This is a genomic window from Nitrosomonas sp. Nm33 (assembly GCF_900107265.1).
GTDB lineage: Bacteria > Pseudomonadota > Gammaproteobacteria > Burkholderiales > Nitrosomonadaceae > Nitrosomonas.
In genome coordinates this window covers 1-57,671 of the sequence record NZ_FNPJ01000001.1, presented here as the reverse complement: position 1 = coordinate 57,671, position 57,671 = coordinate 1, and the positions used below count along the sequence as shown (strand labels likewise).

The window sequence follows — 57,671 nt, the reverse complement described above, 5'->3', positions numbered from 1 at the left end:
ATTAGATATCTGCTCGAGTTTCTTTTTTAATTCTGCAATTAAAGTTCCTCGACCCAGACTCACCAGGGTAAGAGTCGGAATCGGCTTACTTTGCCCGCCGCGCAAAGCTTGCCCAACAGTGCTTAGTAATTTTTGCAAAGGTATGGGTTTTTCAAGGTAACCCACAGCTCCAATACGTGTTGCCTCTACTGCAGTATCAATGGTGCCGTGTCCAGACATCATTATAACTGGCATGGTAAGCAATCCACTATTGGCCCAATCTTTAAGTAATGTTATACCATCTGTATCTGGCATCCAGATATCCAAAAGTACCAAGTCGGGGCGAGTTTGATTACGCCAGTTGCGAGCTTGTTCTGCATTTTCTGCCAAAGCCACTTGATATCCTTCATCATTTAAGATTTCGGATAAGAGCTCGCGTATGCCAACTTCATCATCAACAACAAGAATCGTATTGTTGGCCATTATATTGTAATTTACCTCCCAGAACTGGAATGCAACTAACCCTTTGTAGCAATATTATCGAGTCAACAACTCAAACACTATTTTCTATAGTTATGTTACTTGAAGAGGAATCGATATAGGGCGATCAGATAATAATCTTGGTAATACAATCATGATCTTAGCTCCTTGTGGGTGGATATTTTCGATTTGGATTGTACCATTATGTTCATTAATAATTTTCTTGACAATCGGCAGTCCGAGACCCGTACCTTTTACCTTGGTCGTTACATAAGGTTCAAATGCCTGCGCTTTAATCTGCTCTGCAAACCCCTTGCCATTATCACTTACGCTGAACTGAACACTATTAGGGAGTGTTTCGGTTCGCACTGTAATCGTGGGTTCTACTACATCAACCAAAGCATCCTGAGCATTTTGCAGCAAATTATGAATAACTTGGCGTAATCTTGTTGGATCTCCGCGAATCAATGAAGGATCTGCGCTCAATTCTAAATTAATTTTTGGACCATGATTGCGACCTGATTGAGTGTTTGCAGTCTCATATAACGCAAGCACTTCACGTATCAGCCTATTAAAATCGAGTTGATATAATTCCAGTTCAGGTATGCGTGCATATTCGCTAAATTCATTGACCATCTTCTTAAGTGATTCGACCTGATTGACGATTGTTTCAGTAGAGCGCTGTAGAATTTTTGCATCCTGCCCAGTTAATTTTTCCATCAATTTATGCTGCATACGTTCTGCAGAAAGTTGGATAGGTGTCAAAGGATTTTTGATTTCATGAGCAAGTCGACGCGCAACCTCACCCCATGCAACTGTGCGCTGAACTTGCAGTAAGCTGGTAATATCATCAAATACCACAACGCCTCCTCCAGTCACTTGAGGCAGGTGTGACCCTCGAAGAAGCAAAACCTGATCCTTATTTTCACTAAAATGTAATACTTGACGTTGCCACTCTCCCATTTTCGCGGAATTGAATCCTATCCGTATTTCTGTTGCGAGCATACGCAATTTCGATTCTTTTTCTGCACACTCTTCAATCGTTAACCCTACCAGATTGGTCAACGGAGTCTGTAAAATTTGCTCAGCACTATGATTGACAGTACTTATGCGTAACTTTTCATCAAACACCATCACGCCAGAAGAAAGGTTAGCCAGTATACTTTCAAGATAAGCCCGGGCATTTTCGATCTCCTGCTGATTCCGTTGCGCGGTAGCACGTGCCACTTCAAGCTGCTCAGTCATGAGATTGAAAGACTCTGTCAGTATTCCTAGTTCGTCGTTACTTTGCACAGAATGGCGTCTACTAAAATCTCCTTGCGCCACAGCTCTTGTCCCCTCAGCCAACATGCCCAACGGTGCGCTTAATTTTTCACTAATAAGGAAAGCGGCAGCAAGGGCAGAAAAAAGTGCTAAAAACAATGCCAATGTTAATGTTATGCCATAAAGTCGAGTCAACCCATGACGGGATAATGTTAATTCTTGGTAATTGCGATATCCTGTTTGAACAATCTCGGCATTCTCCGCAAGTAATCTGGGTACTTGCTGCAAAACTTGCAATACACGGATATCATCATCAAGATTTAACACATTTACGGGAACAAGCACTCGTAAATACAGTCCTTTACCAGGAATAGATTCCACTGCACTATAGCTCTTCTGCATTCGGATATGCCGCATGGCGGCAGCATTGGGTATTTCTGGAAACAGCGCCATGTCATCTATGCTTGAAAAGGCAATCGCTTGACCATCTTGGTTAAATAATGTTGCTTCCTGTATCTGCGAGTGAACCAATAACTGATTCAATGCTGATAATGGCAATACAGGCGATTCAGATAATGTTAATGCAGTGGCCTTAGCTTTTTTCTCGAGCTCTTCGAGTAAATTATCAAGCATAGTTTGCCCTAAATTTAATCCCCCCTCTAATGCCTGATCAACTTTGACATCAAACCAGGATTCGATACTTTTTCCCAAAAACTGGACCGAAATGCCATACACCAAAACTCCAGGAAGAACGGCCATCAGTGAAAAAATCATCAATAAGCGAAGTGCTAGTTTAGAGCCGAACACCCCTGCTTTTAGTCTCCTGTTTAGCCTCCATAACAAGAACCCCACTACCACTAGCAAAAATAATACAAAAATTACATTGAAACCAATCAGCCAGCGGTAAAGACGCTCAAAAAATTCAGTATTAGCGCCCGCTGTTGCTAGCAAAAACAGCATGACCACACTAAGCCCCGTAACTATGATAATGACGTACTTCATAGATTCTCTTTATGGGGCGCAGGCAATTTAATACGCCATTCTTTTTTTTCTGAACTTAGATTCCAATCTTTTGAACTAAACCACTCTACTTGAAATGGTTTGGCTAATCGAGAAATATCCAGCCATACTTGTAAAGTTGCGACATATTCTGCATCCTGCTTCAGCGTAGACTTTATCTCAACAGGGATATTATGCTGCCTTCCCAATGTCTGGAGTGCTTCCTGCAACGTATCAAAGCCTTGTGGCATCATTCGACTACCATTCAAGCGGTATTGTCGGGTAAGCGCATGATAACTCAATCCTATACGTCGCTTACTGCGAGCCACCTCTTCATCCAGCCAATACCAACGACTCTCTATGAGAGTGAATTTTGATACAAAATAAAGTATGATGCCTTTTTCTAAGGCCTGCTCTAAAGTATTGTTTAGTGTGATATCAGCATCAAGACTTATTTGGTAACCTTTGCCTACTGCTTCCAGAGCAAATGATTTTATTTCTATACCACCTTCGCCCCGAGCTGGTGCTGCTAACAATAGCAGCAAAATCAGCAGCATTGTCGCTAGGATCTGCAACAATACTTTAAATCGTAGCGCTCTATCAAGTCTTACAAAACAAGGCATAGAAAAAGCCGTCATGCAAGGAGCTTGGCAGCAATTGCCCATTAACCATATCAGAATGCGAAAGAGGTAATAAACGAGCATCTTGATGCGATTGTAGAAATTTCTTAATTAAAATCGAATTTTCTTCATGAAAAACAGAGCAAGTTATATACAGCAACTTTCCTTCTCGTTTCAGAATTTTCCACAAAGCGTTGAGAATATTCTCTTGGTTGCTTGCAAAAATGGATAGATCAGTTTGTCGCCGCAACCATTTGATATCAGGATGACGGCTGACTACGCCCGATGCACTACAGGGGACGTCAGCCAGAATTCGGTCAAATGCTTGACCATCCCACCATTCCGAAGGATAAAGTGCATCACCACATACCACACGATGAGGTTCATTCCCGAGTCGCTCAAAATTTTCTGCTACACGCATAAGTCTCTGCGCATTACTATCAAGCACAGTTAATTTTATTTGCGCTAATTCCATTAAATGCGTGCTTTTCCCTCCGGGCGCAGCACAAGCATCTAACACGTGCATACCATCATACACATCCAGTAAGGTCGCTGCCAACTGGGCTCCTGCATCTTGTATTGATACAAAACCTTCCTTAAATCCTGGTAGTTTCTCTACTGGCAATGGCTGCGCCAGCTTCAATGCAGCATACCATATTAAATCGGCTTTAATACCGTGCTCCTCAAGCATTTTTTGATAGGCTTTAACCCCGATTTTCCGGACGTTAACTCGTAATGTCATTGAAGGATGCTGATTGCTTGCACTCAGAATAGCTTTATAATGGTGGGGGTATTGTTTACGAAGCTTATTGACCCACCACTGAGGATGGGAGTATCTCCCAACATCATTATTAATTTGCTCCCATAATGCAGAGCTATTCCGTATAAAATTCCGCAAGACGGCGTTAACCAATCCTGGTGCACCGCGTTTATCACTTACGAGGCGGGCAGTAGAAACGGCATGATCAACAATTGCATAGGAAGGCGCTTTGCTGTATTGCAGCTGATATAAACTTACCAATAGTAAATAACGCAGCTTAAGATCTTGTAGCGTTTTATCTAACAATAAATTGAGCAATGCGTTAAGTTGCCCGTAATAACGCAGCACTCCATAGGTCAGATCCTGAATGGCACCCTGCTGTTGATGAGAAAGAGGCAGATTCGATTGCCATATCTCCTGTAAAACTTCCGTTAGATTTTTGCCTGCAAGAACACGCCCTATAGCGATTACAGCGAGGTGCTGAGCTTTAATCATTTTCCGAGCTGGCAGTTCATCGCTGTAGAAAAAAACTGACCTGATTGTAAACAATGTCCCGCCAGAAATTCTGCGATAGGCATTTTTTTCCCCCCAGGTTTTTGCACAACTTCTAAAATCAGCGCTCCTTTTCCACAAGCCACTACGACCCCCTCACTGCCGGTCGTAATAATTTCTCCCGCTTTGCCAGAATTATTTTTTACAGCCTTAGCTTGCCATATTTTCAATAAATTACCTTGCAGGTACGTATAAGCTCCCGGATAAGGATTAAAAGCACGAATACTTCGATCAATTTGGTCCGCATCCACTCTCCAGTCAATTTCCGCTTCTTTTTTTTGGATTTTTGAAGCGTAGCATGCCTGTATTTCATCCTGGGGAATCACTGTCAATTTATCAAGCTGCATTAATCCTAATGCCTCGACAATACTCTGTGCGCCTAAATCAGCAAGCTTATCGTGAAGAGTTTGTGCCGTATCCTCAGAGTCAATAGGAATGTGACGTTGCAGTAGCATATCACCAGTATCAAGCCCCTCATCCATTTGCATGATGGTAATACCCGTTTCCTGGTCACCTGCCAATATGGCTCGTTGAATAGGCGCTGCACCTCGCCAACGAGGCAAGAGGGAGGCATGAATGTTCAAACAACCATAACGTGGAATTTTTAAAACTTCTTCTGGTAGGATTAATCCGTATGCTGCAACAATCATTACATCCGCATCAAATGCCTTTAGTTGCGTATGAATAGCTTTCGATTTTAATGTAAGCGGTTGCAACAAAGGAATATCATAAGCCTGCGCAACTTTTTTTACATCACTTATCTGGGTTTTCATCCCACGCCCCGCTGGACGATCTGGTTGAGTCAACACTAATACGATCTGATATTCAGCACTTAGCAAAGAAATCAATGCCCTGGCTGCAAAAGCTGGTGTACCAGCAAAAATAATTCTCATAGAAAACTTCAGATCAACATATTCATTTCTTGTAAAGAAACAGATTTAGGCAAGGCAAGGTAAATTAGGATTTGGCATCACGTTGTAACTTTTTTAATTTTGATCGAATTCGTGACTGCTTTAGTTGTGACAGGTATTCAATAAATACCTTACCCATCAAATGATCCATCTCATGCTGGATACATATTGCAAATAAACCACTAACATTCAGTTCAAACAGATCGCCTTCCAGATTCATTGCCCTGATTGAGATATTTTCAGCTCGTTTTACTTTCTCGAAAATTCCGGGCACTGATAAGCATCCCTCCTCATAATCAGATTCTCCACTGCTTGCAATAATTTCTGGATTAATGAATACATGGAGCTGATCACGAGTTTCGGAAACATCAATAACGATCACGCGTTGGTGCACATCAACCTGAGTTGCTGCCAAACCAATTCCAGTTGCGGAATACATAGTTTCCGTCATATCTTGAACCAGCACACGAATTTCATCGGTAATTGCTGGTACGGGAGCTGCAACCTTATGCAGTCTTTCATTTGGATATTGTAATATTTTCAGAATTGCCATAGCAAACTAGCGTAATTCGGTTTAATAAATTCTGCTGTTAGATCGTAAGCTTTGGATGCTGTTCAATTCAAGCTTAAAGAATAGCATCTAAATGAAGGCCTCTCACTATTAAAAATTAAACCTAGAACCCTCAGTTAATCGCTCGTTCTGGTGTTAACATTATGAGTATAAAGACCTTTTCTATAAATTTCATTCTTACCTTCTGGGTATTTTCGCTCCGGTACGGATTGCGCGATTTTGCAAACACATGGCTGCGTTGCAACTCCTTGGAATGGAACAACTATTCCGTGTCGTTACGCCTTGCTTTACACTCGCAAAATGACACACTCCATTCCGTCCAACTGAGAAATCCAGGTTAAATCTATGCGTGTAATTATATCCGCGATTTTACTTATATTCGTTTTTTCTAATGAGGCTATTAAGGCAGCAGAAATTGAGCTACATCATAATGCGCCAGATCACTATATTGTTGTTCAGGGTGACACACTATGGAGCATTGCCTCTCGCTTTTTGAAAGATCCTTGGCGATGGCCAGAAATATGGAATCAAAACCGGGAGTCCATGAAGAATCCACATACAGTTTATCCGGGTGATATCATCGTCCTTGAAAAAACAGCCAAAGGAAATCAATTAAAACTTTCCGATGAAAAGGCAATCATAAAATTATCTCCTAAAATGCGAATAGAAAAATTAGGAGCGGGTGGTATCCCAACTATTCCTGCCAACAAAATCAAACCATTTCTGAGCCAACCATTGGTCATTGAAAAGCATGCTCTTGACAAAGCACCCCTTGTATTAGGCTCCAGTGACAATCGAGTAATATTAAGCACAGGAGAAACAATCTATGTACGTGATTTACCTCATGACAAAGGCTCCTTATGGCAAGTTTTTCGTACTAGCAAGGCATTGATGGACCCAGATGATAATAATCACATCCTTGGATATGAAGCAATTTATTTGGGGGATGTTGAAGTTAAAAATTTTGCTACGATTAGCTCCGTAACGGTAACACATTCTGTCCAAGAAATATTAAATGGCGATCGCTTAATTCCCTCCCCTCCTGATAGAGACGTAGATTATGGACCTCATGCACCAAATTTTGCTATTAAAGGGCGTATTATCTCTGTCTATGGTGGTGTAGCTGAAATCGGTGAAAATGCTATTATCACGCTTAATAAAGGCATTCATGACGGATTGAAGGAAGGCCATGTCCTCGCCGTTTATCGGAAAAGTGAAGTAAAATCACCTACTGGTGAAACTGTAATGCTCCCCGATGAACGCATCGGCCTAGTACTTGTTTTTCGTGTATTTGATAAAGTATCTTATGCATTAGTCACGCAAAGTTCTCAAGCAATCAAAGTATTGGATGCGGTAAAAACACCCTAACTAGACCATATCTAGGGCTAAAATTGTTCATATCTAAATCGAATTGAAATTATTTACAGACTTTTTATGCAAAATAGTCTTTCCTGTTTCCGCAATAAATAGTATTTACATTCCTTTTTATAATCACGATAAGTATTATTCTTTACCATGAAAGCTCCGCCAGATGTTGAATCCTGGCTTAATCTCACTCTAATAGATAGCTTAGGTGACGAATCCATTCGCAAGCTACTGATTGCTTTTGGTAACCCAAGAGAAATTCTTTCAACGGATACATATCAACTGGAACGCATCGTAAAAAAGCAGGCTGCTTATAACATCACTCGAGGTGCAGACAAGAGCAAAGTCGATGCAGCACTTAAATGGTTGGAAGACCCTTCTAACTGCGTCATTACACTTGCAGATCATGATTATCCCAAACTACTACTCAATATTGTCGATCCTCCTCCTTTGTTTTACTTAAAGGGGCAACGCAAACTTCTCAATTCACCTACCCTTGCTATCGTTGGTAGTCGTAATGCGACGCCGCAAGGCATAGCCAATGCTGGTGCTTTCGCTGAAGCTGCAAGTAATGCAGGATTTTGCATTGTTAGCGGGATGGCACAAGGAATTGATACCGCCGCCCATCAAGGTGGCTTGCGCGGTATTTCAGCAAGCATTGCTGTGGTAGGAACGGGGCTCGATATTGTCTACCCTGCAAGAAATCGGGAACTAGCCCACCTGCTGGCAAAAGAAGGAGCACTGATTTCGGAATTTCCGCTAGGAATGCCTGCATTGGGCAGAAATTTCCCTCGTCGCAACAGAATTATCAGCGGTATGAGTCTTGGCTGTTTAGTCGTTGAAGCAACTTTGCACAGCGGCTCACTCATTACTGCAAAACAAGCATTAGAACAGGGACGGGAAGTGATGGCTATACCAGGCTCCATACATTCACCTTTGTCAAAGGGCTGTCATGCATTGATTAAGCAAGGGGCCAAATTGATAGAAAATATCCAGGATATCTTAGATGAGTTTAATTGTCAGACTGCGTTACCCCATGGAAATACTGACGTAACGCTTGATTTTAGTAATTCCCAAGGGAATTCAATATTGCTGCCCCACTTGGGCTATGACGTGACCGACATCGATACCCTATGCACGCGAAGCGGCTTGACGGTCGAAGCAGTATCCGCCATGCTATTGGCACTAGAGTTAAACGGAATGGTTGCCAGTTTACCTGGCGGCCGTTATCAAAGAGTTCGTTAATGCCATTGATAAAAATTTATACTATAAAAATCTACTAATGTGCATACAGTGAAAGAGAGTATCTATATGTACGAAATCCTAATTTACTTATTCGAAAACTATTTCGACAGAGGAGGTTGTCCAGATTCTGCAACATTAACGCATAAATTAACTATAGCTGGTTTTGGAGAGGATGAAATTAATCAAGCACTTAATTGGTTATCAGATCTTACAAAAGGTGATAATAATCACTATCCGGCAACATTTGCTCAAAGTAACTCATTACGATGGTATACGCCTTCTGAAATGGAAGCAATTGATAAGGAAGGACGTGGATTTATTCTTTTTCTTGAGCAGGCGGGTATTCTTAATTCACTACAGCGAGAATTATTAATTGATCGTGTTCTCAAAATGAATGGAAATAATTCCAGTCTAGAAAAAATTAAGCTCGTTATTTTGCTTGATCTATGGATACAAAATCAATTAATTGATCCCAATATTCTGGAAAAATTGTTCATAGCGAGTAATCCACGACATCGGCATTAATTGTTGAGAAACAATCAACCCTGAATTCGACTTTAAATAAACACATCATTTAATGAGCAATACATGCTCTTAAAATAAAGTGTGTTAGGCACACAAAATGTGCCTTTCCTCAATAATCTGAACATTCCAATCTTGTAATTGACAAAAAATATAATCATCTAGCCAAAAATTTCATGAGCAAAAAATTGATCATCGCTGAGAAGCCTTCCGTGGCAGCAGATATTGCCCGCGCATTAGGTAATTTCACTAAAGAAAATGATTATTTTGAAAGTGACGAATACGTTTTATCATCTGCAGTTGGCCATTTGCTTGAGCTGACTGCACCGGAATATTATGAGGTTAAGCGCGGCAAATGGAGCTTTGATCATTTACCTGTCATCCCTCCTTATTTTGATCTTATTCCTATTGAAAAAACATCTACTCGCTTGAAATTATTAACAAAACTCATCAAGCGGAAAGATGTGGATACGCTGATCAATGCTTGTGATGCCGGACGAGAAGGAGAATTAATTTTTCGCTACATCACACGCTACGCGGAAGCAAAAAAACCTATTAAACGGCTGTGGTTACAATCCATGACACCTGCTGCCATTCGAGAAGCTTTCTCCAAACTACTCGATAATAGTGAAGTACAACCATTAGCAGAAGCCGCTGTTAGTCGTTCTGAATCAGATTGGCTAGTGGGGATTAATGGTACACGTGCAATGACGGCATTTAATTCTCAAGAAGGTGGTTTCCATAAAACTACTGTTGGACGTGTTCAGACCCCAACGTTAGCCATACTGGTTGAACGAGAAGAAGTCATCAAAAAATTTGTATCCAAAGACTACTGGGAGATACACGCTATTTTTTCTAGTGACAATGATCACTACAAAGGAAAATGGTTTGACGAGAAATTTTCAAAAGATAAGGAGAATAGCGAAGCTAGAGCAGAACGCATATGGGAGCAAGATAAAGCAAAAGCGATCAAGATCAAATGTCAATGCAAACCAGGAATAGTTAGTGAAGAAAGTAAGCCAGCTAAAGAAACCTGCCCGTTACTGTATGATCTCACAAGTTTACAACGAGATGCCAATAGTCGCTTTGGTTTTTCTGCTAAAACAACATTAGGACTGGCGCAAGCGCTCTACGAAAAACATAAAGTATTAACCTATCCACGTACTGATTCACGCGCGCTTCCGGAAGATTACATTGCGCCTGTTAAAGATACTCTGCATGCACTTGCGACCACTCAATATGGCCAGTTCGCAAAGCAAATTCTGGATTCTGATTGGGTAAAACCAAATAAGCGTATTTTTAATAACACGAAAATTTCCGATCACTTTGCCATTATTCCAACTTCACTCGAGCCAAAAAAATTAAATGAGGCAGAAACAAAGCTTTACGATCTGGTAACCAAACGTTTTCTTGCAATTTTCTATCCAGCTGCAGAATTTCTTGTAACAACACGTATTACGCGTGTTGAAGATGAGCCCTTTAAAACAGAGGGTAGAGTCATGATCAATGCTGGATGGCAAGCCGTTTACGGCAAATCGCTAATACATGATGATAATGGCGATGGTACAGTTTTACCTGCAATTAGCGCTGATAAATCAGTTATCGCTGAAGAAATCAAGGTCATTTCCAATCAAACTCGGCCACCAGCGAGATTCAATGAATCAACTCTCTTATCTGCCATGGAAGGAGCGGGAAAACTGGTGGAAGATGAAGAATTACGGGCAGCAATGAGTGCAAAAGGTCTTGGCACACCTGCAACGCGTGCGGCCATCATTGAAGGTCTCGTCTTTGAAAATTATTTACAGCGTGTCGGGCGGGAATTACATCCAACTGCCAAAGCATTTTCGCTCATTACCTTATTGCGTGGACTAAAAATACCCGAGTTGATCTCTCCAGAATTAACGGGTGATTGGGAATTCAAATTACGCCAGATCGAGCAAGGTAAATTAAAGCGTGAAGCATTCATGGCTAAAATTGCTGACATGACGCAGCATATTGTCGAACAAGCGAAAAATCATCGAGGAAAAACGATAAGTGGCGATTTTGCGATACTCAAAGTTCCCTGCCCTAAATGCGGAGGAGTTATACAAGAAACATACAAGAAATTTCAATGCCAGCAATGTGATTTTGCTCTATGGAAAATTCTGGCTGGACGACAATTTGAAATAGAAGAAATGGAAACACTCATTTCGAAAGGTGAAATTGGTCCATTGCAAGGGTTTCGCAGCAAAATGGGACGTTTGTTTAATGCTATCATCAAACTTACTGATACGTTCGAGATGAAATTTGAGTTTGGTGGCAATGATACAGAAGAAGCTGATGCAATTGATTTCTCCAACCAGCAACCTCTCGGCAAATGTCCCAAATGCAGCAATTCCGTCTATGAGCACGGATTATATTATGTCTGTGAAAAAGCAGTCGGCGCCACTCACACATGCGACTTTAAAACTGGAAAAATTATTCTCAACCGAGCTATCGAACAGGAGCAAATCGTCAAATTACTGCAAACAGGAAAAACTGATCTGTTGACTAAATTTATCTCTAAAAAAGGACGACCATTCTCAGCTTATTTGGTAATCGGAAAAGAAGGTAAAATAGAGTTTGAATTTGAGAAAAAGGCTTCAAAAGAAAAAACAGAAAATACAAATGAACCTAAAACATCACCATCTGCAAGTAAGAAGAAACGCGCATAGGAATCCAACCACATTGCCATAAGGCTGGTTACCCCTTACATTTTATCGCCTTAATATTTCTTATTTCTCAAAACAAAAAATGAATACTGTAATGAAGCTTTCTTTCAATTACAGTATTCACTCTGTGTGGCCTGGATAAGTTTTTTTAGAAACTCAATTAACCATAAACATTAATAATATACTTGGCAATTCCAGATATTGCAGCAATAAGAATGGCCAATCCTCCAACTACAGCTAATCCTTCTATTAAAAAAGAAATAACTGCTTCACGAGTAGTCTTAAATTCTTCTTCACCATCTTTGTTACGTCGACGATCTTTGCGCTCTTTAATCCAAATTTGTATTGCAACGACAAATGGAATAGCCAGTACAGAAATAAGTAGTGAATTTAAAGAATCATCTTCCATTGAACAGTCCCATTATCTATCAGTTATAATTTAATTAAATGAATCCTAACTATCGAGTTTTATCTAATATAGTCTAGTATATAGTGTCGCTAGAAAATTAGTTATTATAGCAGGCACTACAAATTTCCGTTCTGCCTCTATACTCTATATCTTTTAATTTATACCTAAGTTATACCTGTCAATCTAATCTGCCATTATAAAAAGAAATGAAGACATATAGCATATTTACCTTTCTAGAAATTTATGGACTGGCTTGATCTTCCTGTTGCTAGTGCTGCACGTGGCATCATTGAACTCCCAGGCTCAAAAAGCATCTCCAATCGGATCCTTTTACTCGCAGCGTTAGCAAACGGTAAAACCCTCGTTCGGAATCTGCTGATTTCCGAGGATACGGCACAAATGCTAAATGCACTTGGAGCGCTCGGAATTAAAATCAATCAAATTAGCGAGAATGATTACAGCGTAGAAGGTGCTAGCGGAAAATTTCCAGTCAAACAAGCTGATTTGTTTCTGGGTAATGCTGGTACTGCTTTTCGCCCTCTCGTTGCTGTGCTTGCCATAATGAGCGGTCATTATCGACTATCTGGCGTAGCCCGCATGCATGAACGCCCTATTGCAGATTTAGTAAATGCTTTACGTCAATTGAATGCCAGTATTACTTATCTTGGAAATGAAGGTTTTCCTCCCCTAGAGATCAAGTCTGCTGAGATACAAAGCAAAACCATTTCAATCAAGGGGGATGTTTCCAGTCAATTTCTCAGTGGACTCTTAATGGCGTTACCGTTAACAGGCAAAACCGCCACAATTATCGTTAATGGCATACTTATTTCAAGGCCATACGTTGAACTTACTCTGGCTCAAATGGCACGATTTGGCGTCCAAGTCATACAAGAAAATTGGCAACACTTTACATTGTCAGCCCCACAAACTTACAAGAGTCCAGGTGAAATAATTGTGGAAGGAGATGCTTCCTCAGCATCCTACTTTTTGGCTGCTGGAGCTATTGGTGGAGGGCCGGTACGCGTTGAAGGTGTTGGCACAGAGAGTTTACAAGGTGATATTCATTTTGCTGATGCGTTAGAAAAAATGGGCGCCCATATCAAAAAAGGAAAAAATTGGATCGAATCTTCTTCGCCAATTAGCAACGATTCTCGTCAGCAACTGAAAGCCATTGATCTCGATTGCAATCATATCCCCGATGCAGCCATGACATTAGCCACGACGGCTTTGTTTGCAAAAGGAACGACTACACTTAGAAATATTGCGAGTTGGCGAGTTAAGGAGACTGATCGTATTTCAGCAATGGCAAAGGAATTGCGCAAAGTTGGAGCTCTGGTTGAGGAAGGAAAAGATTTTATACGGATTACACCCCCTGCTACCCCACTTACCCCTCATGCAATCATCGATACCTACGATGATCACCGGATGGCGATGTGTTTCTCGCTTGTATCTCTAGGTGCACCCCTACGCATCAATAATCCGGATTGTGTAGCCAAGACTTTCCCGGATTATTTTGAAAAATTTGCGATGATTGTGCGTTCCTGACGCTACGAATCTTCATATTTCTACTCAAGAGGTTTTTTTATGGAAACTGGCGCTATTCCAGTCATTACTATCGATGGTCCTTCAGCTTCGGGGAAAGGCACAGTTGCACAAATCGTTGCCCAAAAACTTGCATTTCATTATCTCGATAGCGGGGCACTTTATCGCCTGGTGGCATTAATAGCAATACGATCAAATACTGATTCTGCTAATGAGTCGGCCATAACAAATATTGCTTTACATTTAGATGTAAATTTTGATGGCTCATCTGTTCAATTAAATGGCGAGGATGTTTCAGATGCAATACGTAGCGAAGAATGCAGTAAACTGGCCTCTGTAATTGCCGGTCAACCTAAAGTAAGAACAGCATTACTACAGCGTCAACGTGCCTTTCGCCAACTTCCTGGACTAGTAACAGATGGCAGAGATATGGGATCAGTTGTGTTTCCAGATGCTTCTCTCAAAATTTTTCTCACTGCCAGTGCTGAAGAGCGAGCACTACGACGCTATAAGCAGTTGATAGAGAAAGGAATAAATGCTAATATTCAATCCTTATTGCAGGATATTTATGAACGTGATACACGAGATAGCAATCGCGACGCTGCTCCTCTAAAACAAGAAGTAGATGCGAAATTGCTAGATACAACTTCTCTTAGTATTGAGGAAGCTGTTAATGCGGTACTGCAGTTGTACAATAAAACCTGCAAGAACTAGGTTTAATGAAAAGTGATTTTATTTTTAAATAAGACCATATAATTCAAGTAACTTTTGATTAACTAACCAACCATCTCATTTATGGGATGAAATTAAAATCGGGTAATTTTTTATAATGACTATTGCTTCCAACGTAACTCCTTCCTCAGAAAATTTTGCCAAACTCTTCGAAGAAAGCCTTTCACGCAAAGAAATGCGTGTGGGAGAGGTAATCACCGCAGAAGTTGTGCGTATTGACTATAACTTTGTAGTGGTCAATGCAGGCCTCAAATCCGAGAGTTATATTCCTATTGAGGAATTTAAAAATGACAGAGGCGAGATTGAGGCTAAGGCGGGAGATTTTGTCAGTGTCGCCATTGATGCACTTGAGGACGGTTATGGTGAAACGCGTTTGTCCAGAGATAAAGCTAGACGGTTAAATGCCTGGCATGATCTAGAAGAAGCTATGGAAAAAGGTTCTATAGTGAGTGGCATGGTCAATGGTAAGGTAAAGGGTGGATTAACCGCCATGGTCAACGGTATTCGTGCTTTTTTACCAGGCTCACTAGTGGATATACGCCCCGTCAAGGACACTACTCCTTATGAAAATAAGGAAATGGAATTCAAAGTCATCAAACTGGATCGCAAACGTAATAATGTTGTCATTTCTCGACGCGCAGTGTTAGAAGAAACTCAAGGAGCAGATCGAGAATCTTTATTGGCAAACTTGCAAGAAGGCGCCATCGTGCGCGGTATTGTTAAAAATATTACCGATTATGGTGCGTTTGTTGATTTAGGCGGGATAGATGGACTCCTTCATATCACCGATTTAGCTTGGCGTCGTGTAAAACATCCTTCAGAGATCATTAATGTTGGCGACGAAGTAACAGCCAAAGTACTTAAATTTGATCAAGAAAAAAATCGAGTTTCTTTAGGGATGAAGCAATTAACCGAGGATCCTTGGGTAGGCCTCTCAAGGCGTTATCCTCCAGGCACACGACTGTTTGGTAAAGTAACTAATCTCACAGACTACGGTGCCTTTGTAGAAATTGAACAGGGAATTGAAGGATTAGTGCATGTTTCTGAAATGGACTGGACCAACAAAAATGTCTATCCATCGAAAATAGTACAATTAGGTGATGAAGTAGAGGTCATGATTATTGAGATAGACGAGGAGCGTCGCCGCATCTCCCTCGGAATGAAACAATGCAAACCTAATCCATGGGAAGAATTCGCAATAACTCATGAGAAAGGCGATAAAGTCAAGGGCCAAATAAAATCTATCACCGATTTCGGTGTATTCATCGGCTTACCCGGTAATATTGACGGCTTAGTTCATTTATCCGATCTCTCTTGGACCCAACCCGGTGAAGAAGCAATATTAAATTATAAAAAAGGCGACGAGGTAGAAGCTGTTGTATTATCGATTGATGTTGAGAAAGAACGTATTTCACTCGGAATAAAACAGTTAGAAGGGGATCCTTTTACTATATATGTGGCAGCACATGATAAAAATAGTATCGTCAAAGGTACTGTAAAATCAATCGATGCCAAAGGTGCAGTCATTACTTTGACTGACGAAGTAGAAGGTTATTTGCGTGCTTCCGAAGTATCTCGTGACAAAATTGAAGATGTACGGACCCTGCTCAAAGAAGGGGATCAAATTGAAGCAATGATCATCAATATTGATCGTAAGAATCGCAACATCAATCTTTCCATCAAAGCAAAAGATCAATACGAGGAAAATAGTGCATTACAGATGGTGACTACTAAAACTCCTGCCAGTACAGGTACCACTAATCTAGGAGCATTGCTCAAAGCTAAAATGGATAGCAAAAACTCTGAAGAACAATAAAGGACATCGATGACGAAATCTGAATTGATTTCCAAGCTTGCTGCTCGATACCCCCAGCTCTTGGCAAAAGATACTGAATTAGCCGTCAAAATGATACTTGATGCGATGGCTAGTAGTCTCTCTAAAGGAGAGCGTATCGAAATTCGTGGATTTGGCAGTTTTGATTTAAATTACAGACCAGCCCGTATTGGCCGTAATCCAAAGTCTGGAGAAAAGGTTCATGTACCTGAAAAATACGTTCCGCATTTTAAAGCAGGAAAAAAAATGCGTGAACGCGTTGATTTTCAAACAAAAGATGAAGCGTAATTAATCCATTCAAAATGGAACGGATGCTCTTTTTGATCTGATAACAATTATTGGTCGGGAAGAGCATCTTTATATTTTATATAATGTAAAGTTTATGTATTTTTTTATTTGGTTCCTAAACATAATACTTTTTTTATTCCTATTTAGCTTTGCTGCAAAAAATACTGAAATAATAACTATTAATTATTATTTTGATTTTGAATGGCAAGTTCCGATAATAGTAGTTTTATTGACTTTTTTTGCATCAGGTATTGCTTTTGGATATTTTATTTGTTTTATCAAAAGATTAAGAAAAAAATTATAATATTATTGCATGAATAATCCGCGCATTATTGTTGCCCTTGATTTCTCTAATAAAAAACAGGCACTTGAATTTGCATGTAAATTGGATAAGAATTTATGCAAAATAAAAGTTGGTAAAGAACTTTTCACTATTGGTGGCCCACAATTAATAGAACAATTGATGGGCTACGGTTTTGATATTTTTCTTGATTTAAAATACCATGATATCCCGAATACTGTAGCTAGCGCTTGTAGAGCTGCGTCAGATCTGGGCGTATGGATGGTTAATGTTCACGCGTTGGGAGGGAGAAAAATGCTTATTGCTGCTCAAGAAGCACTCTCCACAAAAAAAACAAAACTCATCGCGGTAACTCTACTTACTAGTTTAAATGAGAGTGATCTCCATGAAATAGGCTTGAATGAAGAGCCAATCAATATCGTGCAGCGCCTTGCTTTACTTGCTAGCGATTGTGGTCTTGATGGTGTAGTTTGCTCAGCCATGGAAGCACCACAACTTCGTAAAATCATTCCAAAAGATTTTTGTTTAGTAACGCCAGGGATTCGTCCTCTCAATTGTAATAAAAATGATCAGACGCGCGTAGCAACACCCCAAGAGGCTATACAAAGTGGCGCTGATTATTTGGTAATTGGCAGACCAATTACTCAATCCCCCAACCCTCTCTTAATGCTTCAGCAATTAAACCATGAGATTGAAACAATCCAACAATAATGAGAAGAAATAAAGATTACTCCGTCAAAGCGAAGATTTCTTTCTACTAGCTCCTCAAAGAGCTCAAGGTTACTATCTTTTTATTTTACGCAATCACATGATTGCTTTTTGTGGTTGCCAACCCATCCATGCAACATCTTACAAAGTAGCCAAGCAATTTCCCAAAAAATTATATTTCTCCTCCTCCATTGCAGATAAATACTACATAGTATTATTATTTTATGTCATCTGCATCAAATTCTAATATTCCCTTATTTAATTCACTTAGTTCTTAATCAAATCAAAAGATTAAAATAGAAATATAGCTTTTTTTTATTATATATCATTATGCAAAAAGTATTTAAACTCTAGAACTAATCTATTCGTGCAAATTTTTAGATAAAAAAAGTTTTATGAAATTTTAATATAAACAATGTTTTACATTTATATTATTCCTTGATATACTTTATATCGATTTATCATGTAAGCATAAATTAAAAGCATGTCTACTAAGAACATTGTCATTTTATTTATTTACGCATGTCTAATAACCGGCTGTGGATCAATAGGGAAAAAGGAAACAAATTTTAGTGAACAACCTAATATCCAAAATGATGATAAAACAAGTTCACATTCTATAAAAAATATTTTATATGAAAACTATAGAAAGTGGCAGGGTGTCCGCTACCGGTTTGGAGGTTTAAGTCAAGACGGAATTGATTGCTCAGGGCTTGTTCATGTTGTTTATAAAAAAGGATTAGGTAAAGAATTACCAAGAACAGCATCCCAACAATCAAGATTAGGAAAAGTAATAAGTAAAAATGATCTAAAATCAGGTGATTTAGTATTTTTTAAAACAAAAAGATCAAATCATGTTGGAATCTATCTTGAAAACAGGAAATTTATCCATGCTTCTCGAACTAGAGGGGTAACGATATCCAGATTAGATAATAATTATTGGAAATCCAAATATTGGAAATCAGTTAGAATCTAATAATTAATATTTAAAAACTGATTAATTTTAATGTTTCAGAAAATCACTCAATCATTCTGGGCGCAGAATCAGCATCCTCTCCTCCAGCTCCAGCATCAATAAGCCATTAATTAGCTTGAGTAAGCATCCTGCTTGCACCGTAAGCACTTAATACAAGCACGCCAGTTCCCACTATGAGCGAATCATCTGTTAAGTATCCAAGAATATAAAAACCTAGATATGTATGTGAGGTTATTAGATTTAAATCTTGCTGAGTCAATATTGCTGTATAGATGGCGGGAAAATCTGCTGTACATAATAATTCGATAAAATTAACTATGACAGCCAATATCGCAACTGCTATCAGAACAAATAGCATCTGTCTTTAGCCAAAATTGCTCTCATTCAAACATATAGAAAAGCTTAGCAAAATCTGGAAATAGGAGCTCTCATTATCTATTTCTATTCCAGATTTTGCTAAGCTTTTCTGATGGAGAAATATTTGAAATCACACAGCATCACTTTTGCGTATCTTATTTATGGTTAAGAAGATGTTATCTGCTTGATTTCTTAGTGAGAACTGCACTATTACTATAAAACAACCGGTCTATCCGGGAGTACATTTCCTCCTCCTTTTGATGCTAGGGGGAAATGTTTTTTCAATTGATAATCAATTGTGTTTATTGCAGCCAGCACACCTTTTTCAAATTGTCCTTTTCGGAAAGCTACTTCCATCTCCTGACAAATCTTTTCCCACTCTTTGTGATCCACTTTAGCGTCTATCCCGCGATCAGCTACAATCTCTACATCTTGATCAGCATGTAATAAATAAATCAGCACACCATTGTTATGTGGTGTGTCCCATACCCGCAACAATGAAAAAATATCTATCGCTCTCTCTCGTGCAGATTGTTTTTTCAGCAGAGATACCAAATTTAGTGAAGCTTCTACCGCAAACAGAATTTCACCATCATGATTCATCTCAGACTGTTTGATAGCTTGTTCAATCCTCGCTAATGAAGCAGCAGGAAGTGCGCACTTTATTGTCATTTGACCAATAAAAAGATGTCTGATTATCCGCAGAAAATTCATTTACCATCTCCCCGAAGCACCACCACCTCCAAAACCGCCACCTCCCCCGCGGAATCCACCTCCTCCAAAACTGCCACCGCCGGGCCAGCTACTGCGTCCGCCGCGGTAAATACCTCGATTTGTGCTCTCAAATAAGCTGATAATAAAAATAACAATTGCAATAAAAATAGCGATTGCCAACGAGGAAAAAATCAACCATACGATTGAGCCAGCAATAGTTCCTGCTACGGTAGCACCAATCAGGCGCCCAAACATAACCTGCAATATTCTGCCAAGCACGAGAAATAGCAGCAAAATAGGAATAATGTTATCCAGAATAATACTTGGACCACTTGATACATCTGTGTCACGCCTGATAGAAGGTGAAGGCAGCGGTTCACCCTCGATGATTTTTAAAATATGTTCAATACCTGCCCGGAGCCCGCCGGCAAAATCTTCTTCCCTAAACGCTGGTACGATGATCTCATCGATAATCCGCTTTACTACAGCATCTGGTAACACACCTTCCAACCCATAGCCCACTTCGATTCGCAGCGCTCTATCATTTTTGGCAACAAGAAGAAGGACAGCATCATCCACTCCTTTGCGCCCAAGCTTCCAGGCTTCAGCCACACGCATCGAGTATTGTTCGATAGTTTCGGGTTGTGTCGTTGGTATGATCAATATGGCCACTTGAACCCCTTTTTTAATTTCATAATCTGCCAACTTTTGCTCCAGTTGAGCAATTTCACTCTTTGATAGCGTGTGGGTTAAATCGGTTACGCGGGTTTTAAGTGGGGGGATCACTACTTCGGCCAAAGAAAGCGTAGTGAAAATACACAATATGACCATCATCAGTAATTTAGCACTGACTCCAGTCATTCCGTGAAATATCATGTTATCTTATCTTGCTGTGATTTAAGAAACTTAATAATGCTCTTACTACTTGGCTTGCGCAGGTACATTAAAATCAACCTTTGGTGCAATGGAGATTTCTTTTTCATTTTCAACTGTAAAATTGGGTTTTACCTGAAAATCAAATAGCATTGCTGTTAGGTTGCTCGGAAACGAACGCACGGTCACGTTGTATTCCTGAACTGCCTTAATATAACGATTACGAGCTACAGTTATGCGATTCTCCGTGCCTTCCAATTGTGCCTGCAAGTCACGGAAATTAACATTAGATTTGAGTTGCGGATAGTTCTCTACCACAACCAGTAAACGTGCGAGCGCACTCGATAATTCTGCCTGAGCACTCTGAAATTTTGCAAAGGCTTCAGGATTCTCGATCAATTCCGGTGTAGCTTGGATACCACTCACTTTCGAGCGAGCATTGGTCACACCCAGCAACACCTCTTTTTCCTGGGCAGCATAACCTTTTACCGTATTGACCAAATTTGGGATCAGATCCGCCCGACGCTGATATTGATTGATTACCTCAGACCAACTTGCTTTAACCTGTTCATCCATTGATTGCAACGTATTGTATCCGCAGCCACTTAGAGCCAGCATATAGAGCATTATCAGGTAAAATAGAAGCTTCTGCATAATCATCTCCTAAGCAAAAAGGATACAAAGCGGATAAAAATAATTTAAAAATTATACTGACCCGAGATTGATATAACTCCACAAAAATACATTTGGGATAAGAGACTATCTTACTTGATCCATCAGATAAATTTTCTTAATATCCAATGGTACAATGCCATCAATATCGATATTATCGTTCTGATAATGACTTATTAATATATAAACAAATTTTTAATGCTTTCAAGTTTTAAACTTTACGATATTTATAATTAAATAAAAATCTTCTTGAAAATACTATGTATAAAATAAATTTATCATTGTTATTTTTATTGCTGTTTAGCGTATTTTCTGTTATTACACATGCAACCCAAATACAAAAATCTTTCTTACCCTTATCATTAGCAAATAAAATAATAGCAGCAGCGGTACAACAATGTGAGCAAAATGGTTTTCAAGTTTCCGTAGCAGTTGTTGATCAAAGTGGTGTAATACGAGCACAAGTAAGAATGGATGGTGCTGGTGCACATACTATTGAAAGCAGTTTTCGCAAGGCTTACACTTCTGCTAGCCTGAAATTATCAACGCTGAAAATAGCACAGATTGCTGCCAAGGATCCAGAATTACAAGGCTTGCATCATATGGCCAATAATATTCTTCTATTAGGTGGTGGTTTACCAATTAAAATCAACGGTGAAGTAGTTGGGGGAATTGGTGTGGGCGGTGCACCGGGTGCACATCGTGACGAAGTCTGTGCAGAGGCAGGTCTAAAAAGTATTCAAGAAAGTAAATAATCTTGCTGTTTGCTGGAAAATTATTTGTTTTTAAAAAACTTACATGATGGCTAGCTTCAATAATCCATCATGATGAGTGCCCCATGTTTTACACTTGTCACCAAAATTAGTGACAAGCCATATAAAAAAACTACAACTGTCAATTGGTTTATTTCAACCACTCAATACAAGTTATTTCTCTCTATTTATTACCTGTGTTATCCTTGCAGGTTTAGCTTAAAATTAGATTATAAATAAAGCACTAAATTGTTCTGCAAGCGCTACTCCAAAATAATTACTTATGAAATCTCTCCTAATTTGCTATATCCATGGTTACTGATCACTTTGACGTTATCATCGTAGGTGGCGGACCGGTTGGCATGGCGCTAGCCATTAGCTTGCATGAAAGGGGGATATCAAGTTTGCTGCTGGAGGCTCAAGGACTACCTGAACAAGTTAAGGATCCTCGCCCATTAGCACTTTCTTATGGAAGTCATCTGATTTTGCAAAGATTAGGTGTCTGGTCAACATTATCACAAATAACTCCCATCACGACTATACATATTTCCAATCGCGATCACTTTGGCCGCACGGTATTGACTTCAAAAGATGCGGGTGTACCAACATTAGGATATGTGGTGAATTACTATGATTTGTATCGATCTATGCATCAACTGCTGCAAATCCATAGCGCAAATTATCGAGTTGGTGCAACGGTAACAATAATAAAAACGACTCCCAAGCAAGCGCAGGTCGAATACCAACAAGCTGGAGAAAATAAGCAAGCCATTGCAAAGCTGCTCGTGTTAGCGGATGGGGGACGTCTAGCGACACAAATTGAAGGTATTAATTACCACACACATAAATATCACCAATGGGCGATCGTTGCTAATATCCAGACATCTGTTCCTCAAAACGGAATAGCGTATGAACGCTTCACCTCGGAGGGACCAATAGCTTTACTTCCATCAGGCGACGGTTTTGCACTGGTATGGACTGTTCCATTTGCAACAGCTGAGGCAATACTGAGTTTAGATGACAACACTTTCCTTACTCAGCTCCATCACCATTTTGGCGATCGATTAGGAGAATTTATTAGCACTGGAAAACGCTCAGGATTTCCTCTCGCACTCACGTATGCTTCACCTACCATAGCTTTAAGAATAGCTCTTGTGGGTAATGCTGCTCAAACTCTGCATCCAGTTGCTGGGCAAGGCTTTAATCTGGGGTTACGTGATGCTTGGGAGTTGGCTAATGAAATTGTTCAGTCTTCAGCGCTAACTTCTGAAATAGGATCATCCCGAATGCTCAGAACGTATGCTAATAAGCGTCAGATAGATAGAGATGCAGGAAAATTATTTACCCATTCTCTAGCAAAAATATTTGTAAGCGATCTCCCTCTCTTACAGACTTTCTGTGGTATGGGGCTGAATGTATTGGATTGTTTACCACCCCTAAAACGTTTTGTCGCACGGCGCATGATATTTGGCGCAAGAGGCTAATTTGTCGGATAATATTATGACCTGCTGTTTTTCAATCTTTTGCTTTTAAAAAAGCTAGCAGAATTAGTATTAATTTCTAATTATTCCTGTATCGAATTTGAGTCACACCATGCAAATTGGTCCTTATGCTCTCAAGAACAAGCTGATTGTTGCACCAATGGCTGGCGTGACAGATCGTCCTTTTCGGCAGCTTTGTAAGCACATGGGTGCTGGCATGGCAGTATCGGAAATGGTATCAAGCAATTCTCTATTATGGGGATCAGAAAAAACTCGCCGACGCGCGAGCCATGAGGGTGAAGTGGCCCCTGTTTCTGTACAGATTGCTGGAGCTGACCCTAAAATGATGGCTGATGCAGCCCGCTACAATGTTGATCAAGGCGCGCAGATCATCGATATCAACATGGGTTGTCCTGCTAAGAAAATCTGTAATGTCATGGCAGGTTCTGCATTATTGCAGAATGAAATATTGGTTGGGAAAATTCTTGATGCCGTTACCCATGCTGTTGATATTCCAGTAACCTTAAAAATACGTACTGGCTGGGACACACAACATAAAAATGCTGTGACCGTAGCGCGTATTGCCGAAAATGCTGGAATACAAGCATTGGCTATTCATGGCCGTACACGTGCTTGTGCTTATCGGGGTGAAGCTGAATATGACACCATAGCAGAAGTAAAAGCTTCTACTAAGAAGATACCGATTATTGCCAATGGTGATATCACGACACCAGAGAAAGCTAAACAGGTGATTGATTATACCGGTGCAGATGCTGTCATGATCGGTCGTGCTGCGCAAGGAAGGCCATGGATTTTTCGAGAAATCGATTATTATTTCAGGACGGGTAAATACCTGCCACCGCCAGAAGTTACCGAAATTCACCAGGTGCTAATTAGTCATCTCCATGATCTTTACAATTTTTATGGAGAATATTCGGGCGTACGTATCGCCCGTAAACATATATCCTGGTATACCAAAGGACTTATCGGCTCTGCTGCCTTTCGACATACCATGAATCAGTTACAAACAACGGATGAACAACTAGCAGCAACTAATACTTTTTTCTATCAACTTGCTAATTATGGACAAAGACTCACTTATATCGAGGATGAGGTAATAACGGGTGTATGAGTACCTTCAATGAAAATGAAATTGCCTGCTGTATACGTAAATCAATTGAAATCTATCTCAAGGATTTGGATGGGGAGAGACCTTGTTCAATCTATGAAATGGTCATCCGGAGCGTGGAAAAGCCATTATTTGAATTGGCTATGAATTATGCTGAAGGAAATCAAACAAAAGCAGCGGAGCTCCTTGGTATCAATCGAAATACACTCCGTAATAAATTAGCTAAACACCGAATCAAATAAATTTTGTGAAATGATAATAAAACAAGCGTTAATCAGCGTTTCAAATAAAACAGGCATTGTTGAGCTGGCTAAGAAACTACATCAATTTGGAATCAATATTATTTCTTCTGGAGGCACTGCCAGGTTACTGCAAGAAGCAGGCATAGCTGTGACAGAAGTTAGTGAGTACACAAATTTTCCTGAAATGCTTGATGGGCGAGTAAAAACACTACATCCTAAAATTCACGCTGGTATTTTGGCTAGAATGGATCTGCCCGAGCATCAGCAAGCCATACAAAGAGCTGGAATACCTCCTATTGAATTAGTTATTGTCAATTTATACCCATTTGTTGAGACTATCGCTCGCGCTGACTGTACGCTTGATGAAGCAATTGAAAATATTGATATCGGTGGACCCACCTTAATTCGAGCAGCTGCAAAAAATTATCAGCATGTTACAGTCATTACTGATCCGGAGGATTACCCGGTTTTATTGGCTGAAATGGAATCAGGTAATGGTGCAGTAGCATTAACGCGCCGTTTTCAGTTTGCACAAAAGGCCTTTTCACATACTGCTCATTATGATAGCGCTATCAGTAACTACCTAACATCAATTGACTCCAATAAACAACGACGGTTATTTCCAGATTGTCTCAATCTTAATTTCAGTATCATTCAATCTTTGCGCTATGGTGAAAACCCGCACCAGGAAGCTGCTTTTTATCGTGATGCTATAAATCTACCTGGAAGTCTGGCAAACTATACACAGTTACAAGGTAAAGAATTATCTTATAACAATATTGCGGATACAGATGCAGCTTGGGAATGTGTAAAAACCTTTGATCATCCTGCTTGTGTCATTGTCAAACATGCCAATCCATGCGGAGTTGCCATTGCTGATACTCCCCTCGCCGCTTATAAACTAGCCTTTGCAACTGATCCAACCTCCGCATTTGGAGGTATTATTGCCTTTAACCGCTCCGTCGATGTTGAATTAGCCAAGGCAATTTCGCAGCAGTTCGTAGAAGTCATTATTGCACCTGAAATTTCACTTGAAGCTAGCAGTATCCTAAATCAAAAGCCTAATGTACGTGTACTAACGGTACCATTACAGATACAGCCCAACCGCTATGAATTAAAACGGGTAGGCGGGGGATTATTGGTGCAGACACCGGATAGCCTTAATATCACAGAAAATCAGTTAAAAGTAGTTTCCAAAGCCCAGCCGACACGACAACAAATTGAAGATTGCCTATTTGCCTGGCGTGTCGCAAAATTTGTCAAATCTAATGCCATCGTATTTTGTGCCCAAGGGCAAACACTAGGTATTGGAGCAGGCCAAATGAGTCGAATAGATAGCGCCCGCATCGCTTCAATTAAAGCTAGTCAAGCTGGGCTGAGTTTAGTTGATTCTGTTGTTGCCTCAGATGCCTTTTTTCCTTTCCGAGATGGATTGGATGTTGTCGTCCAGGCAGGTGCTAGAGCCGTTATTCAACCAGGGGGCAGTATTCGAGATGAAGAAGTAATTCAAGCAGCTGATGAACACGGTATCGTGATGATCTGTACAGGGGTGCGGCATTTCAGGCACTAAATGGGAATATCCTAAAATTACACCTCAACCCCCCCTTACTTTTTGCCAATTTTTTAATATTCATTAAGTTGCTATTTCTTAGAATATGAATTTACTCGTAATCGGAAGCGGCGGTAGAGAGCATGCATTGGCCTGGAAATTGAGTCAATCTTCACGTATCCGCAAAGTTTATGTCGCACCAGGCAATGCAGGTACTGCACTCGAACCAGGATTAGAGAATATTCCTTTCACTGCAATATCCGATCTTGTGGCATTTGCTCAGAAAGAAAAAATTGCATTAACTGTCGTTGGCCCCGAATCTCCTTTAGCTGATGGTATTGTCGATGTTTTCGATGCTGCAGGTCTTAAAATCTTTGGGCCAACTAAAAAGGCTGCGCAACTAGAAGCATCAAAGACCTTTGCTAAAGCGTTCATGCAACGCCATGGTATTCCAACCGCTGCATCTGCAAGCTTTGACAACCCATCTGAAGCGCATCATTATATTGAACAGAAAGAAGGCCCAATTGTAATCAAAGCGGATGGTCTGGCAGCAGGAAAAGGTGTTGTAATTGCAATGACACTCGCAGACGCCCATGAAGCAATTGATACTATGTTGATAGAAAATAAATTGGGTGAAGCAGGCGCTCGAATCCTAATTGAAGATTATCTTGAGGGGGAAGAAGCCAGCTTTATTGTTATGTCGGATGGTCGAAATGTGTTACCTCTTGCTACCAGTCAGGATCACAAACGCTTGCTAGATAACGATAAAGGGCCGAATACAGGCGGCATGGGCGCTTATTCACCTGCTCAAATAGTATCCCCCACGCTACATGCCAAGATTATGCGTGAAATTATCACACCAACCATACAAGGGATGGCACGTGATGGCGAGCTCTACACCGGATTTCTTTATGCTGGATTAATGATTACTCCAAAGGGAGAAGTTAAGGTGCTGGAATTTAACTGTCGTTTGGGTGATCCAGAAACACAACCTATTATGCTGCGATTGAAAAGTGATCTCACTATATTACTGGAGCACGCAATGAATAGAACACTGGACAAGGTTGAAATTGAATGGGACCGGCGTGCAGCATTGGGCGTTGTTATGGCTGCCGAAGGGTATCCAGGTGAACCACAAAAAAATGATGCCATCACTGGTTTAGCTGAAATAATGATCAATCAATCATCTACAGATGATTTTCATATATTTCATTCAGGTACTGTGTTTGGTAATCAAGGTAAGAATGAAATCTTAACAGCTGGAGGACGCGTACTGTGCGTAACTGCGTTAGGTGAAAATATCAAACTGGCTCATCAACGTGCTTACGATATCGCAAGCAAAATTCATTTTAAAGGATGCCAGATGAGGCATGATATCGGCTATAAAGGAATAGGAAATCACGACAAATAAAAAAGCCCCAATTTACGCTTAGCGTTGAGTACATTTTATACAAGCAGTTCCATTTGCAGGTACCGCAGTTGCCCCATTCATTTTTAACACCTCCTCACAATTCTTACTTCTTCCTCCCTTAAAAATCGATGAATCATAAATAGTCGTCAAATCGTCTAATTGATTATGAACCAATCTTTTTTACATAATTTTGCCTGAGTTAGTAAACTAATTTTACATCCTGCAATCTGCTCGGCATAAAGCTTCTAATTTAATTTAATATAATTAAAATTTGTGATAGTTGAAATCAACATATCTTTATATGCAAGGATAGATTGTGATAGCTAAATGGGTAATCTTGATTATTGTTGTGTTTTTAATTTATTGGAGCCTTAGAAATCTTCAACGAGCAAAAAAGCAATCTACAAAATCAAAGAATGAAATCGAAGATATGGTTTGTTGCGCACATTGTGGCTTACATATTCCAAGAACTGAAAGTATTACTGCAAATAAAAAATATTTTTGCAGCATCGATCACCAGCAATTATATTTAAAATCATCACAATAGCTTTACAGTTCTCCCGGGCTTATTTTTCTATTATCAGATCTTTTAGTATGTTCATTATTCCTTGATATATCGAAGCCCAATCACCTGAATCAGATAATCTAAGACAATTTACGATTAACCCAGAGTGCCGCAGTAAACAATAGCATAGCACCTGCCTGATGGGCTGCAGCCAAAGGTAATGGCACGACTAATAATAACGTAGTAATTCCTAAGCTGACTTGTATTACCAACATCATCAAAAGAAGATGACATGCCAATTGTTGGGAACAGGAAAGTGAGTATTTTCTTGCTTTGAACCAGAAAAGAGGCACAAGAAATGCTAATAACCATCCGATCATGCGATGATCAAACTGAACAGTTGCCATGTTCTCAAAGAAATTACGATACCATGGTTCCAATACAAATAAGTCTGGTGGAATTAAGAAACCGTTCATTAGAGGGAAGGTATTGTAAGCTAAGCCAGCATGAATCCCAGCAACGAGACCACCTGACAATACCATAATAAATATAAGCGTCGTAATCAAAAAAGAAAATCGACGCAAACCATGCAATCCTACCCCATTATTCTGGCGATTTTCCCCAGATGACAATAACCCTGTTGCTACCCAGAACATGGCTACATAAATAATGAAGGCAAGCCCCAAGTGAGCGGTCAGGCGATATTGGCTGACATAAATATTATTCACTAAACCGCTCATCACCATATACCAGCCCATTAGGCCTTGTAGACCACCTAATACAAAAATACCCAGTAATTTGAGACCGAGTATACGATCAACTTGCTTACGGATAACAAAATAAATAAAAGGAACAAAATACACTAGCCCTATAGCACGCCCTAATAAGCGATGAAAATATTCCCACCAGAAGATTCCCTTGAATTCTTCCAATGTCATCCCCTTATTAACTTCTTCATATTGTGGGATTTGGCGATATTTTTCAAAAAGTACTGCCCAGTCGTCCTGGTTAAGTGGTGGAATCGCGCCAATGAGAGGTTGCCACTCGACAATGGACAATCCCGAACCGGTGAGACGAGTCACACCTCCAACAACTACTATGGCAAATACAAGAGCGCAACAAATAAATAACCAAATCGCGATGGGTTTTTGCATAATGACTAAATCAAAAATTGTTTAAATTCAGTGTGTGCTAGATAGAACAAAGAAAAATATTAGCGGGCGCGTAGCAAACGTTGTTTTGAACGCTCCCATTCTTTACGTTTCTCAGTTTCCCGTTTATCGTATTGTTTTTTACCTTTGGCAAGACCTATTTCAACTTTAATTCTACCTGCTTTATAATGCATATCGAGAGGTACCAGCGTGTATCCAGCACGCTCAACTTTACCAATTAGTCGTCCTATCTCCTCTGCATGGAGTAGTAGTTTGCGCGTACGTACTGGATCAGGATTAATGTGGGTTGAAGCTGTAGGCAAAGGACTCACGTGACTACCAATAAGATATAATTCACCATTGCGAATGATAACATAGGCTTCTTTTAATTGAATTCGTCCCGCACGAATCGCTTTGACTTCCCAACCTTCCAGTACAATACCTACTTCGTATTTTTCCTCGATAAAATAATCATGGAACGCTTTTTTATTTTGAGCAATACTCATCTGGAAATATGACAGGAATAAAGGCAATAACTCTAAAATTTTTATATTATTTTATCAGTTTTTCCAGCTTCGGCTCAGATGAAAACAAAAGGTTAATAATCTTATGGCAGAAATAGAAAAATCAGTACTAGTTGGCTACTCAGCGGGCCAAATGTTTAACTTGGTTGACACCGTTGAAAATTATCCAAAATTTCTGCCTTGGTGTGATGGCGCATCGGTTAAGCTTCAAAGTGACGAAATTGCGCATGCAACCGTCCATATTAATTATCATCACATCAAGCATAGCTTTACCACAGAAAATAAACGTCAACCACCAGGACCGACCGACATGACTCCTGGGCAGATCAAAATGAATTTATTAGATGGACCGTTTGAGCATCTGGATGGCCTATGGCGCTTTATTCCTTTATCGGAGAATGCTTGCAAAATAGAATTTCACCTGCATTATACATTCTCTCACAAGCTGTTAGAGAAACTGGTAGGACCCGTGTTTTATGTTATTGCTAATAGTTTAGTAGAAGCTTTCGTAGAACGCGCTGAAGTAATTTATGGATCACGCGACTGAACAAATCGAGGTAGAAGTGGCATATGCACTTCCACAATGTCAGTTTCTTAAACGTTTTTATGTTCCCAGCGGCACAACGATCGAACAGGCCATTACCTTATCTGGAATAAGAGAGATATTTACAGAAATTGATTTGGAAAAGCAAAAAATGGGTATTTTCAGTAAACTCACCCAACCAGGGACTATTCTACAAAATGGCGATCGAGTAGAAATCTATCGCCCTCTTCTACTTGATCCGAAAGAAAATAGAAGAAAGCGCTTAAAAGAGAAGCTCAAAAAATCAAATTATTAGTCTCAATAAAATCAGGCAAGTGGTATCAGTTATCAAAATAAAATTGTAATTTTTTCTGATTCCATTTCTAAATCAAACCTGACTTTGTCGGTTTTTCTTTGCCGTATTATTCATACTGCCTGCGGCTCACCTGCGCGTCACATTTAATTTGGAAATAAAATTATTCCCACTCAATTATAAACAAAAACAAAAAATACATTAAAAACAATTTCTTACAAAGGTATCGACTTACAGAACCATGAAAAATACCACAACTGATATTTTGCACCCGGATCTGCATACCATCTGAACCAACAGCAATTTCAACTTACCTCAATACAGAGCTAGGCTGCAAAACAGCAAAGCACACTCAGTTAGCCTCAATCTTTGTGTTCAAGATCCAAGAATAGCTTTTGTAGCTGAAATTCAAAATCAAATTTTTCCGCTCCGATATCTGAGACAGCAGCAACATCCTCAGGTGAGCTATCTTGTGATGCATAATAATATGCATCAAGCGATAGTCGCGCAAATTGACTCTTGAACTTTGCCAACCAAGCAAGCTTGCTAGCAAAAAAAACAGCCTTCCTAGAAAGATGAATTCTCGCAAAAACAGAAGGCATGAATTCTTTTTTATCAAAAGCAACTACCGGATTACCTATTGACAGCAAATTAGGTTTTCCCTCCCGCCTGACAAATGATACTTTCTTTACAGACTCATAGATTCCAGATGGTAGAACACAGCCGCAGACGAGGCCTTTAGCGGAAAATTCAAAAGCAAGTTTTTTCTCAAAAACCGTCCCCCCCAACAAAACACTGCGCTTTTCTAGAAAACAAAAGTCAATAAACCTCCGTACAGCCTCAACTTCCTGCCTTGTGGGTTTACTACTGCAAATTAATGAGTAGTCGTAGCGGAAATTTTTTTTATCTTTTGGATAGAAATACAAATCTTTTTTTGTATATTTACGCAAGTTTTGCGGATATTCATCAGAAATAGATTTTACAACCCCAGCCCCTACCGAGCTAAGAAGCCGCTCATAATCAGCGGATTCCGCCTTCATATGACCGGCCTTCACTGAGTCATTAGGCTCAAACACATATATATGTGCGGGTGAATCTTGCAGCCTATTAATAATCATAGTCCGCACTCTATCCCAATCTAACCCACCATGACCGCAGCCTAACGCAGGAAGTGTCACAACCTTCCCATCTTTATCATCAAGGTAAGTAGAAAGCCATTTCAACCCATCATCAATGTAATAATACTCAGATGGGTTCTTCCAGTGATCTTTAGTGGGGAAATTTACTATCTCAATTTCTTTAGAAATTATATCTTTTTGAATCCAGACAGAAGGAGCTCCAGGTCGAACAACTCCCGAACGGCATTTCTCCACATAATCATCGAACATTTCAGGAAATCGTTTCTTGAACGCGAGCGCAACACCAGCCCCCATCACACCAACACAGTTAACCGTGTTAATCATGATGTCTGCATCAAATTCGAAAAAATCTCCCGAAACAAACTCTACCATAGTACGTTACCTTGTAACCTTTGGAGCACCTCATTCCTGAGAACATCTATTCCACCTGAAACCTGCGCCAACCAAATTTGATTTAAAGAACCAATATCAGCCTTACTTAAGGCCACCAACATATTGATATCCTCAGGAGAGGTAACTATATCAAACAACTGACTCTTGTTCCTTCCCTTGGCTACGATTTCACCAAGCAAATCATCATACGTCACCAGCATCACAATCTTTCGCACTAGATCAGGCGGGAGGACGGGCAAATCCTCTGTCAAAATTCGCTTCAACATAGGCAGGGATTTTTTTGGATGCTCGCCATCAGCCTTATCCATAAAATTGTTAGCCCAGCGAGTTTTCGGCCCTTTACCTATATCGTGAAGGTATGCCGCCATCTCCAATACTTCACGATGAACAGGATCTAGCTGATTATATTCAGGTGAATTCATCACAAGACCAGCAACACGTCGACTATGCGCGCCAACATCTTCATTATGCGGACCGTAATTTGCACCTAATCCATCAATATCTTCAAGTTCTTTAATAGCAGTGAAACTCGCCCGGACAGCTTGCAAAGCCTCACCCAAACTCTGAAATTTAGGCCTCACTTGCCTTTGAAAGGACACCACACCAGAAACCACTTCATCAAAAGAGTACTTTAAAAAGAAGGGTCCCGTCACCAAAGAGGTCCCCCAGTTCCCAGGCTCGCCGTAGTAGTGCTGAAAATTCCCCTCAACCACAGCAGGTGCGGCAACTCCTTTATTCTGAAAAATCTGCCTCACAATATCCGATATAGATCTATTCCAAGTAATTATCTGATTAATCTCACCTAAGGGGACATGATCAGGCAGCAATAGCTCTACCATCTTTCGATGCCTCTCATCATCGTTGTCATATCTCCAACGATCACTATCAATCGTTCGCCAATCTAGCTGATCAAGCTGGTGCGATTGGTTTCCGGAAAAGAAATTCGGCGGAACTTCGGTATTCGCCGAAGCATTCGTAAAATACGCTCCAGGCCTAGACTCCAGCAATAATATTGGCACTGATAAATAGATGATAAACTGCTGATCAACATTCTTCTTGTGAAGAACAGCCAGTTGCATAGGCGTCTTCTTAGCAAAGTAGAATGGTACATAATCATGCACACAACGACCATTTGTGCCAGGCACTTGCATCAGCGCCCTGCGCCCTTGTATCCCCTGCTCAGCAACGTTTACGTGCGTAATTCCGCGAGCGAGTTTCTGATTAGTTGAAAAAATTCCGTTATCGATTATTGATTCAAGGTTCTCTAAAGACGTAAAGTGGTATGTGTTGCGGAACCTATGATTAGCAGAAATTGGCATTTCCCCCCCTTATATCCTTTAAGACAAGTCCATTAGTTATCTTTTGGTAGTTTATTCTTTTCCAGACTCATTGCAATTTGGCGAAATAGAATTTCAATTTCTCCTTGATCACCATCACGCAGAATTTCAACAAAAAGCTCAGAAACATATGTTGGGTCAGCGCTAAACTTCTCCGCCATAATCTCAGCAGGCGTGACGGCCACGTAGAGGCCGTCACGGTCATTCACCTTGTAGAGCTTGTCCTTTGGCTTGAGGTTGCGCAGCTTGGTATCAGTCAGCATGATCGGGTTGGGTCTCCACTTAAAAATACCATGCTCAAAATGCTCCGCATTCCCCCTATAAACCCCCTATAAATCAATTAGTTGCTATGATTCAATACCATGAAAAACCGGTTATGGGCTGCATGGTATCGAGTGCCGAACATGGCATCAGGTTCAGATCGTACCATCTACCATGCCATAAAAACGGAGTGCTTAGCGATGCGAAAATTTGCCAGACGGTGCCAAGCCAAAAATGAAAAAAGCCCGCATTTACGCGGGCTTAGAGGTGATTTAATGCTCCTTGGTGCCGGTCAATGCCGGACACGGGATCATTCCCACTCAATCGTCGCGGGTGGTTTGCCAGAAATATCGTATACAACCCGGTTGATACCACGCACTTCATTAATAATTCGGTTAGAAACCTTGCCTAGCAATGTATAAGGCAATTCTGCCCAGTGAGCAGTCATGAAATCCTGGGTTTGGATGGCACGCAATGCGATTACATACTCATAGCTCCGACCATCGCCCATTACTCCTACTGATTTTATCGGTAAAAATACAGCAAAGGCCTGAGAGGTTCGTTCATACCAGCCGGAAGCTTTGAGTTCCTCTATAAAAATTGCATCTGCCTGGCGTAAAAGATCGGCATATTCATGTTTTACTTCACCTAAAATTCTGACTCCCAATCCAGGTCCAGGAAAAGGGTGACGAAAGACCATATCATGAGGTAGACCCAAGACCAAACCTAGTTCACGAACTTCATCCTTAAATAGTTCACGCAGGGGCTCGAGTAATTTAAGGTGCAGCGTGTCAGGGAGACCGCCTACATTATGATGAGATTTGATCGTATGGGCTTTCTTGGTTTGGCTGCCTGCAGATTCAATCACATCCGGATAAATAGTGCCTTGCGCTAACCATTTGGCATTGGTAATTTTTTCTGATTCACGCTGGAATACCTCGACAAATTCCCGGCCTATAATACGGCGCTTTTGCTCAGGATCAGTAACACCCTGTAATTGCTCCAAGAATTGCCCGCTTGCATCAATGTGAATTACCTTCACATTGAGATTCTTAGTGAATATTTCCATAACCTGCTCAGCTTCATGCTGACGTAATAAACCGTTATCCACAAATACACAGGTAAGTTGATCACCAATTGCCCGATGGATAAGTACAGCCGCAACAGAAGAATCCACACCGCCCGACAAACCCAGGATTACTTTGTCTTTGCCAACCTTAGCTTGAATTCTGCTAATCGATTCTTCGACATAATCTGGCATATTCCAATCATAGTCAGCTGCGCAAATGTTATGAACGAATTGCTCAATAATAACTTTACCTTGCAAGGTATGCGTTACTTCCGGATGAAATTGTAGGCCGTAAAATTGCCGCACCTCATCGGCCATCGCTGCGATTGGTGTTGCAGCATTACTCGCAATGATGCTAAAGCCGGGAGGCAATCCAACCACGTTATCGCCATGACTCATCCATACATCGAGAACCGCTTGCCCTTCTGGACTTGTACGATCATGAATTTCATCAAAGAGTTTACAACTCTGCAGATATAATTCGGCATAACCAAATTCACGCTTCTTAGCGCTTTCTACATTTCCGCCCAACTGGGCAGCCATTACCTGCATTCCATAACAGATACCCAACACCGGAACGCCCAGCTCGAAAACGATTTGTGGCGCACGCGGCGTGTCTTCAATAAAGGCAGAAGCAGGTCCACCTGACAGAATAATGCCTATGGGAGAAAAATCTTTAATAAACTGAGGTGTGACATCATAGGGATGTAGCTCACAATAAACATTAGTTTCTCGAATACGACGAGCAATTAACTGAGTATATTGGGAGCCAAAATCCAGAATAAGAATTTTCTGGTGCATAAAGAGATCTGCTTTTATTCGACCTGATAATTAGGTGCTTGTTTGGTAATCTGCACATCATGAACGTGAGATTCACGTATGCCAGCCGAGGTAATTTCAATAAACTCTGCTTTAGCATGGATTTCTTCAATAGTACTACAGCCCAGATAACCCATACTCGAACGCACTCCTCCCACTAACTGTTGAATGACAGAGGTAATCGGCCCTTTATAGGGAACGCGTCCCTCCACTCCTTCTGGAACCAGTTTATTGGTATCTTGAAGCTTACTATCCTGAAAATAGCGATCACTTGACCCTTGCTGCATGGCAGAAAGTGAACCCATGCCACGATAGCTCTTATATGATCTTCCTTGAAATAATTCAATTTCACCGGGTGCTTCTTCCGTACCAGCAAATAATCCACCTAACATAACAGTGCTCGCTCCCGCTGCAATCGCCTTGGCGATATCGCCTGAATAACGGATACCACCATCTGCTATTGCCGGCACGCCTGTTCCTTCCAATGCTCTAGCCACGTTCTCGATAGCTGTGATCTGTGGCACGCCCACTCCTGCAACAATTCTAGTGGTACAGATCGAGCCAGGACCAATACCAACTTTCACTGCATCCGCTCCGCTATCAACCAGCGCTTTGGCTGCCGCCGCTGTAGCAATATTACCCCCAATAACCTGGATTTTAGGAAAATGGTTTTTAACCCACCGTACATGGTCAAGCACGCTCTGCGAATGCCCATGCGCAGTATCGACCACCAAAACATCCACTCCAGCTTCTATGAGTGCTTCTGCTCGTTCATAACTCCCCTCACCGACTCCTATTGCTGCACCTACCCGCAACCGTTCTTGATCATCTTTGTTGGCATTAGGGTGTTCTGTTGTTTTAGTAATGTCTTTGACGGTAATCAGTCCACGTAATTCAAATTCATCGTTAATCACCAAAACTCTTTCCAACCGATGCTTGTGTAGCAAAGCCAAGACTTCTTCACGGGGGGCGCCTTCTTTTACTGTTACTAAGCGCTTCTTAGGCGTCATAATATTTTTGATCAGTTGATCCAGATTAGTTTCAAATCGGAGATCACGGTTAGTCACAATACCCACGACTTTGGAACCTTCAACGACAGGCAGTCCAGATATCCTGTGCTGTTGAATTAATTCAAGCACTCCTCGCACTGTCATATTGGGAGGGATTGTTATAGGATCTGTCACCACACCACTTTCAAAGCGTTTGACTTTAGAAACCTGTTCAGCTTGCATTTTTATCGACATATTCTTATGAATAAAGCCAATGCCTCCTTCCTGAGCAATGGCAATAGCTAATCTCGCCTCGGTAACAGTATCCATGGCTGCTGACACCAGTGGAATCTTGAGTGTAATATTGCGGGTGAGGCGTGTAGTTAAATCTACATTTCGAGGTAGAACTGCTGAATGAGCAGGAATGAGTAAAACATCATCAAAGGTAAGAGCTTTCTGAATCAGTCGCATGTTAACGATCCTTTGCAAAGCGATATTATAACGAAACCACGCAGAAATATTGCAGAGAGTTCATAACTGCAATAATTGATTGGCCGACTTATGTTTCTGTACTAAATGGCCAAGCAGTAATCATCGTCACCTATTTTCAGAGATCACCTACTTTTGAAGCCAGCTCTTCAGCCAACTTTATAAGACTAACGCCCCCTTCAAGTCCATCAAAAAAGCGCTGGGGAATTCCGGATAAACCGGTTTGTGCACCGGCGAGTGCGCCAGTGAGAATCGCGCGCGCTTGATTTTGTCCTCCACCATTAATCGCATGGAGCACGGCTGATTCAAAATCATTGTGAAACCGGGCTGCCAAGTAGTAAGCAGCCGGTAACTGATGATAGATAGCGCACGGCATACCATAGACAATGGATACTTTCCATGCCGGCTCTATCTGAATTTCTGAATCTGTTACAGCTGCCGCCATATAAGAAGGTGTAAGCAATGCATCTGGGGAAGCAAAGCGACCGGCACGCGAGGGATCGGGGTCACCAAGGCGTGGGGGCCGCAAATCACCGCGTGTTACCGCATGAAAAGGTAATTTGCCATCTTTTACCAATTCCATGAGCTTCCCTGACAACCCGGCGTCAAGAGTATGTCCTTGAACTAAAAGAGCCAACACTGCACCATAGGCCACCGTCATTGAAACAACAGTATGGTCACTCTGGGTCAGCATGGTATTATTGGTGATGGCTGCAGCAAGCTGATCTGGCTGGAACGCGTAACGAACTGCTATCACCAGTGTGCGCTCAATCGCCTCGGTAGTATCTGCATGACTACCGGTTTGTCCCCACGGTAGTTTCTGCTGCACGCGACGTCTCCATGCTTCACGAATCGATTGACTGGTGTAGCCCCCAGGTCCGCTCACGGGTGTGCCATCGAGCAGCGGAAAAAGTTCTTCATCCATCCGCCGGCAGAAGTCGTCTTCATTATATCCACCACACTCAACGAGCGAACGAAGAGTAAGCGCCAGAATGAATCCCGCTTGGGATAACTGACCAGCTTTGCATACAGCATGATAACGATCAGGTTTGGGGTCAGTATAGCCGTCAATCCAGTCACCATAATCGCGACGAAGTTCGTTGAGATCGTAGTACCAATGGGGACCCAGACCTAGCGCATCACCAATGAATGCACCCATGATGGCCCCCATGGCACGATCCTGAATATTGTTAGTAGGCATGTCTTATCCCTTAAAACCTCTTAGGCAATAGTCACTTCTTTGGAAAGATACACATCCTGGATGGCATTCAATAATTTGACACCTTCATCAAAAGGCTTCTGGAAAGCCTTGCGCCCAGAAATAAGCCCCATTCCGCCCGCTCGTTTATTTATTACCGCGGTACGCACTGCCTGATGCAAATCATCCCTGCCAGATTCTCCACCTGAATTAATCATCCCGACACGTCCCATATAGCAGTTTGCTACTTGATAACGCACCAGATCGATGGGATGATCGCTGGTGAGTTCACTGTACACTTTGGCATTCGTTTTACCGAACTTAAGCGCTGTGAAGCCACCATTATTTTCTGCCATTTTCTGCTTAACAATATCTGCTTCGATCGTAACGGCAAGATGATTAGCTTGACCTGTCAGATCAGCACTAACGTGATAATCCTTTTCTGCAGTCTTGAAAGCAGCATTGCGCGTATAAGCCCAGAGGATCGTTATCATCCCAAGATCATGCGCATGAGCGAATGCCTCGGAAATTTCCTGTATCTGTCGACGCGATTCCTCGGAACCAAAGAATACTGTCGCCCCAACTGCACATGCCCCCATGTCAAATGCCTGATCTACACTGGCAAACAAAGTTTGATCGTACTTATTAGGGTAAGTCAGTAATTCGTTGTGATTGATTTTAAGAATGAACGGAATTTTATGCGCATAACGACGTGCCACCATTCCCAATACACCCAGCGTGGAAGCAACGCCATTACAGCCACCTTCAATCGCCAGCCTGACGATATTTTCCGGATCGAAGAATATAGGATTGGGCGCAAAGGAAGCGCCTCCCGAATGCTCCACACCCTGATCGACTGGTAAAAGCGATAAATAACCTGTTCCTGCCAAGCAGCCATGATTGAATAAAGCCTGAAGATTCCGTAACACACCAGGTTTGCGATCACTACCTGCCACTATTCGATCGACAAAATCAGGTCCAGGAACATGTAATCCTGCCTTAGGAATACCCTGACATACATAATTGAGAAGTTTATCTGCTTCATCTCCTAATAATCCGGCAATATCTGTCATTTCAACCTCCTTTATAAGTTCTCAAGAAGAATCATTACAAGGCATATTCAAGAAAAACCGCTTGATCTTAATGCTTTTTTCATCTTTCGCTGACGAAAATAACTCTGGTTATCATAGTAAGATGAATCGGTATTATCTGGTGACCAGCCTGGGTACCCCAACACAGGTACGGGCACTAGATCAGCCGATGTCAAGTATCTCTGTGCTAAATAATCTTCCAGCCAAATATCAATCATGGCAATCTGATCAATCAGACGCTGATTAAAGAAAGCTTCACTCACATGAAAGAGGATACCTTTTCCTGTCATACCGAGATAAGGATGCAGTGCTTTTTCATACAACCCATGACCAAACAGAAAAAATTTCATTTGCACCAACACAGCAGTACGTTGCTGCCAGAACAAAGTTTTCCATGCAAAATTTTTCAATAGTTCAATCAAATAGTCGTTACTACTGACGACGATTACCCCAGATTCATCAATGAGTGTGGCAGCATCACGCAATGGACTACGCACTTCCTGATTATGCTCCCTTTCCTCTAACAAAGCGTGGTAATGCAACTGATTTAATGCTGCTTTAGCACGGGGGTAAGTTAGCCAAACCAGCGCATTGAATAGATCATGCCAACTATGTGCGCGGGTATGTATTTCTCCTGTTAGATAGATCCTAGGCTCATATTGTTGCACGAATTCGCACTTAGCTTTAGCTTGGGGAACAAAGCGTATCCGTTTGCCAGATTTTGTCGCAATTACACTGAGTTGATCTGTATTCAATTGATTCAGGCTTTCAATCTCAGGCCAATGATCAAGTTTCTCCAATAATTTCCCCGCTTCACGCAGCGGCTCGAACATAGGTGAAGTTTGCAGAAAACCTGAGACCCACTCATTTGAATGAGAACGAACCATCATTCCTGATAACTATTGACTTTAACTGCCAGTAAAATACTGAGTATGGTTGCAATGGCAGCGATGACTCCCACCGAATCATAATGCGTCAACGCACCATTCGCTGAGATTCCCATGATAGAACCGGCAAGTAACGAAGCCAAACCTGCTGACAACTGTTGAACCGATATATTGAAACTTAAAAAACTGCCCCGCAAACGAGGCGTCACGCTTGCAGTCACCAACGCCATGGCAGGAACAAACCGACCAGAAACCAGCATCATGAATAATGTTGTAATCCCGACCGCAAAGACTGTCGGTACCGGTGATAAATGCGTCAGTAGCAGAATGGGGAAAACAGAAAGCGCGGCAGTCACACCAAATATTTTTCTTTTGCCGTGAAGGTCAGCAAGCTTCCCGAGAAGGCGTGCAGCAAAAAATGTCGCCAACCCACCGAAAAAATAAAGATAAGGCAAATCGATTTCTGCCATACCCACATTGATCACCATATAGGTGCTAATGAAAGGACTCACAGAAAATCCAGCGAACATCAGCATTGCAATTAAAGCAAAAGCATAGAGATGATTCCGCACCCAAAAGATCGTGCGCAACTGCCGGAACGGGTGACGCTCCTGATAATGAATCAGATGACCACAAAGAGACGGAAGTATTCGTAATGCAACGAAAATTATCAAGCTGCTTACAGCTGTCAGAAGAAAAAACGGTGCGCGCCAATCGATCAGATTAACAAGCAGCATCCCTACTGGCATGCCTACCACTGCCACCATTGAGAAAGCAGACATGACAGTACCTGTCGCTACCCCCCGCCGATGCTCCGGAATGATATCTGCAACAACCGCAAAGATAATGGCACTCAGCATCCCGCTAAAACCACCTGCCACAATACGTCCTAGTAGGAGCGTTGTGTAATCAGTTGCCAGCGCACAGATCAGTGTGGCGATCCCCATACCTGCACAAAGAAAAATCAATACGTACTTACGATCAAACCGATCAATAACAAACGAAGCAAAGAAACTGCAGACACCTGCACTGAATGCATAGGCTGAAATGAGCATACCGAATTGTTGCGGCGTAAAATCGAACAACTTCATGAACTGCGGGCCCAAAGGCAGCATCATCATGAAATCCATGATATGAATGAAATGCACACTGGCCAACACAGTGAGAATAGGACGTTCTTGTAAAGGTACCTGATGCGGGACAACACCACATTCAATTAGATCGGAGCTACTGCCTGCCTGGAGAATATCTTCAGTACTGTTCATTTAATTTATTAATCAATAAATAAGGTAATCCCTCGGTTATGCCGGGGGATTATTAAAGGTTTGACCGTGTGATACGGTTCCCCTAATTCTTTTAGCTTGATCAAGAGCTAGGAGAATCAAATGAGAGATTATCAGAATTTGGTGCATACGACATGGGACTGTAAGTATCATGTTGACCACGTCAAAACGACCATCAATATGGAATAGGGAGTTACAGTTATTGCCCTCTTAAAATCTTAGTTGAGGTTTTTAAGTTAATACTGCTTTAAGCAAAAACTGGTTATTTTGTTGATCGATCAATAGCCAGTTTGACTAAATAACTGGCTTTATATACATTTCATTTCAACGAAAAATTGTATTTTTATATTATATATCCCACCATGCCGCACATCACCTTCATTCACGGCCTTTCAAATAAACCCGAGCCAGACAAACTCCACCAAATATGGAGACATGCCTTAGCCAAAGGAATTAGCGGTATTGATTTAGGTGACCAGGGAGTCACAACAACAATGGTTTACTGGGCGGATGTGCTGTATCCAGAACCAGATCCGAATGTAGTCGATTACGAGAGTACCCTCGAGAGGATTCTCCAGGAACTCGATGCAAGCGGGAATGCCCAAATTCCCGTGGGGACCACCGACAAAGAGAAACACTTCCTACAAGCCATGCGCGCTTATGAAACACGCATGAGCGATGCAGAAATCGCAAATGCAAGCGAGAATGGGTCGACTGACGACAAAGCCACTAAGCTCGAGCGTATTCCTCTCCCTTGGTCCATCAAGAAGAAGATCATGGATGCCAAGATTCGCGATGCCTATCTCTACCTTTTTAATAAGGAGTTCTCCCCCCGTCCGGGAACAACATATCGCGTACAAGAGGAAGTCCGCAGTCGTTTTATCAATGATTTGAAAAAGGTAAAGACCAACGGTCCGCATATCGTCGTAAGTCACAGCATGGGAACCATGGTCGCCTACGATTGCCTTAAACGCGTTCCTGGCTGCCCAGCCATTGATAGCTTGATGACGATGGGCAGCCCACTCGGCATTGACGAAGTACAAGATTGTTTCAAGCCGGAATGGACTCGGGACAACGGTTACCCCCGATCACAAATTAAGACCCAATGGGTCAACGTCTACGACCACCTGGACGTCGTGTGTGGAGCCGACCCAAAGATTGCAAACGATTTTTGCGACGGAGGCATCGAACGCATCCAGGATCTCAGCGTCACTAATGAAGGAACCTGGCGCCATTCAGTCGTAAAATATCTCGCGCATGATGAGGTACGGTGCGCCTTGCTCAAGATGCTTGGTCTCTGAGGAGTCACTTATGAGCAAGGGACAGGATGCCGACACAATGGTCCGACGCGCTCGAGAGCTACTACAACGCCCTCACTGGCCAGCCGGAAGCACAGACTCTCAGGCAGCACAGAGGCTCGCCAACGATCTCAAAAACCTACGTGAGTTTAACCTGCTCACAAAACTAAGCAAGCGCGTTATACGCGTGCAGCCGAACGCCACCACAGTGCGGAGATTACACGCCCAGGCACTAATCGAGACAGGGCAAGCCACCGCAGCCATCGCGGTGGCACAAAAGGCGTTAGAGGGCCTTCCCGAGAGCGATGAAGAATGGAGTGAGCTGGCTGGTCTGATTGGTCGTGCCTACAAGCAAATCGCCATCGATACTCGGGATCCCCACTGCATCGAGAGCAGAGAGGCGCTGGCGCATGCGCTTGACGCCTACAGAAAACCCTACGAACGTAATCCGAACAATACGTGGCATGCGATCAATCTCGTGGCAGTCTTCACCTTTGCCAAGCGCAGTGGCGTAACGGTACCGACAGCGTTCGACACTACACAACCAGCCCCGTCAAATCAAAGTCGAACTGATCGCATGAAGCATATCAAGCTGAATCATGCGACAGAGTTATGATTGCTTAAGTGCTTGTGGAATAGCTGCTTTTAAATAATAAATCATTGACCATAACGTTAAGATTGCAGCCAGATAAATAAGCCAGGTTCCTACTATTTGAGGATCAAAATAATCTTCGATTTTTTCGTGATAAAGCAATAATGGAATAGCTATCATTTGTGAAACAGTTTTTATTTTTCCCAAAAAAGAGACAGCTACACTCTTGGCTTTACCAATTTGCGCCATCCATTCGCGTAATGCTGAAACGGTAATTTCACGGCCAATGATAACCACTGCTATCGGTGCATCCAGCCTTTCTAAATACACCAACACAATCAAGGCCGCCGCAACCATCAATTTATCTGCGACAGGATCAAGAAAAGCGCCAAAAGCTGAGGTTTGATTAAGGGTGCGAGCCAGATAACCATCCAGCCAATCAGTAATCGCCGCCCCGCTAAAAATGATGGTAGCAATCAGATTCTGTCCGAATGGTGATAACCAGCTCGGAGGTAAATAAAAAATCCCGACAAATAACGGAATTGCGAGTATCCGTAGCCATGTCAGCAGATTAGGAAGATTCATTGGCATGATAGTATTCAAGTGTCGATTCTGTTATTAATGCAGCACGACAATCCCGTCGTTGTCATTTATTTTTTGAGCAGATTCAATGCAGTTCCCGGTAAATCCTCTCCGCCAGCGCCCGACTGATACCCTCTGTCTGTTGCAATTCCTCAATGCTTGCGCTCAGTACGCCCTTCAACCCGCCAAATCGTCCTAACAAACTTTGGCGTCGTTTTGCGCCCACACCAGCAATCTGTTCAAGACTAGAATGGGTGCGTGATTTATTACGTCTGGCGCGATGTCCCTGAATGGCAAAACGATGTGCTTCATCACGAATCTGTTGGATGAGATGTAAACCAGCATGATCCGCCGGCAATTTTAACGGCTTTTCAGTTGATGGGAAAATCAATTGCTCCAGGCCAGGTTTACGCCCTTCCCCTTTGGCTACTCCAAGAAAGGGAATATCATTGAGACCCAGCTCAATCAATATTTCCTGAGCTGCACTGACCTGCCCTTTTCCGCCATCAATCAGAATCAGATCAGGCAATTTACCATCCTCTTGAGCTATTTTGCCATAGCGCCTTAAAAGTACTTGGCGCATCGCCCCATAATCATCACCAGGCATGATGCCAGTAATATTGTAGCGGCGATATTCATTGTTACGCATAGAAAAATTGTCATAAACCACACAAGAAGCCACCGTTGCTTCACCCATAGTATGACTGATATCGAAACATTCGATACGCCCAAGGCCAGGTAGATTCAGAGCCTGCTGTAAAGCCTGTAACCGCTCTTCCTGGCTAGCTTGTCTTAGCAGCCTCTGCTTTAATGCCAACCGTGCATTCTCGGTCGCCATATTCAGCCATACACGTCGTTCCCCGACTGGATTAAGAACGATTGCTATCTTACGGCCAGCCTGCTCGCTCAATAAAGGTTGCAGAATATTCAGGCGGATTTTTTCACCGATAATAATCAAAGGTGGTACATGTCGATTTAGATAATGCTGCGCTATAAATGCCTCTAACACATCAGCAATTTCATATCCTTGCACATTTTGTGGGAAAAAACTCTTATCTCCCAGGTGCCGCCCGCCTCTGATCATCACTAAATTGACGCAGACTCTTTCAATATCATCATGCAGGAAAGCGCAAGCAATGACATCCGCATCGAGCGCTTTACCACTATCAACAAACTGTTTTTCCTGGATTTTCCGCAGCGCCTGCATTTGATCTCGGAAAACTACAGCTTGCTCATATTCCATTCGATCGGAAGCTGTCTGCATTTTTTCAGCGATATCTTTCAATACTTCGCTTTGTTTGCCTTGTAAAAAAAGTGAGGCACTTTTGACATCTTCATGATACTCATCTTGCGAGATGAGATTGACGCAAGGCCCGCTACAACGCTTGATCTGATAAAGCAGACAAGGTCGAGTACGATGATTGAAAACGCTATCTTCGCAGGTACGCAAACGAAACACCTTTTGCAAAAGATGAATACTCTCTCTGACAACGCCTGCATTGGGAAAAGGACCAAAATACTGATGTTGATTATCCAGAGCACCCCGATAAAAGGTCAAGCGTGGATAAGTATGCTGACTTAACATTAAATACGGATAGGACTTGTCATCCCTGAATAATATGTTATAACGAGGTGCAAGGCTCTTGATGAGGTTATTCTCGAGCAGCAGCGCTTCAGCTTCGGAACGCGTGATCGTCGTTTCAATTCCTGCAATCTGCGATACCATGAGTTGTATACGCGGACTCAGGTTTGATTTCTGAAAATAAGATGATACCCGCTTCTTGAGATCGATCGCTTTACCAACATAAATAACTTCTCCTGCTGCATTCAGCATGCGATACACACCCGGCAGAGTGGGCAAGGTCGATGAAAAAACTTTGCCGTCAAACGCTGCTGCTGACAAAATGCTTATTCCCTTTTATATCCTTTTATTTATCGTTGCCGAGCAATGTTCCGGCAATTGCCCAGTTTTCTTGCGGAATTTCATCAAAAGAAATATAGGTATACGACTTGGGTTTGTTTCCTACCCGTTCTAAGGTATCGGTAATTTCCTCGGCAATCTGTTTCTTCTGTTCACGGCTCAACGTGCCAGCAATACGAATATTCACATAAGGCATCTTGTTCTCTCCCAAAAATTGATCATGTTATTAATGCCAGATCTGCACAAATTCTGGCAATCACTTGCTCGAACATTTTCTGTGTCAAGCGTTTGGTTTGTGTATTGTAACGACTACAGTGATAACTGTCATAGAATCTCAGTCCACTGGGTAAGATATGGGCGGCTCCATGGCTAAAAGGATAGCTTTTCATTTTAAGCCCTAAAGCCATCAATCCTGCCTGATGAGCCACATTACCCAGAGCCAGTATGCCCTGGCCGCCATGAGCAGTAAAATCTGTTATTTCGGCTGCTAAATAGGCATTACATTGCCTTACTTCGCTTGGTTGCGGTTTGTTGGCGGGTGGCAGGCATTTAACAGCATTGGTAATACGGCAACTATAAAGATGCAAATCATCTTCGACCGCAATGGATTCGCTGCGACTGGCCAGGCCAAACTTGTAGAGCGTTTGATACAGTAAAATACCGGCAAAATCACCGGTAAAAGGTCTGCCAGTCCGGTTTGCACCATGCATACCAGGCGCAAGACCGATAATCAGCAGCTTAGCGGATAAATCTCCGAATGAAGGTACCGGTTTGGCATGGTAATCCGGATATTGGATTCTGACGATATCCAGAAATTCAGCCAAACGAGCACACTTTCGGCACTTTTCAAGAAAGGAGTTTGAAGCAGGATTATGGGCTTTTTGGTGTAGAATGGTCATTATTTTTAAGATAAATAAGCAATGGCAAAAGTTCTCGCAACTGAGATTCGCGTTGGCAATTTGATCGAATGGGACAAGCGGATCTGGCGTGTACTGAAATGTTACCATGTTCATGTTGGTGGTCGTGGCGGCGCATTCATGCAAGTGGAGATGAAGGATATCGAATCAGGCACTAAAACCAATCAGCGTATTCGCACTGAAGAAAAGGTCGAACGTGCGGTTGTCGAGCCACGAGAAATGACTTTCCTCTATCAAGAAGGGAATGACTACATCTTTATGGACAAGGAAACTTACGAACAATTGAGCTTATCGCAAGATTTCCTTGAGGGACAAAGCGAATATTTGCTTCCCAACACGGATATACTGGTTAATTTTCATCATGATCGCCCCATTGGGGTACAACTTCCTTCGAGTGTGATCCTCACCGTCGTGGATACCGAACCGATTCTCAAAGGTGCGACTGCTACGAGTTCTTATAAACCTGCCACCACGGAAACTGGATTGGTCGTTATGGTGCCCTCTTTTGTTTTACAAGGTGAGAAGATCAAAGTCAGCACTGATAATGGCGAATATATCGAGCGCATCTGAAACGATTTAACAAACTGAAACATTAAGTTATCTTGACTAAGATGAGCACCTGGAGATTAAATTTGATCGATATTGAATTGCCACCCCGTATAAATGGCGATCGATTATCCGACCCAATCTCCTGTTAACCTCCCGATCCACCTTGATGGTGTGCGATGGCTATTCCTCACACTGTTTGTTATCTTATGCGCGCTTAGTCCTGTAGCTGTAGTTGGTGCAGCCCAATCCAATCAAAACTCAGACAGTGAATCAGAATCGGCTGCTGTCATCGAACTCTCTGCACCCAAATCTGTTAAGAAGCTCGTAAAAAAATACATCCTCCTTCCTGATAAACCCTTTGCCAATGACACTGCCCGGGCAGCTTTTGTTCGTAAGACAAAGCAGGAAATCAAAGAGCTACTAGCAACTGAAGGTTATTTCACGCCTACTGTTACCCTAGAAGATCATTTAACCGGAGAAAAGCCTATTCTCAAAGTGGTCCCTGGACCGCGCACCCAAGTGACTGAAGTCACGATTGAATTTCAGGGCGATCTGGCAGTAGAGACGCCTGAGCATCGCCAGCGAATTGCGCAGTTACGCGCTAGCTGGCCATTAACACCGCGCAAATTTTTTCGTAGTTCTGCCTGGGAAGAAGCTAAAGCAGCCTTGTTATCCAGCATAGCCGAGAGTGAATATGCTGCTGCCCAAATTATTAGCAGCCAGGCCGAGGTTGATCCTGCGACAGCGAGTGCAAAATTGCGCATGGTGATCGATTCCGGACCGGTATTCTATTTCGGTGACTTACAAATCACCGGACTGGAACGATACGATCAAAGCCTGATAAGCAACTACACTCCTTTCCACAAGAGCGATCCTTATCGCCGGGATCAACTGCTTGCTTTCCAAACCACGTTACAGAATACCCCTCAACTTAGCTCGGCCTCAGTCAGTATCCGTCCCGATATTGCGTCTCACCAGGCCGTTCCGGTGGAAGTGATACTGACCGAAGCGCATTCTCAGCGAATTGCTGTAGGCGCTGGCTATAGTACTAACACTGGCGCCCGCGGAGAAATCAATTATCGTAATTACAATTTTCTGAACCGGGCATTGAATATGAGCAGCCTGCTGCGGTATGAACAAAAGCGCCAGATCTTCTCGGCAAAAATTGATACGGTCCCGGACGAAAACAATTATCTCTATAGCTTGGGAGCAAGAATCGAGCGGACCGACATCGAGGATTTAAGAACATTCAATCAAAGAATCAGTCTTACCCGAGACCGCACTACGGAAAAAATGCGAATACAGCTCGGCATCGCCTGGCAAAGGGAAGAAAGACAGCCAGTGGGCGCAGCCGATACCATAACCTATGCATTAGCACCGGACACCTGGTGGCGTTATCATAATGTAGATAACCCTTTACATGCCAGACGTGGCCATATTTCAGAAATACGTATTGGCGGCGGTAGTCAATATGTACTTTCGAAACGGGATTTTGTGCGCGCTTACGCTCGCCATCAACACTGGTGGCCAATTGGAGCGCGTGATGTACTGTTTCTCCGTGCTGAAGTAGGCTATACCCTGGCGTCATCACGTGAGGGCATTCCTCAGGAATACTTATTCCGTGCAGGCGGCATTAATTCAGTTCGGGGACATAATTTTCTAAGCCTGGGGGTACAAGAAGGCGATGCCATTGTGGGTGGACGCACACTCGGCACGGGAACGCTCGAATATGTGCGCTGGTTTACTGAGAATTGGGGGGCTGCCTTGTTCGCAGATGTGGGTGATGCGGCAGACTCCTGGCGGTCTTTCAAACCATCACTTGGCTATGGTAGCGGTATCCGCTGGCGCAGTCCTGCTGGCCCGCTGGCGCTCGATTTAGCCAGACGACATGATACCGGCACGCTACGGCTACATTTCTCGATCGCGGTAGCTTTCTAGTTAAACATTTCTCGATCGCGGTAGCTTTCTAGTTAATTAAAAAATGCAGAATAATGAGTCTAATCCAGAACCAAAGGAAAATAGCAAAAAACCCTGGTTATTCATTTTTTTTCTGTTGCTGATGCTTGCCATGACAGCAAGCAGTATTTGGATAACCACCACTTCCACTGGCCTAAGATTTCTGCTGTCTATGGTATCCCGCGTCAGTGGCGAGCGTATTATATTTGAGGATGTTAATGGCACATTACGTGCCTTGAGCATAAAAAAGATTAGCTATACCAGTGATGATCTGCGCTCCACCATTGACGACATCGAACTGCGCTGGCAACCCCAATTATTATTTTCCAGGCAATTATCGATCGATATGCTGACAGTCAAAACAATCGAGACACAGTCTTCACCCTCTCCAAAACCAGATAAGAAACCATTCGTTCTACCGGAAAACTTGCGACTGCCCCTCTCGATAACCCTCCAAAAGCTGGAAATTGGCGTTCTGCAAATGCTGACAATCGGCAAGGAAGCACCTGATTTTACGATCACCAATATAACAGCCAGCGTCGAAAGTGACGCTCAGCGTCACAGCTTACGAGAAATCTCGCTTGATTCAGAGTTCGGAAAATTGAGTGGATCGATTCAGATGAATCCCGACAAACCTTTTGACCTGAGTGCTCACGCAACCTTACTTAGCTGGTTACCTTCTACACAAATAGATGCTGCTGAAACTGCCATTTCAATCGAACTGACTGGTAATCTGAAAGAAATCAAGGGAACTGTAACCGGAAAGAGCGTGAATGCTCAAGGTAAGGGAGATTTTGTTTTGCATCCCTTTGCGACGATGCCGCTTGCCACACTCCATCTAACGATAGATAAAATGGATCCCTCTGCCTTTTTAGCTGATATGCCCAAAGCTAATCTCTCCATTCATACAGATTTAATTGAGGATTCTGCCGGCAAGCTGCAAGGAAACATGGTTATTAAAAACAGTCTCCCGCTACCACTCGATCAGAATGGATTGCCCATGATTGAAGTACGAGCACGATCCTCAATTTCAATGGATGAAATCCAGTTTGACGACATACTGCTGAAAATGACCAGTAACGCAAGTATTACCGGTCACTTCGACTGGCAGATAGCGCGAGCGATGGGAACTGCGGATCTCAAAGTAAATCAGCTAAATCCGGCTGCACTGGATACACGTTTACAAGTAGCAAAAATCAATGGCTATCTTAAACTCACAGGCGATACCGCAATGCAACAAGGAACGATTTCTCTTCAAGACAAGGCTAAGGCCTTATCGCTTGAAACGAATCTAACTCGCACAGAAACTGCCGTAAGTTTAGAAAAATTCACCCTGCGCCATCATAACTCTATACTGACGGGACAAGGTCAACTGGATCTGAAAGAATCTCAATCATTTCATTTTGAAGGCATGCTCGGTCAGTTTAATCTGGCTTCGTTCATGCAGGCGCCTCCTTCAAATTTGAACGCAACGTTCGAATTGTCGGGAAAACTTGCTCCGCAAATCAGCGGCGTGGTGAATTTCACCGTGATGAAAAGCCAGTTTGCCAAGCAGCCAGTCATCGGTAAAGGTCAGCTAACGTTTGATGATACCAAGCGAATCAAAAGTGAAGTCAACTTACAGGTTGGCAGTAATCAACTCAGTACTAAAGGTGCTTTTGGTAACAAAGGCGATCGGTTATTACTGAATATTGCCGCACCCGCACTGGCGCAGTTAGGGATAGGTCTGGAAGGCAATCTCAATGCACAGATCACACTGGCCGATACCTTGGATTCGCCTCGGCTACTCGTTGAAAGCAGTGCAAAACGCTTGATGATTGACAACCGCCACCAACTATCGGAGTTTACCATCACCGGAAATCTGCACGAAACAGCCGTGGCACTCGACATCAAAGCCGCAAACTATCGCTTGGATACTGAAGATTATCTGAAAAACTTAGCGATCACATTGGCCGGCAATAAAGCCCGGCATACGCTAAGCATAGAAACGGGCTTGCCGAAGGATTCACATCTGGTATTCCAGACCACAGGCAAACTTGCTCTTCCCACAGAAAACCCACAGAATTTTCAATGGAATGGTGAGCTGGAAAAATTATCGGCTACAGGCTTGCTGCCTGTTCATTTCTTAAACCAACCCACGCTCAGCATCAGTCAAAAACGGATTACCTTAGGGCCGACCAGAATTTCTGTCGCTGAAGGTGAAATCAATATGCTCGACACCCATTGGACCCCGCAGCAATGGTCAACCCGGGGAACATTGGCGGCTATTACCCTGAAACCAGAAAATGCGCTGCTTCAAAGTGGTGAAGCTCTGCAACTGGGGGGTGAATGGGACATCACTGCCAGCAAGCAGCTGCGGGGTCACCTACGTATCGCCCGAGAAAGGGGTGACTGGGCATTCTTGCTCGAGGACTCCCCTTTTCAGCTGGGTCTGCAGCAACTGCAATTCGATGCGCGCGCGCAGGATGGTGGCTTGGCAGCAGGCTTGGTGATTCGCGGTGAGCGCATTGGGGAGACAATAGCGAATGGAACTCTTCCGCTAACCTACAAAAACGGGGTCTGGCAAATAGCTCATGACCTGCCGCTGAGTGGCAAAATGAACGTCAACATTGCAGATTTATCCTGGATTGGACCAGTAGTCGACAGTAACCTGAAAAACAGCGGCCAGCTTTCTCTCGAGGCCAATGTAGCCGGCACATTTAATCAACCCCGCTTAAACGGCACTATCCTGGGAAAAGAACTGGCAATCGCCCTACTGGATGAGGGCATACATCTGCAACAAGGAAGCCTCAAAGCCCAATTTGATCAAACCGCATTGCAAATCAGCACCCTTACGTTTGTTTCACCCCATCAACCTCCACCTAGCGATCGCATCTTATCCAAAATAAAATTGCCTAAAGAGTCAGGACAGCTTACGGTAGCAGGCGCCATCGATTATCAGGACCAGCGCAGTCATTTAACGATTCAAATCGATCACTTGCCTTTGGCGCAGCAGCCTGATCGGTGGATCATTGCTTCCGGTAGCGGGAAAGTGAGTTTAAACAAGCAACAACTCACAATCGATGGCAAATTAGCAACAGATGCCGGTTTCTTGCTACAACCTGAGACTGGACGACCACAATTATCCGATGATGTGGTCATCATTGGGCAACCACCTCTCCCTGCCAACTCCCAGAAGCTTCTGGTAAATCTGGACGCCACCTTGGATTTAGGGGAGCATTTCTACTTGCGCGCATCTGGGCTAGAAGGCCGCTTAGCTGGACAATTGCATTTAAGTAGCAAACCTGGACAAGCACTGCATGCAATCGGCACAATTACCGCTCGGGATACGCTCTTTAATGCTTATGGTCAGCACTTGACGGTGCAACGTGGAATCGTCAGCTTCGATGGCCCTCTCGATGATCCAGCACTGAACATACTGGCAGTCCGCAAGGATTTACCCGTAAACGCAGGCGCTAGTACCTATTATGACCGGCGCTTGGGCGGCGGACAACAGAGTGCCGCTAGCTTTAATGATCCTAGACTCAATGCACTAGCAACCTCCAGGGATTTAGCTGTGGAAGCAGGTGTTCAGGTCACAGGTACGGTACGCCATCCGATTATTAAGCTGGTATCCACTCCCAATGTCCCCGATTCTGAAAAGCTATCCTGGATCGTACTAGGACGTCCGCCTGATGCCAGCGGTATGGATACTTCACTGTTGCTCGCTGCTGCCGGGTCTATTCTGGGCGGACAATCCGGCGGTGGTGTGATTGATCAGATCGGTCAAGCACTGGGCGTGGATGAATTTTCGATTAGACAGCAGACAACCGGCAGCACATCCGGCAGCGCCTTAAGCAGCCAGATTGGCGTCATTGGTAAACGCCTTTCCTCACACGCTTATCTGAGTTATGAACGAGGACTCACCACCGCAGCCGCGGGCATTACCAAACTCACCTACAGCCTGACACGGAACATTACTATAGTGACCCGTGCAGGTGATGATAATGCAATCGATCTGTACTATACCTTTCAGTATGATTGAATGCAGCACGCAAAGTCATGTCATTCCATTTCCAAAATCAAACATGTCGCGAAGGTGTGCCGCAAACAGTATAAATAATCCTAAAAACCGTAGTTGGACGGGGTGGAGCGTGTGGTGATTCAGGTGCGAGGCAAGGCGCGATGAGGCCGCAGGACCGCCCCCTGCAACGAAGAGCAACGCCACATTCGCGCCAGGAGCGGCATACGATACACCTCGTAGTGGCTTCACCATTCTGGCAAATGAAAAAATTCCGAAAATACTTCTATATGTCATGCGCTTAGCTCTCCAATTAAGCGGTCAACTACGGTTTTTAGGATAATACGGCAAGGAGAAGCCGACAAAATCAGGTTTATTTGAAAATGGAATAAGCTGCCTTCATTAGAGCGATCTTTTACTCCTGTGTGAAAACGCAAATGAAAAAGCAAACAACATGACGCACCCCAACATTCTGGGCATTCAATGAAGGTTATGCGAGGCACACTCTGTTGCGTCCACTCTCCTTCGCCTGATACAGCGCCCCGTCGGCCTGATTGATCAGCGTATTGAGATCGATGTCTTTCCCCTCGAGACTGGCCACGCCTATCGATACTGTGAAATTCAGCGGCATGCCCGTCACCGATGTCACCACGGCGTGAGCAGTTTCCTCGCGCAAGCGCTCCGCCACTTCTGTCGCCCTTTGCAGATCGGTCTCAGGCAACAGCACGGCAAACTCTTCTCCGCCCACACGTCCGATGATATCGACCGTGCGCAGTATTTTGCGCATGACATCGGCGAGCCGTTTGAGAACAGCGTCACCCATCTGGTGTCCATGTTTGTCGTTGATCTTTTTAAAGTAATCAAGGTCGAGCATAAGCACGGAAAGAGCGTGGCCATATCGTTGTGCGCGAACAAGTTCGGCATGGCCCTGCTCCATGAAAAAGCGGCGGTTGAAGAGTCCAGTCAGATAGTCTTGACGTGCCTGCTGCTCAAGCTTTTCTTTCAACAGCTCGAACTCTGTGATATCCGTAGAAATACCGCACAATCCGCTGATCCTGGTCTTCTTGTCATCTTCGTAAATTGGAGTCTTGATCTGCCAGTAGATGCGAGTGCTGCCGTCCTCACTCTTGTAGATGATTTTCTCCGCAGTATCTTCGCCATATATGAGCACACGCGTGTCTATGTCATGCAGCTGGGCCACCGTTTCGGGCGGAAAAAAACGTGAATCCAAGCTGCCAGAAAGCTCCTCTGCCGAACATTGGAACAACTCCAGGGTCGACCGGTTGGCGTAGACATAACGTCGCTGTTGATCCTTCATGTAGATACATGTGGGGATACGATCCAATGCAAGGCTGAACTGGTTAATCAGTGCACGCGCTTGCGCTGCTTCTTTCTCAAGCTTACGCTGTCGGCGTTGGTGGAGAAATAGTCCCATGGTGGAAGCCAATACAATCACCCCGAAAAGTATTCCCTGCACTGCTGCATTCCGTCGCCAGGACAGGAAGATTGGATCGAGATCGCGGTTGACAGCCACCACCAGTGGCTTGTCCATCTTGATGGCTGCTGGATAAATGGTGCGCAGAGCGATCATCCCTGGCTCCTTGGTAGCATACACGGTACCCGTGAATACTTCCTCCTTCTTGCCGCTGCTCTGATGTTGCATAAAGAATGAACCGGGCTGTTTCAGATTCATCCCATCGATGTTCTTTCTTTCAGGCATCATAAGGAACATCATACCATCGCCGTGCGCAAGGGAGACCCATATGTCCGGCGCATATTGCACGGACATCATGAGGGTCCTGAAATATTCCGGATCAAGCGTCGCAGAGACGATACCGTCAAATTCACCCTGCTCCCCCGGTATCATGCGGATAATGTTAATCACGAATGTGCCATGTACGATTTCGGATGGCGGTGAGACGTAGAGGATGTCCCCATTGGGATGCCGTTTGACTTCCTGGAAATAATCGCGGGAACCGAGATTCATTCCGATCAATTCAGGACGTGTCGAGGCAGTGATGGTGCCTTCTTTATCCACGACGCTCATGGAGTGTATGCCCGGTATGATGCTCGCTGCCTTGAGGTGGCGTATCCCCGCTTGCAGCCCCGTCTCGTCTTTCCAGTAAGCCAGGTTGCTGCGAACGTTTTCCAGCGCGAGGTTCGCACTCGTCAGCTGGTACTCCGTGTTCTCAGCAATCACCCGCGCCTGAGTCGACAATCTGTCCTGCTCACGGGCCGCAACGCGAGCATGCTCAAAATACAGATTGAGTGCAATCGCCATACCCAAAGCGCCCAGGATCAGGCCGAGTCCCAACCATAGCACATTAAAAGGTCTTCTTAGCGGATTGATCAGTAGCAGCATGGCGTTTTTTTAATTGGCCCTCCACCCAATTGACTTTGAGGGCGCTTGTTCGTTCTGTACAGGCCACAGGTTTTGAGAACTCAAGGCAGTGCAGTTTCTATTTCTGTCGGTTAGGCCATTCCCTTCTCCACTATGAATGCACCCAGGCGAATCAATGTCATCATGATACGATGGCTGTTTTAGCTCAGATTTTCCATTATAAAATTTTCCTAATAGAAATTCTAAGCTTGAGAAGCTGTCTGGTGAAACAATTATCATTAGAATCAATGGCTTTGATAACAAGCTAAGAGATACCATATAAAACAGATAGTTCAGTAACGCAGATAGAAACTGGGATTCAAGTGAAACACCGTGGATTGCAATAAAAGAGAAAAAACTGGCAGAAGAAATGACTAATCTTGCTGTTCGTGTGCATGATGCTTTAATGAGAAGCTGAAGCTTTGGTCCGTTAAAGTTTCTCTAAGCTGAGAGCTCTAAGTAGTACTGTAAGTTCATAAAAAATTAAAAATTTTTCGATATGCTGCGACCGCAGTGAATTGCATAATGAAGATATCGTTTTACTGAATGACCAGGTAATTAAGGTAGTGTTCGCGAGTAGGGAAGAATTGATATTTTGCACCTCATCAACTAAGGTATAAATTCAGGTAAATTCTCTATCGTCACTCTTCCCCAAAACGCTTACCCAGTTTATCAGGCAAATTCCAGAGAAAGCGTCCTGTGCTCTTGTGCTAATCAATTGACGCCGTAGCAAGGCCCAGTCTTCTGTACGTTTTTTCGCATCCAGGCAACGCAATAGCCGCACTTGAACGATATAAATAATACGGCAAGGAGAAACCGACAAAATCAGGTTTGATCAGGTTTGATTTGAAAATGGAATAAACTGCCTTCATTAGAGCGATCTTTTACTCCTGTGTGAAAACGCAAATGAAAAAGCAAACAACATAATGCACCCCCAGCATTCAGGGCACGCGATGAATGATTATGCGAGGCACACTCTGTTGCGTCCACTCTCCTTCGCCTGATACAGCGCCCCGTCGGCCTGATTGATCAGCGTATTGAGATCGATGTCTTTTCCCTCGAGACTGGTCACGCCTATCGATACTGTGAAATTCAGCGGCATGCCCGTCACCGACGTCACCACGGCATGAGCAGTTTCCTCCCGCAAGCGCTCCGCCACTTCTGTCGCCCTTTGCAGATCGGTCTCAGGCAACAGCACGGCAAATTCTTCTCCGCCCACGCGTCCGATGATATAGCCTAACCAGTTAAGAATGATTCAGAATGCATAGGATTTGAAGAGCGTATCGACGGTTTGGTTTTGTTGTCTACGGAGCGCCTTGGCCTGTGCCCATTTGTGTTCGATGGGATTGAGATCAGGAGAATAAGCGGGAAGGTATTCAAGGGTATGCCCGGCGTTATGTATGGCATCCCGTGTGTCTTGTCTCTTATGGAAGGTGGCATTGTCCATCACAACGATGGAATGTAGTGGCAATTTAGGCAACAAGTCCTGCATCGCCCATCCATGAAACACATCAGCATTGATGTTGGCTTCAAACAGGCCGATGGTTACCAGTAACTTTCCAATCAGGGCACCAATCG

At 42.9% G+C, this 57,671-nt stretch carries 53 protein-coding genes and 1 pseudogene (1 of these 54 running past the window's edge); 25 read left to right on the top strand and 29 right to left on the bottom strand.

The features are described from left to right. The 6 genes from BLV54_RS00265 to def all read right to left on the bottom strand — a co-directional run. Positions 1 to 462, bottom strand: the 5' end (the start) of a protein-coding gene (locus BLV54_RS00265) for a sigma-54-dependent transcriptional regulator (protein ID WP_090566065.1). 801 nt of this gene lie to the left of the window's left edge; the window shows 462 of its 1,263 coding nt (coding positions 1-462); its start codon is at positions 460 to 462; its stop codon lies off the left edge, out of view. A gap of 90 nt (positions 463 to 552) precedes the next feature. Then, positions 553 to 2,724 (bottom strand): sensor histidine kinase, encoded by a 2,172-nt coding sequence (locus tag BLV54_RS00260; protein ID WP_090566062.1) that lies wholly within the window; start codon positions 2,722 to 2,724, stop codon positions 553 to 555. Continuing rightward, positions 2,721 to 3,344, bottom strand: coding sequence for a DUF4390 domain-containing protein (locus BLV54_RS00255; RefSeq protein WP_256328992.1), 624 nt, complete (start codon positions 3,342 to 3,344; stop codon positions 2,721 to 2,723). The genes BLV54_RS00260 and BLV54_RS00255 overlap by 4 nt, the downstream gene beginning before the upstream one ends. Further along, the gene (rsmB, locus tag BLV54_RS00250; RefSeq protein ID WP_090566056.1) at positions 3,322 to 4,596 is read right to left on the bottom strand and encodes a 16S rRNA (cytosine(967)-C(5))-methyltransferase RsmB; all 1,275 of its coding nucleotides are present in this window, start codon (positions 4,594 to 4,596) and stop codon (positions 3,322 to 3,324) included. The genes BLV54_RS00255 and rsmB overlap by 23 nt, the downstream gene beginning before the upstream one ends. Continuing rightward, the gene (gene fmt / locus BLV54_RS00245; RefSeq protein WP_090566053.1) at positions 4,593 to 5,546 is read right to left on the bottom strand and encodes a methionyl-tRNA formyltransferase; all 954 of its coding nucleotides are present in this window, start codon (positions 5,544 to 5,546) and stop codon (positions 4,593 to 4,595) included. Before fmt ends, rsmB begins: the two co-directional genes overlap by 4 nt. 64 nt (positions 5,547 to 5,610) lie before the next feature. Next, entirely contained in the window at positions 5,611 to 6,117 is a 507-nt protein-coding gene (gene def / locus BLV54_RS00240; RefSeq protein WP_090566050.1) for a peptide deformylase, read from the bottom strand. Between the two features lie 363 nt (positions 6,118 to 6,480). Between def and BLV54_RS00235 the strand changes: the two genes are divergently transcribed. From BLV54_RS00235 to BLV54_RS00220, 4 genes are all read left to right on the top strand, one after another. Next, positions 6,481 to 7,503, top strand: coding sequence for a LysM peptidoglycan-binding domain-containing protein (locus BLV54_RS00235; RefSeq protein WP_090566048.1), 1,023 nt, complete (start codon positions 6,481 to 6,483; stop codon positions 7,501 to 7,503). A 147-nt stretch (positions 7,504 to 7,650) separates the two neighbouring features. Continuing rightward, positions 7,651 to 8,745, top strand: a complete 1,095-nt coding sequence (dprA, locus tag BLV54_RS00230; RefSeq protein ID WP_090566045.1) for a DNA-processing protein DprA — start codon at positions 7,651 to 7,653, stop codon at positions 8,743 to 8,745. 66 nt (positions 8,746 to 8,811) lie between these two features. Then, positions 8,812 to 9,270, top strand: coding sequence for a Smg family protein (locus BLV54_RS00225; RefSeq protein ID WP_090566043.1), 459 nt, complete (start codon positions 8,812 to 8,814; stop codon positions 9,268 to 9,270). A 173-nt stretch (positions 9,271 to 9,443) separates the two neighbouring features. Next, the gene (locus BLV54_RS00220) at positions 9,444 to 11,960 is read left to right on the top strand and encodes a DNA topoisomerase III (RefSeq protein ID WP_090566040.1); all 2,517 of its coding nucleotides are present in this window, start codon (positions 9,444 to 9,446) and stop codon (positions 11,958 to 11,960) included. 157 nt (positions 11,961 to 12,117) lie between these two features. On the opposite strand, the gene BLV54_RS00215 is transcribed toward BLV54_RS00220, so the two are convergent. Continuing rightward, positions 12,118 to 12,366 carry a hypothetical protein gene (locus tag BLV54_RS00215; RefSeq protein WP_090566037.1) on the bottom strand — a complete coding sequence of 83 codons (249 nt, stop codon included), beginning with the start codon at positions 12,364 to 12,366 and terminating at the stop codon, positions 12,118 to 12,120. A gap of 243 nt (positions 12,367 to 12,609) precedes the next feature. Between BLV54_RS00215 and aroA the strand changes: the two genes are divergently transcribed. The 7 genes from aroA to BLV54_RS00185 all read left to right on the top strand — a co-directional run bounded on the left by aroA (position 12,610) and on the right by BLV54_RS00185 (position 18,747). Continuing rightward, a complete protein-coding gene (gene aroA, locus BLV54_RS16595; RefSeq protein WP_256328991.1) occupies positions 12,610 to 13,911 on the top strand; it encodes a 3-phosphoshikimate 1-carboxyvinyltransferase in 1,302 nt (433 codons plus the stop codon). Between the two features lie 39 nt (positions 13,912 to 13,950). Further along, the gene (gene cmk / locus BLV54_RS16590; protein WP_256328990.1) at positions 13,951 to 14,622 is read left to right on the top strand and encodes a (d)CMP kinase; all 672 of its coding nucleotides are present in this window, start codon (positions 13,951 to 13,953) and stop codon (positions 14,620 to 14,622) included. 115 nt (positions 14,623 to 14,737) lie between these two features. Then, the gene (rpsA, locus tag BLV54_RS00205) at positions 14,738 to 16,456 is read left to right on the top strand and encodes a 30S ribosomal protein S1 (protein ID WP_090566034.1); all 1,719 of its coding nucleotides are present in this window, start codon (positions 14,738 to 14,740) and stop codon (positions 16,454 to 16,456) included. 9 nt (positions 16,457 to 16,465) lie between these two features. Further along, positions 16,466 to 16,762, top strand: a complete 297-nt coding sequence (locus BLV54_RS00200; RefSeq protein ID WP_090566032.1) for an integration host factor subunit beta — start codon at positions 16,466 to 16,468, stop codon at positions 16,760 to 16,762. Positions 16,763 to 16,856: 94 nt separating this feature from the next. After that, positions 16,857 to 17,066 carry a lipopolysaccharide assembly protein LapA domain-containing protein gene (locus tag BLV54_RS17125; protein WP_090566029.1) on the top strand — a complete coding sequence of 70 codons (210 nt, stop codon included), beginning with the start codon at positions 16,857 to 16,859 and terminating at the stop codon, positions 17,064 to 17,066. A 9-nt stretch (positions 17,067 to 17,075) separates the two neighbouring features. Continuing rightward, the gene (gene pyrF / locus BLV54_RS00190; protein ID WP_090566026.1) at positions 17,076 to 17,774 is read left to right on the top strand and encodes an orotidine-5'-phosphate decarboxylase; all 699 of its coding nucleotides are present in this window, start codon (positions 17,076 to 17,078) and stop codon (positions 17,772 to 17,774) included. Between the two features lie 481 nt (positions 17,775 to 18,255). Next, positions 18,256 to 18,747, top strand: coding sequence for a C40 family peptidase (locus tag BLV54_RS00185; protein WP_090566023.1), 492 nt, complete (start codon positions 18,256 to 18,258; stop codon positions 18,745 to 18,747). 570 nt (positions 18,748 to 19,317) lie between these two features. On the opposite strand, the gene BLV54_RS00175 is transcribed toward BLV54_RS00185, so the two are convergent. From BLV54_RS00175 to BLV54_RS00165, 3 genes are read right to left on the bottom strand one after another with little or no spacing between them, the layout of a single operon-like run. Continuing rightward, on the bottom strand, positions 19,318 to 19,818 hold the full coding sequence (locus BLV54_RS00175) for a TPM domain-containing protein (RefSeq protein ID WP_090566017.1): 501 nt from the start codon (positions 19,816 to 19,818) through the stop codon (positions 19,318 to 19,320). Then, a complete protein-coding gene (locus BLV54_RS00170) occupies positions 19,819 to 20,679 on the bottom strand; it encodes a TPM domain-containing protein (RefSeq protein WP_218132273.1) in 861 nt (286 codons plus the stop codon). It lies immediately after the preceding gene. Positions 20,680 to 20,739: 60 nt separating this feature from the next. Beyond that, positions 20,740 to 21,345 (bottom strand): LemA family protein, encoded by a 606-nt coding sequence (locus BLV54_RS00165; protein ID WP_090566011.1) that lies wholly within the window; start codon positions 21,343 to 21,345, stop codon positions 20,740 to 20,742. A gap of 278 nt (positions 21,346 to 21,623) precedes the next feature. Between BLV54_RS00165 and BLV54_RS00160 the strand changes: the two genes are divergently transcribed. The 7 genes from BLV54_RS00160 (at position 21,624) to BLV54_RS15340 (ending at position 28,474) form a co-directional block, all read left to right on the top strand. Beyond that, a complete protein-coding gene (locus BLV54_RS00160) occupies positions 21,624 to 22,118 on the top strand; it encodes a GlcG/HbpS family heme-binding protein (protein WP_090566008.1) in 495 nt (164 codons plus the stop codon). Between the two features lie 308 nt (positions 22,119 to 22,426). Further along, positions 22,427 to 23,599, top strand: coding sequence for an FAD-dependent monooxygenase (locus BLV54_RS00155; protein WP_090566005.1), 1,173 nt, complete (start codon positions 22,427 to 22,429; stop codon positions 23,597 to 23,599). A 109-nt stretch (positions 23,600 to 23,708) separates the two neighbouring features. Further along, a complete protein-coding gene (dusB, locus tag BLV54_RS00150; RefSeq protein ID WP_090566002.1) occupies positions 23,709 to 24,728 on the top strand; it encodes a tRNA dihydrouridine synthase DusB in 1,020 nt (339 codons plus the stop codon). Further along, a complete protein-coding gene (locus tag BLV54_RS00145) occupies positions 24,725 to 24,967 on the top strand; it encodes a helix-turn-helix domain-containing protein (RefSeq protein WP_090565999.1) in 243 nt (80 codons plus the stop codon). Before dusB ends, BLV54_RS00145 begins: the two co-directional genes overlap by 4 nt. Before the next feature lie 10 nt (positions 24,968 to 24,977). Next, entirely contained in the window at positions 24,978 to 26,537 is a 1,560-nt protein-coding gene (purH, locus tag BLV54_RS00140; protein WP_090565996.1) for a bifunctional phosphoribosylaminoimidazolecarboxamide formyltransferase/IMP cyclohydrolase, read from the top strand. 85 nt (positions 26,538 to 26,622) lie between these two features. Next, positions 26,623 to 27,927, top strand: a complete 1,305-nt coding sequence (gene purD, locus BLV54_RS00135) for a phosphoribosylamine--glycine ligase (RefSeq protein WP_090565993.1) — start codon at positions 26,623 to 26,625, stop codon at positions 27,925 to 27,927. A gap of 316 nt (positions 27,928 to 28,243) precedes the next feature. Next, positions 28,244 to 28,474, top strand: coding sequence for a PP0621 family protein (locus BLV54_RS15340; RefSeq protein WP_143032378.1), 231 nt, complete (start codon positions 28,244 to 28,246; stop codon positions 28,472 to 28,474). A gap of 98 nt (positions 28,475 to 28,572) precedes the next feature. Here the strand turns inward: BLV54_RS15340 and BLV54_RS00130 are convergent, their stop codons facing one another. Next, complete coding sequence (locus BLV54_RS00130) at positions 28,573 to 29,586, bottom strand: COX15/CtaA family protein (RefSeq protein WP_090565990.1); 1,014 nt, start codon at positions 29,584 to 29,586, stop codon at positions 28,573 to 28,575. A 59-nt stretch (positions 29,587 to 29,645) separates the two neighbouring features. Beyond that, positions 29,646 to 30,089 (bottom strand): SsrA-binding protein SmpB, encoded by a 444-nt coding sequence (smpB, locus tag BLV54_RS00125; RefSeq protein WP_090565987.1) that lies wholly within the window; start codon positions 30,087 to 30,089, stop codon positions 29,646 to 29,648. 103 nt (positions 30,090 to 30,192) lie between these two features. Between smpB and BLV54_RS00120 the strand changes: the two genes are divergently transcribed. After that, complete coding sequence (locus BLV54_RS00120; protein ID WP_090565983.1) at positions 30,193 to 30,654, top strand: type II toxin-antitoxin system RatA family toxin; 462 nt, start codon at positions 30,193 to 30,195, stop codon at positions 30,652 to 30,654. Next, on the top strand, positions 30,638 to 30,946 hold the full coding sequence (locus BLV54_RS00115; RefSeq protein WP_090565981.1) for an RnfH family protein: 309 nt from the start codon (positions 30,638 to 30,640) through the stop codon (positions 30,944 to 30,946). The genes BLV54_RS00120 and BLV54_RS00115 overlap by 17 nt, the downstream gene beginning before the upstream one ends. A 359-nt stretch (positions 30,947 to 31,305) precedes the next feature. Here BLV54_RS00115 and BLV54_RS00110 read toward each other — a convergent pair whose 3' ends face one another. The 9 genes and pseudogenes from BLV54_RS00110 to BLV54_RS00070 form a co-directional block, all read right to left on the bottom strand. Beyond that, positions 31,306 to 32,454 (bottom strand): macro domain-containing protein, encoded by a 1,149-nt coding sequence (locus BLV54_RS00110; protein ID WP_090565978.1) that lies wholly within the window; start codon positions 32,452 to 32,454, stop codon positions 31,306 to 31,308. Further along, positions 32,448 to 33,794, bottom strand: a complete 1,347-nt coding sequence (locus tag BLV54_RS00105; protein ID WP_090565975.1) for a DarT ssDNA thymidine ADP-ribosyltransferase family protein — start codon at positions 33,792 to 33,794, stop codon at positions 32,448 to 32,450. Before BLV54_RS00105 ends, BLV54_RS00110 begins: the two co-directional genes overlap by 7 nt. 161 nt (positions 33,795 to 33,955) lie before the next feature. Then, positions 33,956 to 34,075: pseudogene (locus BLV54_RS15335) on the bottom strand (integrase); the annotation flags it as partial. 308 nt (positions 34,076 to 34,383) lie between these two features. Next, positions 34,384 to 35,943, bottom strand: coding sequence for a glutamine-hydrolyzing GMP synthase (gene guaA, locus BLV54_RS00095; protein WP_090565968.1), 1,560 nt, complete (start codon positions 35,941 to 35,943; stop codon positions 34,384 to 34,386). 14 nt (positions 35,944 to 35,957) lie between these two features. Continuing rightward, positions 35,958 to 37,421 (bottom strand): IMP dehydrogenase, encoded by a 1,464-nt coding sequence (guaB, locus tag BLV54_RS00090; protein ID WP_090565965.1) that lies wholly within the window; start codon positions 37,419 to 37,421, stop codon positions 35,958 to 35,960. 136 nt (positions 37,422 to 37,557) lie between these two features. Then, positions 37,558 to 38,640, bottom strand: a complete 1,083-nt coding sequence (locus BLV54_RS00085; protein WP_090565962.1) for an ADP-ribosylglycohydrolase family protein — start codon at positions 38,638 to 38,640, stop codon at positions 37,558 to 37,560. Positions 38,641 to 38,660: 20 nt separating this feature from the next. Continuing rightward, positions 38,661 to 39,710 (bottom strand): class I fructose-bisphosphate aldolase, encoded by a 1,050-nt coding sequence (locus BLV54_RS00080; RefSeq protein WP_090565961.1) that lies wholly within the window; start codon positions 39,708 to 39,710, stop codon positions 38,661 to 38,663. Positions 39,711 to 39,757: 47 nt separating this feature from the next. Beyond that, complete coding sequence (locus tag BLV54_RS00075) at positions 39,758 to 40,618, bottom strand: DUF3025 domain-containing protein (RefSeq protein ID WP_256328987.1); 861 nt, start codon at positions 40,616 to 40,618, stop codon at positions 39,758 to 39,760. Further along, positions 40,615 to 41,880 carry an MFS transporter gene (locus tag BLV54_RS00070; RefSeq protein WP_090565958.1) on the bottom strand — a complete coding sequence of 422 codons (1,266 nt, stop codon included), beginning with the start codon at positions 41,878 to 41,880 and terminating at the stop codon, positions 40,615 to 40,617. Before BLV54_RS00070 ends, BLV54_RS00075 begins: the two co-directional genes overlap by 4 nt. A gap of 380 nt (positions 41,881 to 42,260) precedes the next feature. On the opposite strand from BLV54_RS00070, the gene BLV54_RS00065 reads away from it, so the two are divergent. Together BLV54_RS00065 and BLV54_RS00060 are read left to right on the top strand one after the other, a co-directional pair. Then, positions 42,261 to 43,199 (top strand): lipase family protein, encoded by a 939-nt coding sequence (locus BLV54_RS00065; RefSeq protein ID WP_090565956.1) that lies wholly within the window; start codon positions 42,261 to 42,263, stop codon positions 43,197 to 43,199. Positions 43,200 to 43,236: 37 nt separating this feature from the next. Further along, entirely contained in the window at positions 43,237 to 43,812 is a 576-nt protein-coding gene (locus tag BLV54_RS00060; RefSeq protein ID WP_143032377.1) for a tetratricopeptide repeat-containing protein, read from the top strand. Here BLV54_RS00060 and pgsA read toward each other — a convergent pair. From pgsA to BLV54_RS00040, 4 genes are all read right to left on the bottom strand, one after another. After that, positions 43,807 to 44,379: a CDP-diacylglycerol--glycerol-3-phosphate 3-phosphatidyltransferase gene (gene pgsA / locus BLV54_RS00055; RefSeq protein ID WP_090565951.1), complete on the bottom strand. Its 573-nt coding sequence runs from the start codon at positions 44,377 to 44,379 to the stop codon at positions 43,807 to 43,809. The two genes, BLV54_RS00060 and pgsA, sit on opposite strands and share 6 nt — an antisense overlap. A gap of 76 nt (positions 44,380 to 44,455) precedes the next feature. Continuing rightward, positions 44,456 to 46,273: an excinuclease ABC subunit UvrC gene (gene uvrC / locus BLV54_RS00050; RefSeq protein ID WP_090565948.1), complete on the bottom strand. Its 1,818-nt coding sequence runs from the start codon at positions 46,271 to 46,273 to the stop codon at positions 44,456 to 44,458. Between the two features lie 25 nt (positions 46,274 to 46,298). Beyond that, positions 46,299 to 46,487, bottom strand: coding sequence for a tautomerase family protein (locus tag BLV54_RS00045; protein ID WP_090565945.1), 189 nt, complete (start codon positions 46,485 to 46,487; stop codon positions 46,299 to 46,301). A gap of 22 nt (positions 46,488 to 46,509) precedes the next feature. Beyond that, entirely contained in the window at positions 46,510 to 47,190 is a 681-nt protein-coding gene (locus tag BLV54_RS00040; RefSeq protein ID WP_090565942.1) for a uracil-DNA glycosylase, read from the bottom strand. A gap of 21 nt (positions 47,191 to 47,211) precedes the next feature. Here BLV54_RS00040 and efp point away from each other — a divergent pair, with 21 nt between their 5' ends. The 3 genes from efp to BLV54_RS00025 all read left to right on the top strand — a co-directional run bounded on the left by efp (position 47,212) and on the right by BLV54_RS00025 (position 53,737). Then, complete coding sequence (gene efp / locus BLV54_RS00035; RefSeq protein WP_090565939.1) at positions 47,212 to 47,778, top strand: elongation factor P; 567 nt, start codon at positions 47,212 to 47,214, stop codon at positions 47,776 to 47,778. Positions 47,779 to 47,871: 93 nt separating this feature from the next. Continuing rightward, the gene (locus tag BLV54_RS00030; RefSeq protein ID WP_090565936.1) at positions 47,872 to 49,695 is read left to right on the top strand and encodes an autotransporter assembly complex protein TamA; all 1,824 of its coding nucleotides are present in this window, start codon (positions 47,872 to 47,874) and stop codon (positions 49,693 to 49,695) included. 43 nt (positions 49,696 to 49,738) lie between these two features. Further along, entirely contained in the window at positions 49,739 to 53,737 is a 3,999-nt protein-coding gene (locus BLV54_RS00025) for a translocation/assembly module TamB domain-containing protein (RefSeq protein WP_090565932.1), read from the top strand. A gap of 15 nt (positions 53,738 to 53,752) precedes the next feature. Here BLV54_RS00025 and BLV54_RS00020 read toward each other — a convergent pair whose 3' ends face one another. The 4 genes from BLV54_RS00020 to BLV54_RS00005 all read right to left on the bottom strand — a co-directional run. Continuing rightward, positions 53,753 to 54,010, bottom strand: coding sequence for a hypothetical protein (locus BLV54_RS00020; protein WP_090565929.1), 258 nt, complete (start codon positions 54,008 to 54,010; stop codon positions 53,753 to 53,755). Positions 54,011 to 54,203: 193 nt separating this feature from the next. After that, positions 54,204 to 56,075 (bottom strand): diguanylate cyclase, encoded by a 1,872-nt coding sequence (locus tag BLV54_RS00015; RefSeq protein WP_090565924.1) that lies wholly within the window; start codon positions 56,073 to 56,075, stop codon positions 54,204 to 54,206. 979 nt (positions 56,076 to 57,054) lie between these two features. After that, the gene (locus BLV54_RS00010; RefSeq protein WP_176969626.1) at positions 57,055 to 57,312 is read right to left on the bottom strand and encodes a GGDEF domain-containing protein; all 258 of its coding nucleotides are present in this window, start codon (positions 57,310 to 57,312) and stop codon (positions 57,055 to 57,057) included. Between the two features lie 36 nt (positions 57,313 to 57,348). After that, a partial coding sequence (locus BLV54_RS00005) for a transposase (RefSeq protein ID WP_090571816.1) occupies positions 57,349 to 57,671 on the bottom strand: 323 nt, incomplete at its 5' end.

Excerpts from the sequence above, each read along its gene's own strand:
- BLV54_RS00260 (WP_090566062.1), bottom strand. The coding sequence starts at position 2,724 with ATGAAGTACGTCATTATCATAGTTACGGGGCTTAGTGTGGTCATGCTG.
- BLV54_RS00040 (WP_090565942.1), bottom strand. The coding sequence starts at position 47,190 with ATGACCATTCTACACCAAAAAGCCCATAATCCTGCTTCAAACTCCTTT.
- BLV54_RS17125 (WP_090566029.1), top strand. The coding sequence starts at position 16,857 with ATGTATTTTTTTATTTGGTTCCTAAACATAATACTTTTTTTATTCCTA.
- guaA (WP_090565968.1), bottom strand. The coding sequence starts at position 35,943 with ATGCACCAGAAAATTCTTATTCTGGATTTTGGCTCCCAATATACTCAG.
- dprA (WP_090566045.1), top strand. The coding sequence starts at position 7,651 with ATGAAAGCTCCGCCAGATGTTGAATCCTGGCTTAATCTCACTCTAATA.
- dusB (WP_090566002.1), top strand. The coding sequence starts at position 23,709 with ATGCAAATTGGTCCTTATGCTCTCAAGAACAAGCTGATTGTTGCACCA.
- fmt (WP_090566053.1), bottom strand. The coding sequence starts at position 5,546 with ATGAGAATTATTTTTGCTGGTACACCAGCTTTTGCAGCCAGGGCATTG.
- def (WP_090566050.1), bottom strand. The coding sequence starts at position 6,117 with ATGGCAATTCTGAAAATATTACAATATCCAAATGAAAGACTGCATAAG.
- BLV54_RS00015 (WP_090565924.1), bottom strand. The coding sequence starts at position 56,075 with ATGCTGCTACTGATCAATCCGCTAAGAAGACCTTTTAATGTGCTATGG.
- BLV54_RS00065 (WP_090565956.1), top strand. The coding sequence starts at position 42,261 with ATGCCGCACATCACCTTCATTCACGGCCTTTCAAATAAACCCGAGCCA.
- BLV54_RS00080 (WP_090565961.1), bottom strand. The coding sequence starts at position 39,710 with ATGACAGATATTGCCGGATTATTAGGAGATGAAGCAGATAAACTTCTC.
- BLV54_RS00020 (WP_090565929.1), bottom strand. The coding sequence starts at position 54,010 with ATGACATATAGAAGTATTTTCGGAATTTTTTCATTTGCCAGAATGGTG.
- BLV54_RS00130 (WP_090565990.1), bottom strand. The coding sequence starts at position 29,586 with ATGCAAAAACCCATCGCGATTTGGTTATTTATTTGTTGCGCTCTTGTA.
- BLV54_RS00105 (WP_090565975.1), bottom strand. The coding sequence starts at position 33,794 with ATGCCAATTTCTGCTAATCATAGGTTCCGCAACACATACCACTTTACG.
- BLV54_RS00255 (WP_256328992.1), bottom strand. The coding sequence starts at position 3,344 with ATGCCTTGTTTTGTAAGACTTGATAGAGCGCTACGATTTAAAGTATTG.
- rsmB (WP_090566056.1), bottom strand. The coding sequence starts at position 4,596 with ATGATTAAAGCTCAGCACCTCGCTGTAATCGCTATAGGGCGTGTTCTT.
- BLV54_RS00220 (WP_090566040.1), top strand. The coding sequence starts at position 9,444 with ATGAGCAAAAAATTGATCATCGCTGAGAAGCCTTCCGTGGCAGCAGAT.
- pyrF (WP_090566026.1), top strand. The coding sequence starts at position 17,076 with ATGAATAATCCGCGCATTATTGTTGCCCTTGATTTCTCTAATAAAAAA.
- smpB (WP_090565987.1), bottom strand. The coding sequence starts at position 30,089 with ATGAGTATTGCTCAAAATAAAAAAGCGTTCCATGATTATTTTATCGAG.
- BLV54_RS00030 (WP_090565936.1), top strand. The coding sequence starts at position 47,872 with ATGGCGATCGATTATCCGACCCAATCTCCTGTTAACCTCCCGATCCAC.
- efp (WP_090565939.1), top strand. The coding sequence starts at position 47,212 with ATGGCAAAAGTTCTCGCAACTGAGATTCGCGTTGGCAATTTGATCGAA.
- BLV54_RS00170 (WP_218132273.1), bottom strand. The coding sequence starts at position 20,679 with ATGACTGGAGTCAGTGCTAAATTACTGATGATGGTCATATTGTGTATT.
- BLV54_RS00120 (WP_090565983.1), top strand. The coding sequence starts at position 30,193 with ATGGCAGAAATAGAAAAATCAGTACTAGTTGGCTACTCAGCGGGCCAA.
- BLV54_RS00025 (WP_090565932.1), top strand. The coding sequence starts at position 49,739 with ATGCAGAATAATGAGTCTAATCCAGAACCAAAGGAAAATAGCAAAAAA.
- BLV54_RS00235 (WP_090566048.1), top strand. The coding sequence starts at position 6,481 with ATGCGTGTAATTATATCCGCGATTTTACTTATATTCGTTTTTTCTAAT.
- cmk (WP_256328990.1), top strand. The coding sequence starts at position 13,951 with ATGGAAACTGGCGCTATTCCAGTCATTACTATCGATGGTCCTTCAGCT.
- BLV54_RS00045 (WP_090565945.1), bottom strand. The coding sequence starts at position 46,487 with ATGCCTTATGTGAATATTCGTATTGCTGGCACGTTGAGCCGTGAACAG.
- purH (WP_090565996.1), top strand. The coding sequence starts at position 24,978 with ATGATAATAAAACAAGCGTTAATCAGCGTTTCAAATAAAACAGGCATT.
- BLV54_RS00200 (WP_090566032.1), top strand. The coding sequence starts at position 16,466 with ATGACGAAATCTGAATTGATTTCCAAGCTTGCTGCTCGATACCCCCAG.
- BLV54_RS00115 (WP_090565981.1), top strand. The coding sequence starts at position 30,638 with ATGGATCACGCGACTGAACAAATCGAGGTAGAAGTGGCATATGCACTT.
- BLV54_RS00165 (WP_090566011.1), bottom strand. The coding sequence starts at position 21,345 with ATGCAGAAGCTTCTATTTTACCTGATAATGCTCTATATGCTGGCTCTA.
- aroA (WP_256328991.1), top strand. The coding sequence starts at position 12,610 with ATGGACTGGCTTGATCTTCCTGTTGCTAGTGCTGCACGTGGCATCATT.
- pgsA (WP_090565951.1), bottom strand. The coding sequence starts at position 44,379 with ATGCCAATGAATCTTCCTAATCTGCTGACATGGCTACGGATACTCGCA.
- BLV54_RS00145 (WP_090565999.1), top strand. The coding sequence starts at position 24,725 with ATGAGTACCTTCAATGAAAATGAAATTGCCTGCTGTATACGTAAATCA.
- BLV54_RS00185 (WP_090566023.1), top strand. The coding sequence starts at position 18,256 with ATGTCTACTAAGAACATTGTCATTTTATTTATTTACGCATGTCTAATA.
- purD (WP_090565993.1), top strand. The coding sequence starts at position 26,623 with ATGAATTTACTCGTAATCGGAAGCGGCGGTAGAGAGCATGCATTGGCC.
- BLV54_RS00175 (WP_090566017.1), bottom strand. The coding sequence starts at position 19,818 with ATGAATTTTCTGCGGATAATCAGACATCTTTTTATTGGTCAAATGACA.
- BLV54_RS00160 (WP_090566008.1), top strand. The coding sequence starts at position 21,624 with ATGTATAAAATAAATTTATCATTGTTATTTTTATTGCTGTTTAGCGTA.
- BLV54_RS00060 (WP_143032377.1), top strand. The coding sequence starts at position 43,237 with ATGGTCCGACGCGCTCGAGAGCTACTACAACGCCCTCACTGGCCAGCC.
- BLV54_RS00070 (WP_090565958.1), bottom strand. The coding sequence starts at position 41,880 with ATGAACAGTACTGAAGATATTCTCCAGGCAGGCAGTAGCTCCGATCTA.
- BLV54_RS00155 (WP_090566005.1), top strand. The coding sequence starts at position 22,427 with ATGGTTACTGATCACTTTGACGTTATCATCGTAGGTGGCGGACCGGTT.
- BLV54_RS00085 (WP_090565962.1), bottom strand. The coding sequence starts at position 38,640 with ATGCCTACTAACAATATTCAGGATCGTGCCATGGGGGCCATCATGGGT.
- rpsA (WP_090566034.1), top strand. The coding sequence starts at position 14,738 with ATGACTATTGCTTCCAACGTAACTCCTTCCTCAGAAAATTTTGCCAAA.
- BLV54_RS00075 (WP_256328987.1), bottom strand. The coding sequence starts at position 40,618 with ATGATGGTTCGTTCTCATTCAAATGAGTGGGTCTCAGGTTTTCTGCAA.
- BLV54_RS00110 (WP_090565978.1), bottom strand. The coding sequence starts at position 32,454 with ATGGTAGAGTTTGTTTCGGGAGATTTTTTCGAATTTGATGCAGACATC.
- BLV54_RS00215 (WP_090566037.1), bottom strand. The coding sequence starts at position 12,366 with ATGGAAGATGATTCTTTAAATTCACTACTTATTTCTGTACTGGCTATT.
- BLV54_RS00225 (WP_090566043.1), top strand. The coding sequence starts at position 8,812 with ATGTACGAAATCCTAATTTACTTATTCGAAAACTATTTCGACAGAGGA.
- guaB (WP_090565965.1), bottom strand. The coding sequence starts at position 37,421 with ATGCGACTGATTCAGAAAGCTCTTACCTTTGATGATGTTTTACTCATT.